The organism is Neorhizobium huautlense (genome assembly GCF_002968575.1).
In the GTDB taxonomy this organism is placed as follows: Bacteria; Pseudomonadota; Alphaproteobacteria; order Rhizobiales; family Rhizobiaceae; genus Neorhizobium; species Neorhizobium huautlense.
Genome location: NZ_PVBM01000011.1, coordinates 114,044 through 169,595 on the forward strand (window position 1 = coordinate 114,044; position 55,552 = coordinate 169,595).

The following is a 55,552-nucleotide window of genomic DNA, read 5'->3' on the forward strand; positions in this document are numbered from 1 at the left end:
CCTACAAGCTCGGCATGAAGAGCACGGTCGCCAACGAGCGCAGCGCCATCGTGGTGGCTGAAGTTCACAGCATGGTCATCGGAATGCTGGTCGATCGGGTTTCCGACATCCTCACCATTCCATCCAGCCAGGTTCAGCCCGTGCCGGAGATTTCCGCTTCCTTCGACAAGTCCTTCTCCGAAGGCATCATCGCCAACGAAAATGGGATGATCTGCTTCCTGAACCTCTCCAAGATGTTCAAGGGAACTGAAGCCGACGAATTGGCAGCCTAACAGGCTCACCAGGTTCTTGTCGTTGAAAAGGCCATCCGGATCACCGGATGGCCTTTTGCCATTTCAGAGGGTTTCGTTCGCAATATCAGGGCATCAACCCAACAGGGCGAATGTGCTCTTCAGCGTGACCCACACGCCCCAGAGAAGCGGGATTCCGACAACCGCCCAGGCAAGTACGGCCTTGCCGTCCAGGCCGCCCCTGCCGATGCCGAAGGAACCACTCGGGCCGATGCTCGCTGCCACCGACTTTGCCTGCAGCGATGCGACCTCCTCGTCCGACATGAACCATTTGTCCGAAAGCGGACGCACAAGCGCATTTGCGACGAGACCCAGTGCCAGCATGCCGGCAAGGATGTACATCGTGCCGGTATAGAGTGCGGGCCCTGGCGCGACGCCCGCGGCGATTTGGGCTTCGCGGATATAATTGACGACAACCGGACCGACGATGCCGGCCGTCGCCCAGGCCGTCAGAAGACGCCCGTGTATGGCCCCGACGAACTGCGTGCCGAAAATATCCGCGAGATAGGCCGGGATGGTAGCAAACCCGCCGCCGTACATCGAGAGGATGACGCCGAAAGCCAGCACGAAAAGGGCCTTGCTGCCCATGTCGGCAAGCGTCGGAGCCAGCGCATAAAGAACGATGCCCAGAACAAAGAACGTATAATAGGTGTTCTTTCGGCCGATCTTGTCGGAGAGCGATGCCCAGAAGAACCGCCCGCCGATATTGAAGAGCGAAAGCAGTCCGGCAAAGCCCGCCGCAATCGTGGCGATCTGTGCCTTCTGGCCAGCATCGAGCTGTGAGAAAGAGAGATCCGGCAGCCCAATCAGTGAACCTGCAAAAATCTCCTGCAACATGGGCGAGGCCATGCCGATCACGCCGATACCTGCCGATACGTTCAGGCAAAGCACCGCCCAGATCAGCCAGAACTGCGGGGTCTTGTGCGCATTGCGCAGATGCACGTGTTTGTGGGTGATCATCGTGCTCTTCGACGCGGGCGGCGTCCAGCCTTCCGGGCGCCATCCGGCTGGGGGAATGCGGTAGCCGAAAGCGCCACCCATCATGAAGCAGAAATAGATGAGCGCCATGGCGATGAAGGTCTGCCAGACGCCGATCGACGTGTCGGTCTTGAAATAATTCATCAGGAGGTTGGCAAGAGGAGCGCCGATCATCGCGCCGCCGCCAAAGCCCATGATGGCCATGCCGGTGGCCATGCCGCGGCGATCGGGGAACCACTTGATGAGCGTGGAGACTGGCGAAATATAGCCGAGACCCAGACCGACACCGCCGATCACCCCGGCACCTACCCACATCAGCCAGAGTTGATGGGTTATGACGCCGAGCGCGGCCACCAGGATGCCTCCACACCAGCAGCAGGCCGACACGAAACCGGCCTTGCGCGGTCCGACGCGCTCCAGCCAGCCGCCCCAGATCGCTGCGGAGCAACCGAGCAACACGAAAAACAGCGTGTAGATCCAGCCGAGGTCGGCGACACGCCAGTTACATGTCGTTGTTACGAGAGCGGAAAGCAGATTCAAGCTGCTACAAGATGGGTCGGCAGTTCCTGGCAAGGCTTTGGAGAGCGGCAGCCAGAAAACGCTGAAGCCATAGGCCATGCCGATGCACAGGTGAATTGCCAGTGCGGCCGGCGGCACGAGCCACCGGTTGAATCCGGGTCTGGCGACAATACGTTCCTTATCGAGGAACCCGACACTGCCTGTCAGGTCCTCGTTCGTTGTTCCTGCAAATGCCATTAACAATATCCTCCTCTTGAATATGACGACTTAAGATCATCGACCCGCCCGGCCCTTCCCGCCGGGCGAATGAGTTTATGCCGCGCCCTCCGGGATGCTCGGCTCGGACAGCGACTCTCCTGCCGACGGCCCCTTCCCCTCCGGTGCCCCTTGCGCCGCATCCTGTCCGACACCTACCCCGGAGCCGACCTTCGCTTCCGGTCTGCGGATCAGCACCGAGGCTTGAATGACGAGCGGAAGCAGCCCTTCTCCGCCCTTGTCGATATGCTCGAAAAGGTGCCGCCGCATGCGTGGCTCCCAGAACTTGTTGATATGCGTAGCGACGCCCTCGGCGCGCACGCTTTCCGGTTGTGACAGGAAGAAAGTAGCGATCTGGTTGGCCATCCGGACCAGTTTGTCGAGCACCAGTTGCTCGGGACTTTGGTCATGCGACATCGGCGACAACTCCGGTGGTTATGCGATCGGTACGTGTAAAGATTTCGAAATCCTCGCCCCGCGTCAGCGCGATGAGGGTCATGCCCGCCGCTTCTGCCGTGCGGATGGCAAGCGCCGTGGGGGCTGAAATGGCGATCAATACCGCCGAACCCAGGATCGCCGTTTTCTGAACCATCTCCACCGAAATCCGGCTGGTGACCACCACAACCCCCTCCGAACCTTGGATGCTCTGACGAACGACGGCACCAGCAAGCTTGTCGAGCGCATTATGGCGACCGACATCCTCGCGCACGGCAATAAGCCCCCTGCCCGGCAGAAAAAAGCCAGCACCATGGACGGCATGGGTTTGGGCGTGCAGCGGTTGGGCACCGTTGAGTTCCGCGACCACTTCCGCGACATTCTTGGCAGTCAGCACGAGGTCAACGGCAGAAACATCCGGCACCGGGCGTATCGCCTGCTCAATGGACTCAATGCCGCAAAGCCCGCAGCCGACCGGCCCCGCCATGTGCCGTCGACGCATGCGCAGGGCATCTTCCTTATCTTGGGCGAGCGTCACCTGGACATCAAGACCGGCACCTTCTTCGACAACGGTAATGCCCTCGATCTCCCCCATCGAAGCGATAATGCCCTCGGTCAGGCTGAAGCCAACGGCGAAGTCTTCCAGATCGGCGGGTGTGCCCATCATCACCGCATGGGTCGATCCGCCATAGGAAAAGGCGATCGGCACCTCTTCCGGCACAACCCGCGAGCCGGCGCGCGTCATGCCGTTACGGCGTACGATCTCGGCAGCGGTTGCGGTAGTCTTGAATTCAGCCATTGGACGGTGGAGCAAGGACGCCCCCCTCTGCCCTGTCGGGCATCTCCCCCTCTAGGGGGGTGATTGGCAAGAAGCGCCCTCTGCGCCCAATTCTCTGCACCCGTTGAAGGCGAGGCCTTGCCGCGAGGCTATCTCCCTCCTTGAGGGGGAGATGCCCAGCAGGGCAGAGGGGGGTATGGCGTGCGCCGACAGACACTATTCCGCAGCCTCCAGCTTGCCCGCGATGCGTCGAGACCGCCGCGACAACTCCTCGTAATCGCGCTGCCACTCGGTCGGTCCGTTGGAAGGCGACACCTGAACCGCCGTCACCTTGTATTCCGGGCAGTTGGTCGCCCAATCGGAGAAATCGGTGGTGATGACGTTGGCCTGCGTATCGGGATGATGGAAGGTGGTGTAGACAACCCCCGGCGCCACGCGATCGGTGATCAAGGCCCTGAGCGCCGTATCGCCGGAGCGGCTGGCGAGCTTCACCCAATCGCCGTCCTTGATGCCGCGCTGTTCGGCATCGTGCGGATGGATTTCCAGCCTATCCTCGGCGTGCCAGGCGACGTTCTCCGTACGCCGCGTCTGGGCGCCGACATTGTACTGGCTGAGGATGCGGCCGGTCGTGAGCAGCAACGGGAAACGCGGGCCGGTACGTTCGTCGGTCGGCACATATTCGGTACGGATGAACTTGCCCTTGCCGCGCACGAAGCCATTGACGTGCATGATCGGTGAGCCTTCGGGGAACTTCTCGTTGCAGGGCCACTGGACCGAACCCATCTTATCCAAATAGTCGTAGGACACCAATGCGAAGCTCGGCGTCGTTGCGGCGATCTCGTCCATGATCTCAGACGGATGCGCATAGTTCCAGGTGAGTCCCATGGCTTGGGCGAGCTTCTGGGTGACTTCCCAATCCGCATAACCATTCTTCGGACTCATCACCTTGCGAACGCGGTTGATACGCCGCTCGGCATTGGTGAAGGTGCCGTCCTTCTCAAGGAAAGTCGAACCCGGCAGGAAGACATGCGCGTAGTTGGCGGTTTCGTTCAGAAAGAGGTCGTGGACGACGACGCATTCCATCGCGGCAAGACCGGCCGAGACGTGCTTGGTGTCCGGATCGGACTGCAAGATGTCCTCGCCCTGGATATAGATGCCCTTGAATGTGCCCTCGACGGCTGCATCCAGCATGTTCGGGATGCGCAGGCCCGGCTCGTTGTTGAGCGTCACGCCCCAGAGCTTTTCGAAGATGTCGCGGGTCGCATCGTCCGAGATATGGCGATAGCCCGGCAGCTCATGCGGGAACGAGCCCATGTCGCAGGAGCCCTGGACATTGTTCTGACCGCGAAGCGGGTTCACGCCGACGCCCGGACGGCCGATATTGCCGGTCACCATGGCGAGGTTGGCGATCGCCATGACTGTTGTCGAGCCTTGGCTGTGCTCGGTAACACCAAGACCGTAATAGATCGCCCCGTTGCCGCCCTTGGCATAAAGCCGGGCGGCACCGCGGACGAGTTCCGCCGGCACGCCGGTAAACTTTTCGGTCGCCTCGGGGCTGTGCTGGTCCTCGGAGACGAAAGCAGCCCAGTCCTCGAATTCCGACCAGTCGCAGCGCTCCCGGATGAATTGCTCGGCAAACAGGCCTTCGGTCACGATGACATGCGCCAGCGCCGTCAGCACGGCCACGTTGGTGCCCGGCTGCAGCGGCAGGTGATAATCGGCCTCCACATGCGGCGTCCGCACAAGATCGATGCGGCGCGGATCGATGACGATCAGCTTGGCACCCTGGCGCAGCCGCTTCTTGAGGCGCGAGCCAAAGACCGGATGCCCGTCTGTCGGGTTGGCGCCGATGACGATCACCACGTCCGAATGTTCGACGGAATCGAAGTTCTGCGTGCCGGCAGAGGTGCCGAAAGCCTGGCCGAGGCCGTAACCGGTCGGAGAATGGCAGACGCGGGCACAGGTATCGACATTGTTGTTGCCGAACCCGGCGCGGATCAGCTTCTGGACGAGGAAGGTCTCCTCGTTGGTGCAGCGCGACGAGGTGATGCCGCCGATGGACTCCCGGCCATACTGGTACTGGATCCGTCGGAACTCGGAAGCCACGTGCGAAAAGGCCTCTTCCCAGGTCACTTCCCGCCAGGGATCGGAGATCTTTTCGCGGATCATCGGGCTGAGGATGCGGTCCTTGTGGGTCGCATATCCGTAAGCGAAGCGACCCTTGACGCAGGAATGGCCGCGGTTCGCCTGGCCATCCTTCCACGGCACCATGCGGACGAGTTCCTCGCCGCGCATCTCCGCCTTGAAGGAGCAGCCAACGCCGCAATAAGCGCAGGTGGTGACTTCCGAATGTTCCGGCTGACCGATCGCGATCACCGACTTTTCTGTGAGCGTCGCCGTTGGGCAGGCCTGCACGCAGGCCCCGCAGGAAACGCATTCGGAATCGAGGAAATGTTCATGCATGCCCGGCGAGACGCGGCTGCCGAAGCCGCGGCCTTCGATCGTCAGCGCGAACGTACCCTGCACCTCCTCGCAGGCGCGCACGCAGCGGGAGCAGACGATGCACTTCGAGGGGTCATAGGTGAAGTACGGATTTGACTCGTCCTTCGGCATCCATTTGGCGTTGATCTCGCCATTGTTGCGCGCCTTGACGTGATTATCGCCCTCATAGCCGTAACGCACGTCGCGAAGGCCGACTGCGCCGGCCATGTCCTGCAGTTCGCAGTCGCCGTTGGCGGCGCAGGTGAGACAGTCGAGCGGATGGTCGGAGATATAGAGCTCCATCACGCCGCGGCGGATGTCCTTCAGCCGATTTGTCTGGGTGTGGACGACCATGCCGGGCATGACCGGCGTGGTGCAGGAGGACGGCGTACCGTTGCGGCCCTCGATCTCCACGAGGCAAAGGCGGCAGGAGCCGAACGCATCGACCATGTCCGTGGCGCAGAGTTTCGGCACCTGGATGCCCGCTTCCATCGAAGCACGCATGATGGACGTGCCTTCCGGAACGGTAATGGAACGACCGTCAATGGTGAGGGTCACCTGGGCTTCGGATCGGGAAGCCGGCGTGCCGTAGTCGATTTCATGAACGAGGGACATGATGTTACTCCGCCGCTTCGATAAGGGGTGCCGGAGAAAAATCCTCCGGGAAATGGTTCATCGCGCTCATGACAGGATAGGGCGTAAAGCCCCCCAGCGCGCAGAGCGAGCCGAACTTCATGGTGTTGCAGAGATCGGCCAGCAAGGCTTTGTTCTTCTCCGGTTCAATGCCCTGGGCAATCTTGTCGGCCGTTTCCACGCCGCGCGTCGAGCCGATGCGGCAAGGCGTGCACTTGCCGCAGCTTTCGATGGCGCAGAACTCCATCGCGAACCGTGCCTGCTTCAGCATGTCGGCACTGTCGTCGAAGACGGTAATGCCGGCATGGCCGATCAGACCGTCCTTCGCCGCAAACGCCTCGTAGTCGAAAGGCGTATCGAACAGGGCGCGCGGGAAATAGGCGCCGAGCGGGCCGCCGACCTGCACCGCCTTCACCGGCCGGCCGGTGGCGGTGCCGCCGCCGATATGATCGACGATCTCGCCGAGCGACAGTCCGAACGCCGTCTCATAAAGACCCCCGTACTTCACATTGCCGGCGATCTGGATCGGGATCGTGCCTCGAGAGCGGCCCATGCCGAAATCGCGATAAAAGGCGGCACCGCGGTCCATGATCACAGGCACGGAGGCGAGCGAGATAACGTTGTTGACCACGGTCGGCCGGCCGAGGAAGCCTTGCAGCGCCGGTAGTGGCGGCTTGGCGCGCACGATGCCGCGCTTGCCTTCGAGCGAATTCAGGAGCGAGGTTTCCTCGCCGCAGACATAGGCGCCGGCGCCGGACCGGATCTCGATGTCGAAAGCATGAGCCGATCCCAGGACAGACGGCCCCAGAACGCCGGCGGCGCGGGCGATCTCCACGGCCTCCGTCATCGTTGCGATCGCGTGCGGATATTCCGAGCGGATGTAGACGTAACCTTTCGTGGCGCCCGTCGCGATGCCGGCAATCGCCATGCCTTCGACCAGCACGAAGGGGTCGCCTTCCATGATCATTCGGTCGGCAAACGTAGCGCTGTCGCCCTCATCCGCGTTGCAGACGATGTATTTCTGCGGACCTGCCGCCTCCATCACCGTCTTCCACTTGATGCCTGTCGGAAAGCCGGCGCCGCCGCGGCCACGCAATCCGCTATCGGTCACTTCCTTGACAATCTCGGTCGGTGTCAGGGAAATCGCCTTTTCAAGCCCCTTTAGGCCCTGGTAATGCCGGTAATCATCCAGAGAGAGCGGGTCGGTCACTCCGCAACGAGAAAAGGTCAGGCGTGTCTGCTGACGAAGGAATGGGATTTCCTTCGTCAGCCCGAGACAGAGCGGATGATCGCTGCCGGTCAGAAAGCCGGCATCAAAGAGACTTGCCACATCGGCTGCCTTAACCGGGCCGTAGGCGACCCGGCCGTGGGCGGTCCGCACTTCGACCAGCGGCTCCAGCCAGAACATGCCGCGCGAGCCGTTGCGCACCACTTTGGCATCGAGGCCGCGGGCTGCGATCTCTTGGGCAATCGCCTTCGCCACCTTCTCGGCTCCGAGCGCGAGCGCAGCGGCGTCGCGCGGCACGAATATCGTAACGGTCATCGGCGCACCTCCGCGACGATCTCCGACAGACAGTGCTCGTCCACCCGGCCATAGACCTCGCCGTCCAGCATGGCGGCCGGCGCGCAGGCGCAGAGGCCGAGACAGTAGACGGCTTCGAGCGTTACCGCGCCGTCCGGCGTAGTCTGATGAAAGTCCACGCCAAAAAGCTCCCGGACACGATCCGCAATGCGGTCACTGCCCATCGACTGGCAAGCTTCGGCGCGACAGAGCTTCAGCACATGCCGGCCGGCCGGATGGTCGCGGAACTCATGATAAAAGGTCACGACGCCATGGACCTCGGCACGGGAGAGGTTGAGTTCGTTCGCGATGATGGGCTTGACCTCGTCCGGCACATAACCGAACTCCGCCTGGATCGCATGCAGGATGGGCAGCATCGGCCCTTCGAGATGCTTCAGATCCCGAATGATCTGAAGCGACCGCTCGGTGAACTCACCGGCGGAAATGCGCATATTCATATCGTCGAACCTCCCGGCTGATCGGCGCGTGCTTCATTCGCACTGCAGATCAAAACGCTGGCGAAGTGTCCAACCGCTGCACTCCACCTATTGTGGCAGAGTCTCGCAACCCGTCTCGCGACCGTCAATAAAGGAGATCGGTTACGCGATAGAAAAAAACTATCAAGCCATCGCGCTTGGAGCCAGGCTGCGGGCTTCGTGCAGCAGGGCGGAGACCAGCGGGGTGAAAGGTTCGCGATGTGTGGCCACTAGGCCGACAATATGGCTGGCTTCTGGTTCGACGATCGGGATCGTCCGGATTTGTTTGGTAAACCCAAAGGATCGCGCGACGTTGCGCGGCATGATGCTCGCCCATCGGCCCGTTCCGACATGCGATAGAAGAACGACCATCGAATTTGATTCCAGCATCGGCTTTACAATGACGCCTGCTTCCGCAAGGTGTTGATTGATGATCCGACGGTTCTGCATGTCTGGCGTCAATAGACAGAGCCTAAGATCCGCCATCTCCTTCCAGGTTACATTTTCCCGGTCCGCAAATGGCGTCCCTTCCGCCGTCACCAGATTGTACCGCTCGGCATAGAGGGGGACGCTGGTGACCCGGCCGAGCGGTTCATTGTCGAGATAGGTTATGCCTGCATCAATCTCGAAATTGTCGAGCTGGGAAAGCACCTGAAGCGAATTTCGTGAAACAACCGAAAAGGTGACGTCCGGGTGTTTCGCCTGAAAGGGCTCAGTCAGCCGCGGGATCATCGCAAGCGCCGTCGGAATCGCCGCCAGCCGAATGTGGCCGGCCAGACCTTTCCGCGCGGCCTTCATCTCCTCCCGCATGGTGCGCGCATCGCCGACGATGCGCTTGGCCCATTCCAAAACCCGCTGCCCCTCAGGCGTCAGCCCCTGAAAACGGGAACCTCTCACGACGAGCTGCACACCGAGCTGGTCCTCCAGCTGCCGGATCGCCGCCGAAAGCGATGGCTGGGAAATTCCGCACTCCTCGGCGGCGCGACCGAAATGGCTTTCTCGCGCGAGAGCAATAAAAAATTCGAGCTTGTCGATCATCAGCTTCCTCCACCGAAAGGGCTAACCTCTAGTCGACGCGACGACAAGCTGCGCGGTCGCTTCTTACGTATCCTTGCCCTCAAACCAATCGCAGCCATCTATAAAGTGCAACGAATATTTGGAGCGAGGCCTTGTCAAACAGCGTCACCGTCCAAGGTTTATGGAAAAACGAAAGGCCGGTGTGACGGTATCGATGGCGCCTGAATTCGACCCTCTTTACTTTCTTCAAGGCGGCGGCGAGGTCGGCAAGGTCATTCGGGACTTTGACTGGTCGGCGACCTCGCTTGGCCCGGCTGAAGGCTGGCCTGTAGCGCTCAGAACAGCCGTTTCGACGATCCTTAATTCCCGCTTTCCGGCCGCAGTCGTCTGGGGGCCGGACCTCACCACCATCTACAACGATGCCTTCAAGCCTATCCTCGGCAACAAGCCGGAAGCCATGGGGCGTCCGTTTTCCGAAGTCTGGCAGGAAGCCTGGGACGAGATCCGTGAGATCGCGGAGCGCGCCTACAAGGGCGAAGCAACGTTCATCGAGGATTTCCCGCTGGAGATCGAACGCTTCGGTTATCCGGAGCAAGCCTATTTCACCTTTTGCTACAGTCCGCTTCGGGACGATCAGGGCCAGATCGCAGGCATGCTGGACACGGTGATCGAAACGACCTCGAAGGTGCAGGCGGAACAACAGGCTCGCCTCATCAATGCGGAACTTCGGCACCGGATCAAGAATACGTTGGCGATCGTGACTTCCATAGCCAATCAGACCCTGCGCAACGTGCCCTTGGCCGAGGGGGTCAAGGAGGTCTTGCTGCAGCGGCTTACCGCTCTTGCAAACACACATGACGTTCTGGCCGGCAAAGGCCGCATCGATGCGGACATTGGCGACGTCATTGCCGGGGCTCTTTCACCCCATGACGCCGCCGCGGAGCAATTCGTGATCGAGGGCCCTCCGCTCCGGCTTTCGGAAAAGCAGGCTCTGTCTCTGGCTCTTGGAGTCAATGAACTCGTCACCAACTCGATCAAATACGGGGCTCTCCGTCAGGCTGGCGGAAAGGTGCATATCAGGTGGGGCATGTTCGGCAGTTCAGGCGAGCGCCGCTTCCGCTTTGCCTGGGTCGAAAGCGGTGGACCTCCCGTCTCGGCACCACTGAGGAAGGGTTTTGGTACGCTGTTGATCGAACGGGTCCTGCCCAGCGATTTCGGGGGCACGGCGCAACTGGCTTATGATCCCGCCGGCCTGCGCTATGAGATCCTGGCCGACGCGCGGCAGCTGGATGGGTAGCGAACTCCGGCCGCTCCCTTGAAATCGCTACTTAAACCTAACGGAAAAAGAAAAGGCGGCCCTTCCGAGCCGCCTTGATCTTGTTCGGAGAATCCGTTCGTCAGGCCGGAACGACAATGCCGTTCAGATGCGTCAGCTCCGCCAGGAACTGTTCCAGCTTGGTCTTGTGCTCGTCGCTCTGCGCCTTGTTGATTTCGGCTTGCGTGGCCTCGATCCGCTTTTGCAGCGTGTCGCGGGTCACTTCGCTCGCCGGAACCGCCGACTCCGCGAGCAGCGTGCAGCTCGTCGGAAGAATATCGGCAAAGCCGCCGAACACGACGTATTTGTTGACCTGGCCGGACGCGAGCTTCACGGAAACCACGCCGGGCTTGATGGTCGTCATCGTCGGCGCGTGATTGGCAAGCACCGTCATTTCGCCGAGCGTCGCCGGTATCACCACTTCTGTGGCCTTTTCGGAGACGAGCAGGCGCTCAGGCGAAACCAGTTCAAAATTGAAAGCGTCGGCCATGAAGGTCCACTTCCTCGAATTTCTTACGCGAGCTTGCGTGTCTTATGCGGAAATGGCGCGCCGGAAAATTCCCGCGCGCCGTCGTTTGCCAATTAAGCGGCTTCGGCCAGCTTCTTGGCCTTCTCGATCGCTTCTTCAATCGAGCCGACCATGTAGAAGGCAGCTTCCGGCAGGTGGTCGTATTCGCCGTTGACGAGGCCCTTGAAGCCCTTGATCGTGTCCTCGAGCGCAACCAGCTTGCCCGGAGAACCGGTGAAGACTTCGGCGACGAAGAACGGCTGCGACAGGAAGCGCTCGATCTTACGGGCGCGGGCAACCGTCAGCTTGTCTTCTTCCGACAGTTCGTCCATGCCGAGGATGGCGATGATGTCCTGAAGCGACTTGTAGCGCTGCAGCGTCGTCTGAACCTTACGGGCAACTTCGTAATGCTCTTCGCCGACAACCATCGGGTCGAGCATGCGTGAGGTGGAGTCGAGCGGATCGACGGCCGGATAGATGCCCTTTTCGGCGATCGAGCGCGACAGAACCGTCGTTGCGTCCAAGTGGGCGAAGGAGGTTGCCGGAGCCGGATCGGTCAAGTCGTCGGCCGGAACATAGATGGCCTGAACCGAGGTGATCGAACCCTTGGTCGTGGTGGTAATGCGTTCCTGCATCTGGCCCATGTCGGTCGCGAGCGTCGGCTGATAACCGACGGCCGACGGAATACGACCCAGCAGAGCCGACACTTCCGAACCTGCCTGGGTGAAGCGGAAGATGTTGTCGACGAAGAACAGAACGTCCTGGCCCTTGTCGCGGAAGTCTTCAGCGATCGTCAGACCCGTCAGAGCGACGCGGGCGCGGGCACCCGGCGGCTCGTTCATCTGGCCGTAAACGAGAGCGGCCTTGGAGCCTTCACCGCCGCCATGCTTGTTGACGCCCGATTCGATCATTTCGTGGTAGAGGTCGTTCCCTTCGCGGGTACGCTCACCGACGCCTGCGAAGACGGAGTAACCGCCGTGTGCCTTCGCGACGTTGTTGATGAGTTCCATGATGAGAACCGTCTTGCCGACGCCTGCACCGCCGAAGAGGCCGATCTTGCCGCCCTTTGCGTAAGGCGCGAGAAGGTCGACGACCTTGATGCCGGTAACGAGGATCTGCGCTTCCGTGGACTGCTCGACATAGGCCGGAGCATCCTGGTGGATGGCGCGGCGCACGCCGGTATCCAGCGGACCTGCTTCATCGACCGGCTCGCCAATGACGTTCATGATGCGGCCGAGGGTCTGATCGCCGACCGGAACCGAGATCGGAGCACCGGTATTGACCACCTGCTGGCCGCGCACGAGGCCCTCCGTCGAGTCCATCGCGATGGTGCGGACGGAGTTTTCGCCGAGGTGCTGAGCGACTTCCAGAACGAGGCGGTTGCCGTTGTTGTCGGTCTCAAGCGCGTTCAGGATCGCCGGCAGTTCGCCGTCGAATGCGACGTCGACGACGGCGCCGATAACCTGCGTCACCTTGCCGAGGGACGAGCCCGTATCCAGGGTAGCTGCAATAGCCATGATTCTTACCCTCTTTCTTTACGTCAGAGCGCTTCCGCGCCCGAGATGATTTCAATGAGTTCCTTGGTGATCTGCGCCTGACGCTGACGGTTGTAGGAAAGCGTCAGCTTGTTGATCATCTCACCGGCATTGCGCGTGGCGTTATCCATCGCGGACATCTGCGCGCCATAGAAGGAAGCGTTGTTTTCAAGCAGCGCCCGGAAGATCTGGACTGCGACGTTCCTCGGCAGCAGGTCCTCCAGGATTTCCTGTTCGCTCGGCTCGTATTCGTAAAGCGCCGAAGATGCGTTCGCCGCCTCGCCCGCTTCGAACTTCGCCGGAATAATCTGCTGTGCCGTGGCAACCTGTGAGATCACCGACTGGAAGCGCGCGAAGAACAGCGTCGCGACGTCGAACTCGCCCGCGTTGAACAGTTCCAGGACCTTGTGCGCCACCTCATCCGCCTGCACGAAACCAAGCTGCTTGACTTCGCGGAAGGTGATGTAGTGGACGATGTTTTCCTTGAAGCTGCGGCGCAGGACATCGTTGCCCTTGCGGCCGACCGTCAGGATCTTCACCGTCTTGCCCTGGGCAAGCAGTTTCTGCGCATGGTCGCGGGCAAGGCGAATGATCGAGGAATTGAAGCCCCCCGCCAGACCACGCTCGCCGGTTGCGACGATCAGGAGGTGAACCTGATCCTTGCCCGTGCCCGAAAGCAGGAGCGGCGCTTCGGCATTGCCGGCATTGGCAGCCGAAAGGCTGGCCAGCACCTTGTTCATCCGCTCCGCGTAAGGACGGGCAGCCTCGGCCGCCTCCTGCGCACGGCGCAGCTTCGCCGCGGCGACCATTTTCATCGCCTTGGTGATCTTCTGCGTCGCCTTGACGGAGGCGATCCGGTTTTTCAGATCCTTAAGTGAAGGCATCCGTTATCGGTCCCCTGCGGGTTAGTTGGACTTGATCCGTTCTCAGGCGAAAGACTTCGAGTAGCTGTCGAGAGCAGACTTGAGCTTCGCGCGGGTGTCGTCCGACAACTGCTTCTCGCTACGGATGGTATCGAGGATCGCCTTGCCTTCGGAACGCAGGTAGGAAAGCAGACCCTGCTCGAACTTGCCGACATCGCTGACGGCGATCTTGTCGAGATAGCCGTTGACGCCCGCAAAGATCACCGCAACCTGCTCTTCCGTCTTCAGCGGCGAGAACTGCGGCTGCTTCAGGAGCTCGGTCAGGCGCGCACCGCGGTTGAGCAGACGCTGCGTCGATGCATCGAGGTCGGAGCCGAACTGAGCAAACGCCGCCATTTCGCGATACTGGGCGAGTTCGCCCTTGATCGAGCCGGCAACCTGCTTCATCGCCTTCACCTGCGCGGCGGAACCGACGCGAGAAACCGACAGACCGACGTTAACGGCGGGACGGATGCCCTGGTAGAACAGGTCGGTTTCGAGGAAGATCTGGCCGTCGGTGATCGAGATCACGTTGGTCGGAATGAAGGCCGAAACGTCGTTGCCCTGGGTTTCGATGACCGGCAGAGCGGTCAGCGAGCCGGCGCCGCGATCGTCGTTGAGCTTTGCAGCACGCTCCAGGAGACGCGAATGCAGATAGAAAACGTCGCCCGGATAGGCTTCGCGGCCCGGCGGACGGCGAAGCAACAGCGACATCTGACGGTAGGCAACGGCCTGCTTGGAAAGGTCGTCGTAAGCGATCAGCGCGTGCTGGCCGTTGTCACGGAAGTATTCACCCATCGCGCAACCGGCGAACGGCGCGAGATACTGCATCGGAGCCGGGTCGGAAGCGGTAGCGGCAACGATAATCGAATACTGCAGCGCGCCACGCTCTTCGAGAACCTTCACGAACTGCGCAACAGTCGAACGCTTCTGACCGATAGCGACATAAACGCAATAAAGCTTGTCGTTGTCCGGGCCGTTGTCGTGGATCGGCTTCTGGTTCAGGAAGGTGTCGAGAATGATGGCAGTCTTGCCGGTCTGGCGGTCGCCGATGACGAGCTCGCGCTGGCCGCGACCGACCGGGATGAGCGCATCGATGGCCTTGAGGCCGGTCGACATCGGCTCATGAACCGACTTGCGCGGAATGATGCCCGGAGCCTTCACGTCGACGCGCGAGCGGCGGCTCGCGTTGATCGGACCCTTGCCGTCAATCGGGTTGCCGAGCGCGTCGACAACACGGCCGAGCAATTCCGGACCAACCGGAACGTCCACGATGGCGCCAGTCCGCTTTACAGTATCGCCTTCCTTGATCTCGCGGTCGGAACCGAAGATGACGACGCCGACGTTGTCGGCTTCGAGGTTCAGCGCCATGCCGCGAACGCCGCCGGGAAACTCGACCATTTCACCGGCCTGAACATTGTCCAGTCCATAAACGCGAGCGATGCCGTCACCGACGGACAGAACCTGGCCGACTTCGGAAACTTCTGCCTCTTGGCCGAAGTTCTTGATTTGATCTTTCAGAATTGCGGAAATTTCCGCGGCGCGGATATCCATCAGCCAACCTCTTTCAGTGCAAGCTTAAGGGTGGAAAGTTTGGTGCGAAGGGAGGTGTCGATCTGACGAGAACCGACCTTGACGATGAGGCCGCCGAGGATCGACGGATCGATCGTCACGGCGATTGCCACGTCCTTGCCGGTGACGCCCTTCAGCGCCGACTTGAGCTCAATTTCCTGCGCTGCGGAAAGCGCATGTGCCGAAGTAACTTCGGCTGTAACCTCGCCGCGATGAGCGGCTGCGATTTCGCGATAGCCACGGATCATGCCTGGCAAAGCAAAGAGACGACGGTTGCCGGCGACCACTTTCAGGAAATTGCCGACGAGGCCGGTGATGCCAGCCCTGTCCGCAACGGCGGAAACGGCATTGCGCTGCTCGTCGGCGGAAAATACCGGGCTTGCGACCAGACGTCGCAGATCTTCGCTTTCATCCAGCAACGCCTGAAAACGATCAAGATCGGCGGCGACCTTGTCGACCGAACCGGACTCGAGAGCCAGTTCGAAAAGCGAGGAAGCGTAACGCTCCGCTACACCGGAAATAAGCTGGGACGTGTCAGCCACGGGCACAGTTTCCCTGTATTGCCATCCAAGCGCCAGACCCTATGGGAGAGGTGCAGCAAGACCTTGAAATCGTTTGATTATTTCTCAGAACCTGCAGAGCTTCCGCTCTACCCTTTCCGACTTTCGCGGTCCGTCTAGCATAGGATGTAGGGACTCGCAACACGCCTGATAGAGGAAAAAGCCCGCGACGCAAGGGCTTGGGCCGGAATTTATCCGGGAACGGGAAGGATTTTCAGAGCTTTTCGTTCAAAGCGTCGAATTCGAGCGTCAAATATAGCCGAAGACATAGGCGAGCGGGCCCGCCGAAAGCACAACCTGAAGTAGGAAAATCGCTATATTTCTGGGGGTGAAGGCTCGGTCGAAGACACATGAGACGACGCGTCCGGCAGCGGCGAATGCGAGGGCTATGCCAAGCGTCATGTAGATCCAGTCCTGGGCCAGCATGATGGCCGTAAGGCCGAGACCGAGGTGATGGGCGCCAACCGCCCGAACCGCCGCATAACCTTCCGGCCGCACCTCGCCGATCTGAAAGGCCATGAGCCGCAAAACCGGACCCGGAAAAAGCAGGAGAAGGAGACCCAGAACTGCTGTCGCCGCGGCGCCGGCGAAAGCCAGCTGCTCGCCGAGCTCGGCTGGGAAATAAAGTTCCATTCGATCCTCGCTGTGTTCGATTCGGCAGATTCTAGCGCAAGCGGTAAACAAGTCGCAAAAATGAGCGACTAAAGGAAACTCTGAGGATCGACATCGAGCTGGATCTGGACCGAGCCGCGTTGCTTCGGGCCATTCGTCAGCATTGCCTTGAGAAACGCCTGCATGTCGGAATTGCGCCGGCCATGGACGAGCAGCCGAAACCGATGCCGGCCCCGCACCAGCGCAAGCGGCGCTTCCGCAGGCCCGAGCACGGATATCCCCGTTACCCTCGGCGCGGCCGCCCGCAAGCCGCGGGCGTGGTTTTCGGCATCCGCCCGGTTGTCGGCGGAAACGATGAGCGAAGCGAGCCGGCCGAACGGTGGCAGGATTGCCCTTTCTCGTTCGGCGATCTCGCGTTCGTAAAAGGCCCCCGCGTCGCCGGATACGATCGCCTGCATCACCGGATGCTGGGGCTGGAAGGTCTGCAGGAGGCCATGGCTCTTCCGGCCTGTTCGCCCCGCACGGCCGGTGACCTGGGAAAGAAGCTGGAAGGTGCGTTCCGCCGCACGCGGGTCTCCGTTCGACAGTCCGAGATCGGAATCGACGATGCCCACCAGCGTCATCAGCGGGAAATTATGCCCCTTGGCGACGAGCTGGGTGCCGATGACGATGTCCGCCTCACCCTTGGCGATGGCTTCGAGCTCCAGCCGCATGCGTTTGACACCGCCGAGCAGATCCGACGACATGACGATCGTGCGCGCATCCGGAAAGTGCTTTTCCACTTCCTCGGCGATGCGCTCGACACCCGGACCACAGGCGACCAGATGATCCAACGTTCCGCATTCAGGGCAGGCTTCGGGAGTGGGCTCGGAATAGCCGCACTGATGGCACTGGATCTGCCTCTTGAACCGATGCTCTACCAGCCAACTCGAACATTGCGGGCACTGGAACCGATGGCCGCAGACGCGGCAAAGCGTCAGCGGAGCGTAACCGCGGCGGTTGAGGAAGAGCAGCGACTGCTCGCCCTTCTCGATCGTTTTGGCCATCGCCCGAAGAAGCACCGGCGAGAGAAAGCCGCCGCGCTCCGGAGGATGCCGCCGCATATCGACCAGGTGCAGGTCCGGCATCGCCGCATCGCCGAAGCGGGTCGGCAGGTGCACCGTATTGTAGCGGCCGGCGAGACCATTAACCTGGCTTTCAACCGAAGGCGTCGCCGAGACCAGGACGATCGGGAAGTCACCGATCCGCGCGCGCACCACCGCCATGTCGCGGGCATTGTAGAAAACCCGGTCCTCCTGCTTGTAGGCGGGGTCGTGTTCTTCATCGACGATGATCAGGCCGAGTTCCTCGAAAGGCAGGAAGAGCGCGGATCGGGCGCCTGCGATAACCCTCACCTCGCCGGTCACCACGCCCCGCCAGACCTTTTCACGGATCCGGGGTGAAAGATCGGAATGCCATTCGCCGGGTTTGGCGCCGAAACGCTCCTGGAACCGCTCGAGGAAACTCGAGGTCAGGGCTATTTCAGGCAGCAGGATCAGTACCTGCTTTCCTCGTCGCAGGGTTTCCGCGATCGCTTCGAAATAGACTTCCGTCTTGCCCGAACCGGTAACGCCATCGATGAGAGAGGTGGAGAACCCGCCTGAGCGAATGAAGCCGACGATTTCCTCCGCCGCGTCTTTCTGTGGCCCTTCGATGCGCGGCGCGACATAATCCGGATCGGGCTTCGCCACCACTGGCGGCGGCGGCAGGAAAATCGTCTCGAATATGCCCTGCCCGGTCAACCCATCGACAACGCTTAGCGAAACGCCCGCCGCATGCGCAAGGCCGCTGCGGGTCCACGGTACGCTTTCTTCATGAACCAGATCGAGCACCCGGGCACGCGCCGGAGTAATACGTTCAGGCTGGCCGCCGATATAACGCAGTCCCTCCACCATCGGCTCCGGGTCGAGCGCGGCCGGCGCCCGGATCGCCATCCGCGCCACAAGGCCGGGCGGAGAGAGGGTATAACTTGCCACCCAATCGACAAAATCCCGCATCTCCTTGGAAAGCGGCGGGCAATCGAAGACCAGCGTGATGGGGCGTAGCTTTTTGGGATCGAGCTTCTCGTCGTTCTCGCCGTCCCAGACGACGCCGATCAGCTGCCGAGGCCCGACCGGCACCTGAACCACAGAACCAGGCTCCACATGCATGCCATCCGGCACAGCATAGCTATAGGCACCCGGCACCGGCAGCGGCACCAGGACCGGTACCACGCTCAATACTGGCGGCGCTTCAAACAACGAACCGAAGAGATCGGACGAATCTATGCCCATGGGCGGCGACCATGCCCAAACGCGGAACAAAAGTGAACCCTAAAGAGGATCAGCTCTCATCGTCGTCAATGAAGCCGGTCAACCGCATCCCCTCGATCCAGGTTGCCCCATCTTTGCGGATGACACGCTTCGGACGGACGCCGCAACGCTCCTCCACCGCCGAAGCGAGCGGTTCGGAATGGGTGACGATCCAGATCTGGCTTGAGCGTGCGGCTTCTGCGATCATGTCGGCGAGCGGCGGCAACATGTGGGGATGCAGGCTTCCCTCAGGTTCGTTGAGAGCGATCAGGGGCGGCTGTCGATAGGACATCAGCGCTGCGGCAAGCCCAAGGAAGCGGATCTGCCCGTCGGAAAGCTCTCGCGGCTGAAAAAGCCGTTTTGGAAAATCGGGAAAAACCAGTCCGAATTCCGCATATTCTCCCGGCTGCGGCACATGAAGCTTTGCCCCTCCGAAGGCCGCCGCAATTGCCCCATCCAGATCCACGGTGTCTCCGCGTGTATGCACAAGCGTGGCGAAGACGGCCGCCAGATTGCCGCCATCCTGATCAAGGAGCGGCGAAGTCACCGCGAGACAGGGCCGCCGCAGGGGAGAATCGCGGTCGGTCCGAAACCCATGAAAGAAACGCCAGCCGTCGACCAGGCGGCGAAACGCCCCTACTTCCGGATAGTGCCCGGCATCGCCGAGAAGAGCGACCGCCGTTTCGGACGTCATCGCCTGTTCAGGGTATTCCTCCATCCGCCCGCTTGTTCCCCGCACCATGATGCCCGGTCCTGCGCGCTTCATCATCGTCACCGGCCGCGAACCCGTCTCGACCGACAACTCTTCCGCTTTCACCTGCGGCTCAAAGACAAAGCCCGCCGCATCGATGGGCGGGCGAAGCCCCGCCTCGACCCGATAGCGAAAGGTGATGGCCCGCTCCTCGTCCAGCACCTCGACCTCAAGCTTGATGCGAAAATTCTTGTCATCCCGCCTCGGTCCCGACCAGAGCGCCGACGCCATGCCGCCTTCGGCGGCGATCTCGTAGGCGAGATTGCCGCGAACAGCCGCCTGCACGAGCTGCAGCGCGCGATAAAGATTGGATTTTCCGACCCCGTTCTCGCCGATGAACAAATTGACGCCGGCCAGATCCATCCGGATCGACCGAAGCGATCGGTAGTTGGCGGCAAACATCGAGCGGAGCAGCATGACGATTTCCCGCGAATGCCTGTCGGATCAAAAGCGCTGAACGAATTTCGCGTCCTGATCGGCTGCCAGATCAAAGACCGTGTGATGTTCGAGCGCCTTGGTCACATCGACGACATCGCCCTCCAACTCCTCGGGCGGGATCATCTGGCCGACCGTAAAGTCGAAGCGATTACCCTTCTTGTTCAGGAGCTCGTAGAACACCGTCATGTCGCGAAGTTCGGTCGACCATTTGGCAAACCAGTAAAACAGGCCCGAATTGCGCGCCCGCATGTGGATCGGCAGGATCGGCAGATTATACTTGCGCGCCAGCCCGACGGCAGACGTCTTCCATGGCCGCTCGTTCAGCTTGCCCTCCGCCCAATAGGCGATGCGCCCGGAGGGAAAGAGCACCATGGCCTTGCCGTCTTCCACCGTCTTGTTGGTCAGAACCAGGGTCTCGCGGGTCTTCAGCTTGCTCTTGTACTCTTCCCGCCATTCCACCGGGATGATCATCTCGGCAAAACGAGGATTGACCCGCACGGCGTCACGGTTGGCGAACACCATCATGTCCGGCCGGCGCGACTTCAGGAGGTCGAAGACGGCAACACCGTCGGCAATGCCGGTCGGATGATTGCTGACGAGAATGAAGCCGCCTTTTTCAGGAATGCGTTCTGCATTTTGTACCCGTACATCGAGCCTCAGCAGATCACTCATATATTCGAAGCACTGGAACCCGTTGAGGTTCGAGATGTCATTGGCAAATTCGATTGCCCGGCCATAGCGCAGAAGCGTGTAGAGAAAGGGCCGCATGACCGGCCAGAGCGGATTGTGGACGATGCGCTGGCCCCGCTCGGAAATCAGCGTGTCGACGATGTGACCGGGTCTGCCTTGAGAAACGAGAGCGAGTGTTTCCGCGAATTGTCCAAAAGTTGTCATGGAATCACGGCGCGCCATAGAAACTCCCGCAGACAGGACCTGCGGTATATCGCAGCCCCGTGTGATCGAACGATGACATAGTTACCAATGATTAGGAATTCCGTAACGCCGTCGGTAGCAATCTGGGGCGTCCTTTCCCGGAATTCAACAGGCCGTAGATTGAATGAACTGCTGATTATTGCCGCACCCGATCTGATGGAAAAGCGCCGCGCATGGCTCGAGAGCCTCGCCAGCGAGCGCCGTTTGTCGGGCAACACCCTTGATGCCTATGAGCGGGACACGCGTCAATTTCTGACGTTCCTGACAGGTCATATGGGCGGCCCCGCCAAACTTTCCGACATCCATTCGCTGCGTCCGGCGGATCTGCGAGCCTTCCTGGCTGCACGCCGTCGCGACGGTTCCGGCGCCCGCTCGCTCGGACGGCATCTTGCCGGACTGCGCTCGTTTCTGCGCTATCTGGAGCGCAAGGGATTGGTCAATGCAGCCGCCGCAGGCGCCATCCGTGCGCCGAAGCAGCCGAAATCGCTTCCCAAGCCACTGACGGATCGCCAGGCCCTCGACCTGGTCAAGATAGACGCACAATTGCAGGAAGAGCCGTGGATTGCCGCACGGGACGCGGCAGTCCTTGCTCTCCTTTATGGCTGCGGTCTGCGCATTTCGGAGGCGCTAGGGCTGCAGCCCACGGACCTGACGCCGGAATCGACAACCCTGCGCATCACGGGCAAGGGAGGCAAGACCCGCATCGTGCCCCTTCTTCCGGTCGTGTTCGAAGCCGTTGCTGTCTATCGGAAACTCTGCCCGTATCATCTCCCGGCCGACGAGCCGTTGTTCCGGGGCGCCCGCGGAGGGCCGCTGCAGCCAGCCATCATCCAGCGCGAGATGCAGAAGCTCAGAAGCGCTTTCGGTCTGCAGGAGACGGCAACACCGCATGCCCTGAGGCATTCCTTCGCCACACATCTGCTGGCCGGCGGCGGCGATCTCCGCACGATCCAGGAGCTGCTCGGCCATGCCAGCCTATCCACCACCCAAGTCTATACGGGCGTCGATTCATCGCGGCTGCTTGAGGTCTACGACCGCGCCCATCCCCGCGCATGAACCAAGTTTTAACCACCGGCGTTAAACGGTTGGCGAGCCGCCACGAGTAAGATGCCGGCTGCCTTTCAGACGGATGACATGATGACTGCCGCCCTTGCTTCCACCACCGGCGCCTTTTTCCAGCGCGCCCAGAGCCTCACGCTGTGGCTGATCGCCGCTATCCACGTGGTCATGCTCGCATCCTTGCTTCTCGTTCTCGGCTCGCTGTCGCCGGCGCGCGCGCAAGAGGCGGGTTGCGGAGGAACAAACCTCCTTGAGGAGATGAAGGCCGAAAACCCGTCCCTCTACAGGGAGGTCATGGCGGAAGGTGCCAAGGTTCCCAATGGCAAGGGCGTCTTGTGGAAGATCGAGAAGGACGGCGCCGCGCCTTCCTACCTGCTCGGGACCATGCATGTTTCCGATCCGCGGGTCCTCGCCATGTCGGCGGCCGCGGTGAACGCTCAGGCCGCCAGCAAGACTATCGTCATCGAATCGGACGAGGTGCTGGACGAGAAGAAGGCGATGGCTGGCATTCTCACCAAGCCCGAACTCACCATGTTCACGGACGGCAGCTCGATCGAAAAACTGTTGCCGAAAGAGGATATCACGCTTCTTGAAGACGGATTGAAGAAGCGCGGCATCCCGCTCGCCGCCGTTTCACGGATGAAACCGTGGATGCTGATGTCCTTCGTCTCCCTACCTGCGTGCGAAATGGCCCGAAAGGCCAAAAATCCCGATTTCCTGGACAAACAGATCGCCCGTGATGCCATTGCGGCCGGAAAGTCCGTGAAGGGATTGGAAACCTTCGCAGAGCAGCTGTCGGCGATGGCGGCAATCCCGATCGAGTTCCACTTGAAATCCCTGGTCGAGACCATAAGGCTCGGGCCGAAAATGGATGACGTCTTCGAAACGATGACGGAACTTTATCTTGCCGGAGATATCGGCATCACGATGCCGCTGCTGAAGGCAGTCGCACCCGATGGCAGCGACGAAGCAGGTTATGCCGAATTCGAGAAGATCGTCGTGACCAAGCGCAACCATCTGATGGCAGAGCGCGCCGCCCCGATTCTCGGCGAAGGCTCCGCCTTCGTTGCCGTCGGCGCTCTCCACCTGCCTGGCGAAGAAGGCCTGATCGAATTGCTGCGCAAGCAGGGCTTCACGGTTACAGAGGCGAACTGACACCGCGGGTCATCCGCCGCAGGACATCCGTCTTCCAGTAGAACTGGTGCACAAGCGCGCCGCCGATATGGGCGATGATCAGCCCCCACATGAAAAGCTTCATCGGCTCGGCATGGGCAAAGGCTGCGGTCTTGTTTCCGAAATAGTAGGCGCCGATGCCGGCAAACGGCATCACGAAGAACAGCGCATAAAAGGCCCAATGGCTGATCTTCGCGACCATGCGCAGCAAGGGTGGCTCTTCCTTCGGTTCCGGCGGAGCGCCTTGAATGAAGCGAAGACAGAGCCGGAGGAAGCCCAGCGCCAGCACCGCAATACCCACATAGGCGTGGATGTTGGCGGCGCTCACCTGCTCGGGCGTCGGCGTCTGCCCGCCGAAGAAGATTCGACCCCAGGTCTCCATCGCCTCGGCGAAGAGCAGGTTGAAGAAGATCAGCGCGGCCATCAACCAATGCAGGATACGCTGCGGAAGTGAGAAGGAGGTTGCCATTGTCTCCACCTTTCGGAAAACGGGAACATGGCAGCCAGTCTATGAGGCTTCGCCCGACTCTCAAGCGAAAGCAGCAATCCTGTCCAAGATTTAATCCTGGATTTGATGATTGCCAAAGCGGCGCCAAGCAGGCCGACACAGACTCCGCCTGAACAGAAAAGGCGGGACTTGCATCCCGCCTCTTTCAACCTTCGATCGACCTGACCGCGTTACATATGGATAGGCTTGAAGAAGGTCCCGAGCGCCGCTTCTTTCACCGCCTCCGACATCGTTGGGTGCGCGTGGCAGGTACGGCCGAGGTCTTCGGAAGAGCCCCCGAATTCCATGAGAACGGCAATCTCGTGAATCATCTCGCCGGCCCCGAAACCAACGATATGGCCGCCGAGAACCCGGTCGGTGTCCTTGTCGGCGAGGATCTTCACGAAGCCGTCCGTCGCCAGCATGGCACGGGCACGGCCATTTGCGGTGAACGGAAACTTGCCGACCTTGTAGGCGATGCCTGCGGCCTTTAGCTCTTCCTCTGTCTTGCCGACGGAGGCGACTTCCGGCTGGGTGTAGACGACGCCCGGGATGACATCGTAGTTCACATGACCGTGCTGCCCGGCGAGGATTTCGGCAAGCGCGACGCCTTCGTCTTCAGCCTTGTGGGCGAGCATCGGCCCCTTCACCACGTCGCCGATCGCGTAGATGCCGGCCACGTTGGTCTTGAAATGGCCATCGATTTCGACGCGGCCGCGATTATCGAGCGCCACGCCTGCCTCTTCGAGGCCAAGATCTGCCGTATAGGGCTTGCGGCCCGTCGAGATCAGCACGACGTCGGCCTCGACGGTCTGGGCCTCCCCGCCCTTGACCGGCTCATAAGTGACCTTGGCGCCATTGGCGGTTTTCTCGACGCCGGTGACTTTGGCATCGGTGCGGATATCCATGCCCTGTTTTGCCATCATGCGCTGGAACTGCTTGGAAACCTCGCCATCCATTCCGCCCAGAAGCTTGTCGAGATATTCCACGACGGTGACCTTTGCCCCGAGGCGGGACCAGACGGAGCCGAGCTCCATGCCGATGACGCCGCCTCCGACGACCACCAGATGCTGCGGCACCTTGTCGAGTGCGATGGCGCCGGTAGAGGAGACGATAGTCTTCTCATCGATCTCGACATTGACGCCGGGAATTCCGGCGACGTCCGAGCCCGTTGCGATCACGATATTCTTCGCCTCGAGCTCCTGAACCTTGCCGTCCTCGCCGGTGACCGAAACCTTGCCCGCGGCCACGATCTTGCCGGTGCCCTGGAAGCCGTCGATCTTGTTCTTCTTGAAGAGGAAGGAAACACCGTCGACATTGGACTTCACGGTCGCATCCTTGTGCGCCATCATCTTCTCGAGGTTCAGCTTGGGAGCGGAAACCTCGACGCCGAGCGCGTCCATGCCATGAGCGGCGTGATGGAACATCTCCGAAGCGTGCAGCAGCGCCTTGGACGGGATGCAGCCGACGTTGAGGCAAGTCCCGCCATAGGTGGCGCGCTTTTCCACGACCGCAACCTTGAGGCCGAGCTGAGCCGCCTTGACCGCGCAGACATAACCGCCCGGGCCGCTTCCGATTACGATCACATCATAAGCCATAATCTTCTTTCCTTTTCTCTATTCGGTTAGCGCCCGCCGCTCACGTCGAGGATAGCGCCGGTTATATAGGAAGCCGTCGGCGATAGAAGATAGAGGACGGCATCCGCCACCTCCTCCGCCCTGCCCGGCCGTTGCATGGGAATGCTGGAAGCCATTTCTCGCGCCCTGTCCGGCAGGCCTCCGGACGCATGGATGTCTGTGTCGATGACGCCCGGACGGATTGCGTTGACGCGTATACCCTCGGTGGCGACCTCGCGCGCCAGCCCGATCGTCAGCGTGTCGATCGCGGCCTTGGAGGCGGCATAGTCGACATATTGGCCCGGCGAACCGAGCTTGGCTGCCATGGAGGATATGTTGACGATTGCGCCGCCCCTGCCGCCATGTTTCGTGGACATGCGACGCACGGCCTCGCCGGCACACAGGATCGAGCCGGTCACGTTGATCCGCATCATGCGTTCGACACGTTCCGCGCTCATTTCGTCAATGCGCTGCGGTATGTCGACAATGCCGGCATTGTTCACCAGCCCGTCGAGCCGACCGAAATGCTTATCCACGACCTCGAACATCGAAACGATCTCGGCCGCGTTGCCGAGATCGGCTTTGATTGCAACACCCTTGCCGCCTGCCGCCTCGATGGCGGCGACGACTTCTTCGGCGGCCTTCTGATTGGACGTGTAGTTCACCGCCACATGCCAGCCGCGGCTTGCTGCCAAAAGCGAAACCGCCGCGCCGATACCGCGGCTTCCGCCGGTTACCAGTAGAACGGGCGCTTCCGTCATTTTGTACATTCCTTGAATTCGTAGAGATCCCATGGGACAGACTTGAGGCCGCTCTTTTCCCACAGGCCGGAATGCCGAATTGCAGGTCCGAGGCCGGACATCAGGACGGCATCCGGCGCCCGGCTGCCCTCGGGGCCTAATATGTCGATATGGCCGCTCGCGACATCCAGGACATAAGGCACGCCTGTCCAGACGGTGCAGGCTCTCAATTCGGCCCCCGTTGCATCTCCCTGAGGGCAGTTGTTCATTGCCATTCCGGCCGGGCGAGCGGAGTCCTCGTCATACATGACGTTGCCGTCGAGCTTCAGCTTGCCGCCGGTCACGGTGAACAGATGGCTGACCGCCGCCGCATCGGACCCCACGGGCTTGAAGGAGAGGACGGTTCCGGCCTCCGCCTCGACAAACACCGCCTTTTCGATCGCGCATCTGTCTGCGGCCGAAGCCACGGCCGGCATCAGGCATAAAGGCAGCAGCCATGTCTTCAGGCAAAGGCTCATGGCGTCACCAGAAAAGCGCGATCATCATGGCCAGCAATCCGAACATGCTGATCAGCCAGACGAAAGATCGAAGATAAGGGATGCCTGCGAGATAGAGAGGCACGTAGACGATCCGCGCGGCAAACCAGATCCATCCGCCGGCAAGACCCAGACCCGAGGAGTCGTCGCCCGCAAAGGCGACACCGAGCAGAAGACCTACAAAGGCCGGATAGGTTTCCTGGAAATTCCTGGACGCCCTCGCCGCCCGCCCGGCGAGTTCGCCGTTCGGTTCGCGGCCATCGTCCCGCGGACCTGCGTTCCAGGCCGAGCCAAGCTCACGGGTCGAAAGCACACCCTGGAGCAGGATGTGGAAGACGAGCAGGATCACGCTCAGGGTAAGCAGCGCCATGTAAGGCGTGACCGTAACCCCGAGCGTCTCCATGTCAGGCTCCCGTCTTAGAGATCGAGGACCAAGCGTTCCGGATCTTCGAGGCTTTCCTTCACACGGACGAGGAAGGTTACGGCTTCCTTGCCGTCCACCATCCGGTGATCGTAGGACAGCGCCAGATACATCATCGGACGGATGACGACCTGACCGCCGATCGCGACCGGACGCTCCTGGATCTTGTGCATGCCGAGGATGCCGGATTGCGGAGCGTTCAGGATCGGCGAGGACATCAGCGATCCGTAGACGCCGCCGTTGGAAATGGTGAAGGTGCCGCCCTGCATGTCAGCCATCGAAAGCTGGCCGTCGCGGGCAAGCTTTCCGAGGCGGCCGATCTCCTTTTCGATCTCTGCAATCGACATCTGGTCGGCATCGCGAACGACCGGAACGACCAGACCCTTGTCGGTGCCGACGGCAACGCCGACGTGACAATAGTTCTTGTAGATGATGTCGGTGCCGTCGATCTCGGCATTGACTGCCGGCAGTTCCTTCAGGGCATGGGTGACAGCCTTCGTGAAGAAGCCCATGAAGCCGAGCTTCACGCCGTGCTTCTTCTCGAAGATGTCCTTGTACTTGTTACGCAGGTCCATGACGGCCTTCATGTCCACCTCGTTATAGGTGGTCAGCATGGCGGCGGTATTCTGCGCATCCTTCAGACGACGTGCGATCGTCTGGCGCAGGCGCGTCATCTTCACGCGCTCTTCGCGGGCAGCATCGTCGGCGGAGGAAACCGGACGGGGAGCAGCCGGAGTTGCAGGCGCCTGGGCCGGAGCTGAAACCCCCTTGGCGACGGCTGCGATGACGTCGCCCTTCAGAACCTGGCCGCGCTTCCCGGAACCGTCGATATCGGCGGTGGAAATGTTGTTGTCGGCGGCGATCTTCGCGGCGGCCGGAGCCGGCGGCATGGACGATGCGGCGGCCGGCGCAGCGGTCGGAGCCGGAGCTGCGGGTTCTGCAGCCTTGGCGGGCGCGGCTTCCGCGGGCTTGGCAGCCGGAGTGGCAGTAGCCGCACCTGCAGCACCTTCGGCAATCTGGCCGAGCAGGGCGCCCAGGCCCACGGTTTCACCGTTGTTGGCGACGATCTCGGTCAGAACGCCAGAAGCCGGAGCCGGAACTTCGACAGTCACCTTATCCGTTTCGAGCTCGAGGAGCGGCTCGTCCGCCTTGACCGTGTCGCCCACCTTCTTGAACCAGGTGCCGACGGTTGCCTCGCTAACGGATTCTCCGAGGGTGGGAACGCGGATTTCAGTGGCCATTGTTGTGAGTTCCTGAATGGTTGTTTTCGTTTATTCGGCAGCCGCGGCGGTTGCCGCTGACTTCCGGAGAATGATGGAGGGCATGGGAGAAATTTCAAACCGGAAGCCGAAGCCCGCCTTGATCACGGGGTCGTCGTCCGCCAGCACCTGGGCAGCGGCCTGGTCGGCGGCCTCCACCACAGCGATGCCGAAAGCCCCGTCCACTGCAAAGACCGGACCGACGGCGATCGCGCTGCCCGTTTCCGCAAGCTCCCGCCAATAATCGGCATGAAGCTGCATCGCCGACATTTCCTCCGGCGATGCATCGAACGGAAAGCCCGGCCTTGGCGGTACGAGCTTCAGGTGAAAATAGGCCATCGGCCTCTCTCCTTTACCCGCCGAGCGCGTCTTCGAGGAAGGCCTCGAGCTGCGCCAGATGCTTGGACATCAGACCCGTTGCCGGCGAAGCCGCAGCCGGGCGGCCCGTATAACGGACCCGCTGATACTTCGCATCGATATGCGCCAGCACCCATTCCAGGTACGGATCGATGAACGCCCAGGCGCCCATGTTCTTCGGCTCTTCCTGGCACCAGACCATTTCCGCGTTCCGGAAGCGGGACAGCTCGTTGATGAGCGCCTTGGCCGGGAACGGATAGAGCTGTTCGATGCGCAGCAGGTAGATGTCGTCGATGCCACGCTTTTCGCGTTCTTCCAGCAGGTCGTAATAGACCTTGCCGGTGCAGAGCACGACGCGGCGGATCTTGGCATCCTTCTGCAGCTTGATCGGGCCGTCCTTGATGACCTCCGCATCGTCCCACAAGAGGCGGTGGAAAGAGGATTCGCCCGCCATTTCGGCCAGCGTCGAGGTGGCGCGCTTGTGCCGCAACAGCGACTTCGGCGTCATCAGGATCAACGGCTTGCGGAAATCGCGCTTCACCTGCCGGCGGAGAATGTGGAAGTAGTTCGCCGGCGTCGTGCAATTGGCGACCTGCATATTGTCTTCGGCGCACATCTGCAGCCAACGCTCCAGACGGGCGGACGAATGTTCCGGGCCCTGGCCTTCATAGCCATGCGGCAGAAGGCAGACGAGACCGGACATGCGCAGCCACTTGCGCTCGCCCGACGAGATGAATTGGTCGAAAACCACCTGCGCGCCGTTTGCAAAGTCCCCGAACTGCGCTTCCCAAAGCGTCAGCGCATTCGGACGCGCCAGCGAATAGCCGTATTCGAAGCCAAGCACCGCCTCTTCCGAGAGCATCGAGTTGATGACTTCGTAGCGGGCTTGGGTGGGAGACAGATTGGCGAGCGGAATGAAGCGCTCCTCGGTCTCCTGATCGTAGAGCACCGAATGACGCTGCGAGAACGTGCCGCGTTCGCAATCCTGACCGGAAAGACGGATTTTCGTGCCTTCCGTGACAAGCGAACCGAAAGCGAGAGCTTCGGCCATCGCCCAGTCGATGCCTTCGCCGGTCTCGACCATCTGCGCGCGGTTTTCCATGAAGCGCTTGATCGTGCGGTGGGCGTTGAAGCCGTCCGGGACCGTCGACAGCTTGCGGCCGATCTCCTTCAGCTGCTTCATCGGCATGGCGGTCTTGCCGCGCCGCTGTTCGTCGGCATTGTCGGCCGAGCGCAAGCCGGACCACTGGCCATCCAGCCAGTCGGCCTTGTTGGGCTTATAGCTCTGGCCGGCTTCGAACTCCGCTTCGAGATGAGCGCGCCAATCGGCCTTCATCTTCTCGAATTCGCCCTCGGAAAGCAGCCCTTCCGAGATCAGGCGGTCGGCGTAAAGCTGTGCAACCGTCTTGTGGCCGCGGATCACCTTGTACATCTTCGGCTGCGTGAACGCCGGCTCGTCGCCTTCGTTGTGACCGAAGCGGCGGTAGCAGAACATGTCTATCACGACCGGCTTGTGGAACTTCATCCGGTATTCGGTTGCAACCTTCGCCGCATAGACGACCGCTTCCGGATCGTCGCCGTTGACGTGGAAGATCGGGGCTTCGATCATCTTGGCAACGTCGGACGGATAGGGCGAGGAGCGCGAGAAGGCCGGATTGGTGGTGAAGCCGATCTGGTTGTTGATGATGAAGTGCATGGTGCCGGCGACGCGGTGGCCGCGCAGACCGGACAAGCCGAGGATTTCCGCCACGACGCCTTGGCCGGCAAAGGCCGCATCGCCGTGCAGCAAGAGCGGCAGAACCTTGGCACGCTCCTTGAGCGGAATGACGTCACCTTCCCACACCTTCGCCAGCAGGTCCTGCTTGGCGCGAGCCTTGCCCATGACGACCGGGTTGACGATTTCGAGATGCGAGGGGTTCGCCGTCAGCGACAGATGGACCTTGTTGCCGTCGAACTCGCGGTCCGAGGAAGCGCCGAGATGGTACTTCACGTCGCCCGAACCTTCGACTTCGTCAGGCTTGAACGAGCCGCCCTTGAATTCGTGAAACACGGCGCGGTGCGGCTTGCCCATGACGTTGGTGAGCACGTTGAGGCGACCGCGGTGCGCCATGCCGAGCACAACTTCCTCAAGGCCTTCCTGGCCACCACGCTTGATGATCTGTTCCAGCGCCGGGATCAGCGATTCACCACCGTCGAGACCGAAGCGCTTGGTGCCCTTGAACCGCACGTCGAGGAACTGTTCATACCCTTCGCCTTCGACCAGCTTCTGGAGGATCGCCTTCTTGCCGGCGGGAGTGAACTCGACGCCCTTGTCGGGTCCCTCGATCCGCCCTTGGATCCAGGCCTTCTCTTCCGGATTGGAGATATGCATGAATTCGACGCCGAGCGTCGAGCAATAGGTGCGCTCGAGGATCGCGATCATCTCGCGAATGGTCGCATATTCGAGACCCAGCACGTTGTCGATGAAGATCTTGCGATCGTAGTCGGCTTCCGTGAAACCGTATGCCGTCGGCGAAAGCTCGTTGTAATCCTCGACCGGAGCGGCAAGACCGAGAGGATCGAGCTTCGCATGCAGGTGGCCGCGCATGCGATAGGCGCGGATCATCATGATGGCGCGGACGCTGTCGCGCGTTGCCTGCAGGATGTCAGCCTCGTTGACCGGCTTGCCGGCGGCAACTGCCGCAGCTTCGGCCTTCGCCTTGACCTTGCTTTCGATGGCTTTTTCCACGACCGGCCAATTGCCGTCCAACGCCGACACCAGCTCGCCGTTGGCAGCGATCGGCCAGTTCTTGCGCTGCCAGGAAGCACCACGCGCCGCGCTCTTCACGTCATTCGGGTTATCGGCCAGTGCCTTGAAGAAGGCTTGCCATTCCGGGGCTACCGAATTCGGATCGTCCTCATACCGGGCATGAAGCTGCTCGATATAGGCCGCATTCGCGCCGTCGAGGAAGGAAGTGATGAGGAACTGCTCGTTGGCTTCTTGCCGTGCCATGGTTTCCTGCGGGCGCCGCGCCCGCCTCCTGACGTAATCGGAAACCGAAAAAACTTCCGGCATCCGCATTTTCTTGGTCTTCATCTGTTATTTTCAACCGCCGGGGCGGCGCGCGCCTAAGGCGCGAAACAGACAGGCGAGGCTTGGACTGCTTCGCCTGTCTGAAACTTGCCGGATCAATCGCCGCCTATCTATCGGCAGCGATTGTCCCTTATGTGGCGTCAGCCCTTGAGGACTTCAACCAAGGTCTTGCCGAGGCGGGCCGGAGACGGCGACACCTTGATGCCTGCCGATTCCATGGCGGCGATCTTCGATTCCGCGTCACCCTTGCCGCCGGAAACCACCGCACCGGCGTGACCCATCGTGCGGCCCTTGGGCGCTGTACGGCCCGCGATAAAGCCAGCCATCGGCTTCTTGCGGCCCTTTTTGGCTTCGTCCTTGAGGAACTGTGCGGCATCCTCCTCCGCCGAGCCGCCGATTTCGCCGATCATGATGATCGACTGCGTGGCTTCGTCAGCGAGGAACATTTCAAGCACATCGATGAACTCGGTGCCCTTGACCGGGTCGCCGCCGATGCCGACAGCTGTCGTCTGGCCGAGACCCTCGTTGGAGGTCTGGAACACGGCTTCGTAGGTGAGCGTGCCCGAACGGGAAACGATGCCGACCGAACCCTTGCGGAAGATGGAGCCCGGCATGATGCCGATCTTGCATTCTTCCGGCGTCAGGATGCCTGGGCAGTTCGGTCCGAGCAGGCGGGACTTCGAACGGTCGAGGCGAGCCTTGACGCGCACCATGTCCATCACCGGAATGCCTTCCGTGATGCAGGTGATGAACGGGATCTCGGCTTCGATCGCTTCGATGATCGCGTCAGCGGCGCCTGCCGGCGGCACGTAGATCACGGTCGCGTCAGCGCCGGTCTTTTCCTTGGCTTCCGCAACCGAGGTAAAGATCGGCAGCGACGTGCCGTCGACGCCGGACGACCACGATTCGCCGCCCTTCTTGGGATGAACGCCGCCCACCATCTTGGTGCCGTAATAGGCGAGCGCCTGCTCCGTATGGAAAGTTCCGGTCTTGCCGGTCAGGCCCTGGACGATGACCTTTGTGTCTTTGTTGACGAGAATAGACATTGGTTCCGGTCCTTCCAGGTTAGGCTTCGATCGCCGCGACGATCTTCTTCGCCGCGTCGTCAAGGTCGTCAGCCGCCGTGATAGCGAGACCAGACTCGTTCAGGATTTTCTTGCCGAGCTCGACATTGGTGCCTTCGAGGCGCACGACGAGCGGAACCTTCAGGCCGACTTCCTGCACCGCCGCGACAACGCCTTCGGCGATGACGTCGCAGCGCATGATGCCGCCGAAGATATTGACCAGGATGCCTTCGACCTTCGGGTCGGCGGTGATGATCTTGAAGGCCGCAGCGACCTTCTCCTTGCCGGCGCCGCCGCCGACGTCGCAGAAGTTCGCAGGCTCCTTGCCGTAGAGCTTGATGATGTCCATCGTCGCCATGGCGAGACCGGCACCGTTGACCATGCAGCCGATATTGCCGTCGAGTGCGACATAGGCGAGGTCCCACTTGGAGGCCTCGATTTCCTTGGCGTCTTCTTCGGTCTCGTCGCGCAGCGCCTTCACGTCGTCGTGGCGGAACAGCGCATTGCCGTCGAACGACATCTTCGCATCGAGCACGCGCAGGTGGCCATTCTGCATGACGATCAGCGGGTTGATCTCAAGAAGAGCCATGTCCTTCTCGCTGAAGGCCTTGTAGAGCAGCGGGAAGAGCGACTTGGCATCTTCGGCGGCAGCGCCTTCCAGCGCCAGAGCCTTGGAGATCGCCGCGATATCGGCAGCCGTTACGCCTGCTTCCGGATCGATGGCGATCGTGTGGATCTTCTCAGGCGTGTCATGGGCGACCGCTTCGATGTCCATGCCGCCTTCGGTGGAGACCACGAAAGCGACGCGGCCGACCGAGCGATCGACCAACAGCGAGCAGTAGAGTTCGCGGGCAATATCGGCGCCATCCTCGATATAGAGGCGGTTGACCTGCTTGCCGGCAGGGCCGGTCTGCGCGGTCACCAGGGTGTTGCCGAACATTTCCTTGGCATGGGCGACCACTTCGTCGATTGACTTGGCGAGACGGACCCCGCCCTTGGCTTCAGGAGAAAGCTCCTTGAACTTGCCCTTGCCGCGGCCGCCGGCGTGGATCTGACTCTTGACCACGTAGAGCGGGCCGGGAAGCGACTTGGCAGCAGCTTCGGCCTCTTCGACCTTCAGGATAGCAACGCCTTCAGCAACCGGCGCGCCATACCCCTTCAGCAGAGCCTTGGCCTGATATTCATGAATGTTCATGGGTTTGTCCCTGTTTCGATTACTTCAGCGCGCCCATTACTTCAGAGCGGGGGCGATGTTGATGCAGGCTTCGCAGAGGCCGGCGACGGCGCCGACGGACTTCTGGAAGGCCGCTTCTTCGTCCTTGTTGAATTCGACTTCGATGACGCGCTCGACACCGCCGGCACCGAGGACAACCGGAACGCCGACATACATGTCCTTGACGCCGTACTGGCCGGTCAGATGAGCTGCGACCGGCAGGACGCGCTTCTTGTCCTTGAGGTAGGATTCCGCCATTTCGATTGCGGAAGCAGCCGGGGCATAATAGGCCGAGCCGGTCTTCAGCAGGCCGACGATTTCGGCGCCGCCGTCGCGGGTGCGCTGGATGATCTCTTCAAGGCGTTCCTTGGTGGTCCAGCCCATCTTCACGAGATCAGTCAGAGGGATGCCGCCGACGGTCGAATAACGGGCGAGCGGCACCATCGTGTCGCCATGGCCTCCAAGAACGAAGGCTGTAACGTCCTGAACGGAAACGTTGAATTCTTCGGAAATGAAGAGGCGGAAGCGGGCGGAGTCGAGCACGCCGGCCATGCCGACGACCATGTTCTTCGGCAGGCCGGAGAACTTCTGCAGAGCCCAGACCATCGCGTCCAGCGGATTGGTGATGCAGATCACGAAGGCGTTCGGGGCATATTTCTTGATGCCGGCACCCACCTGCTCCATGACCTTGAGGTTGATGCCGAGCAGATCGTCGCGGCTCATTCCGGGCTTGCGGGCGACGCCAGCGGTGACGATGCAGACATCGGCTCCTTCAATGGCTGCGTAATCGCTTGCGCCGGAAAGCTTCGCATTGAAGCCTTCAACAGGGCCGGACTGGGCGATGTCGAGGCCCTTGCCCTGCGGAATGCCGTCGGCGATGTCGAAGAGGACGATGTCGCCCAGTTCCTTCAGACTGGCGAGATGCGCCAGCGTGCCACCAATCATGCCAGAACCAATAAGTGCGATCTTCTTGCGCGCCATCGAAAAGCTTCCTTTCGAGATCCAATCCACGGCAAGCTACGGCAGGCCTGCCAATGTGCCAGACCGCATACCTTCATCCAGCTCTAATGGCAATGGATTATTTTGGAAGCAGGTTTTTCAATCGGTTAGATCATAAAATTCTTACGTAAACGTAAGAATTTATGTCACCAGATCGTTAAGATTGAGTCCGCAGTTCCTGGTGCGCTGCAAGATAATCCGGGCTCCGCATTTCGAATAGGCGGGAGACCGTGCGGTCGAACTCGAAGCCTTCGGTGCCGCGGCGTTCAAGAAGAATGTCCTCCGGCGCGGCGGCCGCGGAGACGTAGAGACGGACCTTCTGATCGTACAGCGCATCGACCAGATTGATCAGACGCTTCGCCTCGTTGCGCTTCTCCGGCCCAAGCCGCGGAATACGTTCGACAAAAACGGTATCGAACCGCTCGGCGATCGCCAGATAGTCCGAGGCACCGAGCGGCCTGCCACAAATGTCCCTGAAATCGAACCTGGCTGCCCGGCCCGTCGCCTCGGGCACATGGATGCTGCGGCCTTTCATCGGTATCTCAAGCGGCTGGACTCTCTTTCCGTCTGTCACCTGATGCCAGGCGGCCTCCATAGCAGCATCGGCGCGCCCATCGAGCGGAGTTATGTAAACCGGCAGGATGGCAAGCTTCTGCAGGCGGTAATCGGTTGGGGAATCCAGCGTGACCACGTCTACATGCTTGGCCAGCAAGCCGATGAACGGCAGGAAGAGCCCGCGGTTCAGGCCGTCTTTATAGAGGTTGTCAGGAGCCACGTTGGACGTCGCTACCAGGATGCAGCCGAGGCCGAAAAGCTCGGTAAAAAGGCGCGCCAGGATCATGGCGTCGGTGATGTCGGCTACCGAGAATTCATCGAAGCAGAGAAGCTCCGCTTCCGCGTAGATCGCCGCAGCGACCGGCGGCACCGGATCGGCCTCGCGCGTCTCGCCGCGCTTCAGCTTCTGACGGTGCGCGTGGATGCGGTTGTGTACGTCGGCCATGAATTCGTGGAAATGGGCCCGGCGCTTTTTCCGGATGGACGCTTTCTTGAAGAACATGTCCATCAGCATGGTCTTGCCGCGCCCGACGCTGCCGTGCACATAAAGCCCGTGAATTTCCCGGGGACGCCCGCCGCCCTTGGCGAACAGCCAGCCGAGAGCGCTCTTCTTCTTGGCCGGCTTCGTATCGCGCAGGCATATCAGGATGTGATCGAGCTTTGCCGCCACGGCGAACTGCGCCGCATCGGCCATCAACACGCCTGATGCCGTGAGAGCTTTCAGCTCTTCGGTGACGCTCGTTGTGTATTCAGGAATAGGTTCCAACCGGGCGTCCTCGAAGGTCGAAGCCTTTTAGCGGCTCAAACTGACCGCCTGACCGGAATTCAGGGTGCCGTCGAAACGGTTTTCGGCCGTCTTGTAAACCCGTCCGATCACGTCGCCCGCGCGATTCTTGAATTGAACCATCTTGCCCGACACTTCCCAGGAGCCCATGGCGGTCAACTCGCCGGCGCAACCGCGGGTGCCGCCTCGCGAGCCGCTACCTAGATTGGTAAGCGTTAGGAACATGTCGCAGGACTGGCCGGCGTTCGAGACGCGCCAGTTGCCGACCATGGCTTCCTTCTTGATGTCGAGGGCACTCGCCGGGGCAGCCGCATTCGGATCGACCGCGGCCATGTTCGGATTTGTCGTCGGCGCAGTCGGAAACTGCGATGTGCCGCCGGGAGGCGGAAGCTGTCCACCCTGAACGGATGGAACCGGCTGCGCCTGAAGCGGAGCAGGCTGGGAAGGGAGATCGCTATAGGGGCTGTAGGAGGTACGTTGGCAACCGGCGAGCGCCATTACGAGGAAAAGACCCGTCGCCACATATCTGAACTGCATCATCTAGCTCCCGCTTTCAGTTGGTACGCCGCCACCAATGCCAACGAATTGAGACGGAATTACCGTAATTCGCTTTGGTTAATCAAGTCGTATTGGAACAAATGATGCCCGCCCTCGAACGCTTCTTTGTCGACCCCTGAAGGAAGTCGACAAAACGGATGCCGAGAGGTAGGGATCCCCGGCGGTCAAGGCACGCCTTCCGATCCCCGTAGTCGGGGACCGGAACGGCTTTCCGAAACGCCTAGACGCGGCGCTCGACCATCATCTTCTTGATTTCGGCAATGGCCTTGGCCGGGTTCAGACCCTTCGGGCAGGTCTGCGCGCAGTTCATGATCGTGTGGCAGCGGTAGAGCCTGAACGGATCCTCGAGATTGTCGAGGCGTTCGCCTTTGGCTTCGTCGCGGCTGTCGATCAGCCAGCGATAGGCCTGCAGCAGGGTGGCCGGGCCGAGGTAACGGTCGCCGTTCCACCAGTAGCTCGGACAGGAGGTCGAGCAGCAGGCGCACAGGATGCACTCGTAGAGGCCGTCGAGCTTCTGGCGGTCTTCGTGGCTCTGCTTCCATTCCTTGGCCGGCGGCGGAGAGACGGTCTTCAGCCAAGGCTCGATCGAACGGTGCTGCGCATAAAAATTGGTGAGATCCGGAACCAGGTCCTTGACGACAGGCATATGCGGAAGCGGGTAAACCTTCACCGTGCCAGTCACATCGTCCATGCCCTTGGTGCAGGCGAGCGTATTGGTGCCGTCGATGTTCATCGCACAGGAGCCGCAGATCCCCTCGCGACAGGAACGGCGGAGCGTGAGCGTCGGATCGATATTGTTCTTGATGTAGAGCAAACCGTCCAGAACCATCGGCCCGCAGTCGTCGACATCGATGTAATAGGTGTCGATGCGCGGGTTCTGGCCGTCGTCGGGATTCCAGCGATAGACACGGTATTCCCTGACGTTCTTGGCGCCTGCGGGCTTCGGCCAGACCTTGCCTTCGGTCATCTGGGAGTTCTTGGGGAGAGCGAGTTCAACCATTGCTAGACTTCCGATCTATGGCAGCAATCGACATTCTGTCTTTCAGGTTATAGTCATCAGGCGCCCATGGGGCGACCATCGTGTTCAGGAGTTTCCAGGGCCGGCCGTCGGTCACAGCCCAGATGAGCTTCAGGCGCTCGAAGCCGCGGCGCAGCGGCATCAGCGCAGCCCGGCCAAAGGGAGCTCTGACGCTCGCGCGTTTTGCCGATTTATCGGTGGCGATGACGCTCGCCATGCCCGACTGCATGATCAGCCAGGGTGAAACATGAGCGACATCGCAGCCGTGAAAGGCCGGATTCCAAAGGAAATCGTCGGCAGGCACGCAGATGTGATCGACACGTGCCAGCAAGCGTTCCGCACCACGCCGGGTGACGAGATAGGCAGCCGAGCCCGATGCAGGACGGAGCGACCGCACCAGTCTGTGAGCGCCGAACCGCCGCAACGGAAGAACTTTCCGCCCACCTGGCCGGAACACCCCTTCGAGCTTCACGATATCCGCGCTCGGTTCCGACTGCAGCAGTTCGGACAGGGTTTCGGCAAAGCCGGCCTGCGGCTCCGCATCGTCTTCCAGCACCAGCGCATGGGCGAGATCGGTTTTCAAAAACTGCCGCCAGGTCAACACATGCCCGGCAAGGCAAGCCTCTTCCGTCAGCATGAAGATCCGGTTGCGATGGCTGTTCCAGGCAACCCCGTCCGGTGGAAACTGCAGGGAAAGCCCTCGAACCGATAGAACGGCAGCAGGATCCTTGCGTGCATCGACAGCCGCAATCCTCTGAAGCGGCCACGCCAGATGACCGAAATGCCGCTCGATCTGTGCCCACCGGTCGGGCGAGCGATCGAGATTGATCGCGAATATGCCGAGGGAGCGGCCCGTGGCAGCCCCCTCGGCGACATCAGCGATTTGCGGCTTCATCGTCATTGGATCAATACACGCGGGCCTTCGGCTCGATCTTGTGCGGATCGATGCCCTCTGCAATCAGTTCGGTATGGACCGGACGATAGTCCAGCTTCACATCGCCCGCCTCGTTGACCCAGGCAAGCGTATGCTTGCGCCAGTTGACGTCGTCGCGGCCGCCGAAAGGACCTTCGGTATAGTCCTCGCGGGCGTGGCTGCCGCGGCTTTCCTTGCGTGCCTCGGCTCCGTAAACCGTCGTGATAGCGTTTGCCATCAGGTTATGAAGTTCGAGCGTCTCGACAAGGTCGGAATTCCAGATCATCGAGCGGTCGGTGACCTTGACGTCCGGCAGCTCCTTCCAGATCGCCGAAAGGCGGCGGCAGCCGGATTCGAGCGATTCCTGGGTGCGGAAAACGGCAGCGTCCTCCTGCATGGCGCGCTGCATCTTATCGCGCAGCACTGCGGTCGGCGTCGAGCCGTTCGCATGCCGCAGGCCGTCGAAGCGCTCCATGATCTTGTCGCAGGCGGCCACGTTGAGCGCCGGGATCGGCTCGGCCTTGTTGATCACCTCCCCGGCGCGGATCGCCGCAGCGCGACCGAAGACCACGAGGTCGATCAGCGAGTTGGAGCCGAGGCGGTTGGCACCGTGTACCGAGGCGCAGCCCGCCTCGCCGACAGCCATCAGGCCCGGCAGCAGACGTTCCGGATTGTTGCTGTCGGCATTGAGCACTTCACCCCAGAAGTTGGTCGGAATACCGCCCATGTTGTAATGCACCGTCGGCAGGACCGGGATCGGCTCCCGCGTCACGTCGACGCCCGCAAAGATCTTGGCGCTCTCGGAAATGCCCGGCAGGCGTTCGTGCAGAACCGCCGGATCAAGATGGTCGAGATGCAGGAAGATGTGGTCCTTGTTCTTGCCGACGCCGCGGCCCTCGCGGATTTCGAGCGTCATGCAGCGCGAGACGACGTCGCGTGAGGCTAGGTCCTTGGCCGAAGGGGCGTAGCGTTCCATGAAGCGCTCGCCCTCGGAGTTGACGAGGTAACCCCCTTCGCCGCGTGCGCCTTCGGTGATCAAACAGCCGGAGCCATAGATGCCGGTCGGATGGAACTGCACGAATTCCATGTCCTGCAGCGGCAGGCCGGCGCGGGCCACCATGCCGCCGCCGTCGCCGGTGCAGGTATGGGCGGATGTCGCCGAAAAATAGGCGCGGCCGTAACCGCCGGTCGCCAGCACCACCATCTTGGCGGCGAAGCGATGGATCGTGCCGTCGTCGAGGTTCCAGGCGACGACGCCGGTGCAGCGGCTGCCGTCATCCGACATGATCAGGTCGAGAGCAAAATATTCGATGAAGAATTCCGCATTGTTCTTCAGCGACTGGCCGTAGAGCGTGTGCAGGATGGCGTGGCCGGTACGGTCGGCGGCGGCGCAGGTGCGCTGCACCGGCGGGCCGGCGCCGAAATTCTGCATGTGGCCGCCGAACGGGCGCTGGTAGATCTTGCCTTCCTCGTTGCGCGAGAAGGGCACGCCGTAGTGCTCGAGTTCGTAGACGGCCTTAGGCGCTTCCATGACCATGTATTGCATGGCATCGACGTCGCCGAGCCAGTCGGAACCCTTGACGGTGTCGTAAAGGTGCCACTGCCAAGAGTCCGGCGTCATGTTCTGCAGCGAGGCGGCGATGCCGCCCTGGGCCGCGACGGTGTGCGAGCGGGTCGGGAAGACCTTGGTGATGCAGGCGGTCTTGAAACCTTGTTCGGCCATGCCGAGCGTGGCGCGGAGGCCCGCGCCGCCGGCGCCGACGACGATCACGTCATAGGAATGGTCGACATAGGTATAGGCCTTGCCGTTCTGGGCGATGGGTGTGACGGATGCCATGACGGATTATCCTGCAAATGCGATTTTCAGGACGGCGAAAAGACAGAGGCCGCCCACCGCGAGGGAAAAGAAGGCGTTGAGGATCAGAAGAACGAGCTTCGTGATTTCGGAATGGATGTAGTCCTGGATGATCTCTTCCATGCCGAGACGCATGTGGATGATGCTGGCGATGACGGTCAGGCCGTTGATCGTCGCGACGAAGGGATTGGCAAGAGCGCCGACCACTTCGGCATAGGGCTTGCCGGCATAGATGATCAGGAAGACGACATAGAAGACGAGCAACGGAACCAGCGCCAGCGACGTGGTCCGGACCCGCCAGAAATGTTCCGTGCCGCTCTTGGCCGAGCCGAGCCCGCGGACTTTCCCGAGAGGAGTGCGCATGTCCATCAGTTCAGTCTCCTCAGCGGACGATCAGCACGATCACCCAGACCAGGACGGTCAGGGCGATGGAGGCGACGAGATTGGCCTTGGCCAGCATGGTCGAGAATTCCTTCTCGAAACCGTAGCCGACATCCCACATGATGTGGCGCAGGCCGCCGAGCAGATGGTGAAGGAGAGCCCAGGTATACCCGAAGAGCACCAGCTGACCGATGATCGATCCAAACAGCCAGTTCACTTGGTTGAAATATTCCTCGCCCGAGGCCGCGGCGATAAGCCAGGCGGCGACCAGCAGCGTGCCGAAGTAGAGCGCGCCACCGGTGATACGGTGGACGATCGACATCGCCATGGTGGGAATAAACTTGTAGATCTGCAGATGCGGCGACAGGGGCCGGTTATTTGTTACATTCGCCATCAGAACCTCGCGGCGTCGTATGCGGTATAAGGGCGGTTGCCCGCAATGCAGCATGCCAAAGAAATGTGCATTGCATCATTGGCGTGGTTTAATCTGACGGATGCCGGTCGACAAGAACAATTCAAGGGGATTTTGAATTTAATCGATTGTGTCTTTCTCATGGCTGGTTCCGCAGGATCGGGCTTTGCACATTAACCACGATTGCCAAAGAAATCGTTGCCGACGCGACGGCCGCTGCAGTTTCGTGTTAACCTTCTGTTAACGATTGACCGCAGGAGTTCGCCATGACAGCGAATCGCATCAACCCTGTTCTTCTCGCCGCCGCCCTCGCCGCGCTCTTTTCCTCCGCTGCAGATGCCGGCGATCGCCGGCACGGCCGTGACCATCGCCATCATCGCGTCGAAAACAGCCGCTGGGACCGCCAGGGCGATGGCCGCTGGAACCGTCCACCCGAAATCGACCGCATGGGCGGCTTTGTCGAACGTTGGATAAGGCGCTCTCGTTCGACCGCCGGATTTTATGGAGGCTCCATCCAAGCCTATAGCGTTCCCGGCCTCGGGGTTTATTTCGTGCGCGATGCCGACTACTGGCCTCTGCGCGGTGAGGAACGGATCGCTCCGGCGCCCAAAGCGAAAGTCATCGACGTCGAAAAGGAAATGGGCGGCAACGTCTCCGCCTCGCCCACCGCCTGCGCCTTCGAAGCCGGCGTCTGCATCATCCGCGGCGGCAATTGAGAATGCCTGCACCCTTTAGGAAATTAAATCCCCGATCCGTCTAGTTCCTCTTCGTCCTTGCCCTCCCACGCGGATGGGAAGGCCAACTGATCGACATTGGCGGCGGGCATGGGCATCCAGCACTTCAGTTCCGGTTCCGCATATTGGATAATCCGGCCCGGGACGGAATCAGAGGAGCGCCAGGCTTCTCCACCGAATCGATCCCCTCTTGACCAGTAAACGAGATCGACTGCTCCCGGCCCTTGTTCGGATGGACGGATAGTGACGAGAATACGACTGCCGTCCCTCGGTGCGGATCGCATATGTCGCCAGCGGCCTGATTCTTCCATTGTTGTCTCCGTCCTAACGAATGACGAGTGTCACCTCGCGAGTTTAGGCAGTCAACTCTTACTCTCATCGGTAGGCTCTGGAGCCGGAGGATGAGGACAGCATCAGCTGCCAGGGAGAGACACTCCGAGAGCATGCCAAAAGCCCGCTGAATGCCGAGACGCCCTATACCTCCCAATGAGGTTCCGCATGGGTTCTCGGATCCTTGAAACCACGTCAGGAGACTGCGCGGGAAAACTCTGGCGCGCCTACCGGAATCGCCAGACCGTTGTCCGCTTTACCTCGCTGTCCTCCAGCGCTCGCGTTACCGGCACTTCATATAGGGCGAGCTGCTCCAGGCGGTCCTTCGGGCAATAACTTCGCCCGGGATCGCCGACCAGAACCAGACGTCCCTCGCCCGCCAACCGCGTGAACCACGGGATCAGCACACCGGCAAAATCCCGGTCGTAGAAGACATCGCCGGCGAGGATGACATCCGCATCGACCGGCTTGCCGATCTGATTTTCTGAGATGAAGCGGAGATCGGCGCCGTTCTCGGCAGAGTTCAGGGCGACAGCGGTTTGGGTCCACGGATCGATATCCGCAGCCAGCACATCCTCGGCGCCGGCAAGCTTTGCCGCAATCGCCACCAGCCCGGAACCGCAGGCAAAATCAAAGACCCTCTTGCCGGCTACCGTTTCCGGATGATCGAGTATATGGCGGGCAAGCCCCTGCCCGCCTGCCCAGGCAAAAGCCCAGAAGGGCGGCGGCAAGCCGATCTCCTCCAGATCCTCTTCCGTCTTCAACCACAGATCATGCGCTTCGCTCGCCAGATGCAATCGGATTTCCGGCACATGCGGCGGGCTCATCAGCTCGGTGTTCTGGAGGATGAAGGTCCGGGGATCAGTCTTCAAGACGGGATCAGCCCGGCGACCGCGGCGGATTGTCGAGGCCCCCGAGCCTGCAGATCTCGAAATATTCCTCATCCGTCACCGGCTGCACCGAAAGCCGCATCGACGTCACGAGCGACATCTTCTCGAACTTCGGGTTGGCCTTGATGTCTTTCAGCGTCACCGGCTTCGGCACATCCATGATGGCGCGGATGTCGACGCAATCCCATTTCGGATCGCCCTTCGCGCTCGAATCCGGATGAGAAAGGGCGCAAACCTCGACAATGCCGACGATCTCCAGCCCCTCGTTGGAATGGTAGAAGAAACCCTTGTCGCCGAGCTTCATCGCCCGCATGTTGTTGCGCGCCAGATAATTGCGCACCCCGGTCCACTCGGTGCCCTTCTCTCCGGCGGCCTTCTGCTGCTCCCAGGACCAGGAGGAGGGTTCGGATTTGTAAAGCCAGTACGCCATCGATGCCTCACTCAGCCGGCTTGTTGAAGACCCAGTTGTAGGGTTTGATCTCGACCTTTTCGAACAGGCCGGCGAGATAATAGGGATCCGCTTCCGCGATCGTCCGCGCTGCGGCCATGTCGGCGGCTTCGACGATCACCAGACTGCCGTTCGGCTTGCCTTCGTCGTCGAGAAACGGACCTGCCATCTTCAGCGTACCGTTCGCATTGAGCTTGTTGAGGTGCTCCAGATGAGCCGGGCGGGTGTCCATCCGGACATTCAGATGCCCGGGCTTGTCGGTGCACAAAAAGGCGAACAGCATTGATCTCTCCTTCAGGTATTTATTGCTCTATTCGGCTTTGATCGGCCGGGTCATCAGTTGTTCCATCGCAGCCATGACATCGAGCTTGCCGTCGATGATCGCCGCAACCGCGTCGGTCACCGGCAGGTCGACCGCAAACCTTTCACCAAGCCTGGCGGCAACGGACGCAGCAAAGGCCCCTTCGACCAAAAGGCCGCCGCCAATCGTTTCGGCCGGATCGCCCTGCCCAAGCGCAATGCCGAAGCGGAGGTTTCTCGACTGATGGCTCGTGCCGGTCAGCACCAGATCGCCGAGGCCGGAAAGACCGCTGACCGTGTCCGCCCGGCCACCCATGGCCTCGACCAGCCGCGACATTTCCGCCAGCCCACGGGAAATCAGCGCGGCCCGGGCGGATTCGCCGAGCCCGGCACCCTCGACAATGCCGCAAGCGATCGCCAGCACGTTCTTCAGCGCACCGCCGAGCTGGACTCCGATGCGGTCAGTCGATGCATAGAGCCGAAAGGTGCGGCCCGACAGGACATTCGCAAGCCGGTCCGCCAGATCATGGCCTTCAGCGGCAATCACCATCGCGGTCGGCAGGCCTCGCGCGATATCGGCGGCAAAACCTGGGCCGGAAAGCACCGCAATTCGAGAGCGAGGCAATTCCCGCTCGAGCACGTCGGTGAGCAGACTGCCGGACGATCTGTCGATCCCCTTGGCGCAGGTGACGACAACGGCGTCCTTCGTCAGATAAGGCCCATAATGCCGCGCCGCATCCGCCTGCGCCTGCGAAGGCATCGCAAACAGGACAATGCTCGCTTCACCGATGGCGTCCGGCTCGGCGGAAAATTCCAGTGCATCCGGCAGCGGCACCCCGGGCAATGCCGCGTCATGCACGCGGCCCTCGCGAAGATCGTTCATCAGCGACGGGTCCCGGCCGATAAGGGTGACGGGATAGCGACCTTCCAGAGTGACCACGGCCGCGAGCGCAGTACCAAAGGCGCCGGCACCGATGACGACGATCCGCTCTCTGCCGCTCATGCCTTGGCGCCCCGCTTTCCGGAACCGAGAACGGCCTGAGCCTGCTTGTCGAGCGGCCAGCGCGAGCGCGGCGCCACGTCCAGCGCGTCTGCCGGAAACTCTCCCGCAAGCCGCTCAAGTCCGGCCCAGGCGATCATAGCCGCGTTGTCCGTGCAGAGCCTGAGCGGCGGCGCGATAAACCGGAACCCGTTCTCGATGCAAAGAGCCTGCAGGGTACGGCGGATTTCCTGGTTGGCGGCGACGCCGCCAGCGACCACCAGTGCCGGATCGACATCGAGCGCTGCGAACTCCTGCTTGAAGCGCGCCAGCCCCCTGCCGATCCGGTCGCGCAGCGTGCGCGAGATTGCCTTTTGGAAGGAGGCGCAGATATCGGCGATATCCTCATCGCTCAAAGGCGCGATTTCGGTGGCCGCCTGTCGCACCGCAGTCTTGAGGCCGGAAAAGGAAAAATCGAGCCGAGCTTCACCGACCAAAGGGCGCGGAAGCGAAAAACGGTCCGGATTGCCCGCTTGTGCGGCCTTTTCCACCGCTGGGCCACCCGGGTAGGGCAGGCCGAGCAGTTTCGCCGTCTTGTCGAAAGCTTCACCGAGCGCGTCGTCGATGGTCGTGCCCCAGCGCTCGTATTCCCCCACGCCTCTCACCAGGACCAGTTGGGTGTGTCCTCCCGAAACGAGCAGCATCAGGTAGGGAAACGAAAGCCCGTCCGTCAGCCGCGCCGTTAGTGCATGGCCTTCGAGGTGATTGATCGCCAGCAGCGGCTTGCCCGACGCACGCGCGATCGCCTTCGCGGTCATGAGCCCGACGATCAGCCCGCCGATCAGGCCCGGACCCGAGGTTGCGGCCACGGCGTCGATTTCATCGAGCGAAACGCCTGCCCGGTCGAGCGCTTCTTCCACCAGCCCGTCCAGCGCCTCGACATGCGCCCGTGCGGCGATTTCCGGCACCACGCCGCCGTAGGCACTATGCTCGTCGAGTTGAGACAGAACGACATCGGACAGGATTTCACCACGTCCGTCCTCATGGCGCGCAACGACCGCCGCCGCCGTTTCGTCGCAGCTTGTTTCTATGCCGAGGATGCGAAGAAAGGTCGCCATGGGTCTATCGTTGATTGCGATGCCGGATAATCCGGTCTACGAAAGCCTCCGGTAACAATGGAATGACGCGGATGCAAACAAAACCTTTCCGGATCGGAACGCGGGGCAGCCCGCTGGCGCTCGCCCAGGCCTCCGAAACACGTGCCCGGCTGATGACGGCACACGGTCTTCCGGAGGAAATGTTCGAGATCGTCGTGCTGTCCACCAAGGGCGACCGCATCACCGACCGCGCTTTGACCGAGCTCGGCGGCAAAGGGCTCTTCACACAGGAACTGGAAGAACAGCTGCTTTCCGGCGACCTCGACTTCGCCGTGCATTCGTCTAAGGACATGCCGACCAAACTGCCGGACGGTCTCCGCTTGTCGGCCTATCTGCCGCGCGAGGATTTTCGTGACGCCTTCATCGGCCGGACCGCGCCGACACTCACCGCATTGCCCGACCATGCGACTATCGGCTCCTCCTCGCTGCGCCGACAGGCCCTGATCAAGCGTATCCGGCCGGACATCAATGTCATAACCTTCCGCGGTCTTGTCGAAACGCGGCTGCGCAAGCTGGATGAAGGCCAGGTGGATGCGACACTTTTGGCCTTCGCCGGCCTGAAGCGCCTTGCCAAGGAGGAGGTCGTCACCGAACTTCTCGATCCGGCTGATTTTCCGCCGGCTCCTGCGCAGGGCGCGATCTGTGTCGAAAGCCGCATCGGCGACAGCCGCATCGATGAATTGCTGGAGCCGATCAACGACCGGCCGACTTATGATGCTGTCTCCTGCGAACGCGCCTTCCTCGCCGCTCTCGACGGCTCCTGCCGCACGCCGATCGGCGGTTATGCCGTCTGCGACGGAGACCACCTGAAATTTTCAGGCCTCATTCTCACCCCGGACGGACAACGGGAGCATTCGATCGCGGTTGAGGGAAAACGCGCGCATGCGGAAGCGCTTGGCCGCAAGGCCGGCGAGGCGGTGCGGGCGACCGCCGGCAGTGATTTCTTCGAAGACTGGTCCTAACCCCATGCGGGTCGTCGTTACCCGCCCTGAACCATCGGCCGGACGCACTGCCGATCGGCTGGTGAACCTGGGACACCAGCCGATCCTGCTGCCGCTGACGCGAGCGCTGCGTCGTCCGGACATTGCCGAAACTGCACTGAAGAAACCTCACGCCGCCCTTGCGCTGACGAGTGCGGAAGCGGCCAGAGTTCTCTCGTCTGTGGACTGCCTCTCGCCCTATCTGGATGAGGTGCTTTATGCTGTCGGGGAAGCGACGGCCAGGGCGGCGGAAGAAGCCGGCTTCCGAAAAATCCGTAAGGGACCTGGGACCGGCTCTGAACTTGCCCGGCTGGTTCTAGCCGACGCCCCGATCTTCGACGCTCCCCTGCTCTATCTTGCCGGCCGGCCGCGTTCGACCAGTTTCGAGGAAGGGCTTCGAACGGCGAAAATGCCTCTCGCCGTGGCGGAAATCTACGAGATGGCACCACTGCCTTATGATCGGGAATCTGTCCGCGAAGCTGTGCTGGACGCGCCGGTCGACGCGGTCCTTCTCTATTCACGGGAAAATGCGCGGCTGTTCTTTGAGCTTATGGCGCCATTTGCGGACGCGCTCTCGAATGCGCAGATAATCTGTCTCAGCGACAATGTCGCCGCCGCAGTGCCTCCCGAATTTCACAGAAAGATCAAGATCGCCGCCCATGCTGACGAGAACGGGCTTCTGGCTCTCCTTTAGTCGAGGAGAGGCGGCAAATTCCCGCCCGCCCCTTTTCTTCCGCCCGCCCGCTGACTAGTTTCCCCAGAGCACATGCAAAAAGAGGTCGAGATGGTATCGGAAAAACCGCCGCGCCGATCAAAGGCAGAAAAAGAACCCGTGACCATCGACCTCACTGCAGAGGAGGCCGTTGCCGAGCCGGTGCGCAGCATCGATTCCGACGAGCCGGTGACACCGGCGGAACTGGAGGCGGAAACATCCGTCGACACCGACAAGCCGGTGGAAGCCGATATCGCTGACGAACCTGTGTCGACAACGTCAGGCATCGAGGACGAGGCACCACTTGCCGACGCCGAACCGGACGATGCAAGACAACCGCAATCCGCCACCGTTGCTCCCGAACCTGAGCCGGTCCCCGCCCCGCCAGCGAAAAGGAGCCCTGCGGCATCCACACTCGTCGCGGCAGGGATTTTCGGCGGTATCGTCGCACTGGCGCTTGCGGGCAGCATGCAATATGCCGGCTATCTTCCAGGCGCCTCTCCAGCCGCACCTGCAACTGACACGACTGCCCTATCTTCGCAAATCGACCAACTCCGCCAGGAGATCGCCGCGCTGCAATCCCGGCCTGCGCCAACTGCAGACGAAGGACTCGCCAATCGTGTTGCGGCCCTTGAAGCTGCGACAGGCAATTCGAACGGTGCCGCATCGGAGCAGGCAATTGTCGCCCTAAAAGAGGACATAGCACTGCTTCGTTCCGCCGTGGAATCGACAGCCGGCAACAATGTTCATCTCGAGGATCGGATTGAGGGCGTCGAAGCCAAAGTGAACGATCGGGGACCGGAGCAGCAGGTGGCCCGGGCAATTGCGGCGGCAGCGCTCAAAGCCGCGATCGATAGGGGCGGCTCGTTTGAAACCGAGCTCCAGACATTTGGAAGTGTTGCCGGTGACGATCCGGCGATTGCCGACCTGCAGAAATTCGCCGCGGCGGGCGTACCTTCGCGCGTCGAACTGCAGCGGGAATTTCCGAAAGTGGCTGATGCCATGCTGGAAGCCACCAGCCAGCCGGATCCCAACCAGGGAATTGCCGGTCGGCTTCTCTCTTCCGCAATGTCGGTGGTGAAAGTGCGGCGGGTCGGCAATGTCGAAGGCGACACACCCGAAGCGATTATCGCCCGCATCGAGGAAGCTCTTCGCAACGGCGATCTCAAGGCTTCAGTGCGGAAGTGGGACGCCCTGCCGGAGCCGGCAAAGGCCACCTCCCGCGACTTCAGGCAGAAGCTTGATGCTCGCATTCAGGTGGAAGATCTCGTTGGCGGCACGCTGACGCGCGCCGTGACCGGTACCCAAGGCTGAGGACGAACACCCGAATGATCAGACTTTTCATTTTCCTCCTCGTCGTTCTGGCTCTCGGTTGGGGCTTCTCCTGGCTCGCCGACCGGCCCGGCCTCATCTCCATCACCTGGCAGGATCACCTGATCGAGACCAGCATCATGGTCGCGGCCACAATGGTGGTCGCGCTTATTGCCGCCGCCATGATCCTCTGGTGGATCGTCGGCATAATCTGGACCTCGCCCTATTCCGTCCGCCGTTATTTCCGAGCCCGCAAGCGGGATCGCGGCTACCAAGCGCTCTCCACCGGCTTGATCGCGGCTGGCGCCGGCAATGCGCTGCTCGCCCGCAAGATGAGCCTTCGCACCCGTGGCCTGCTGAGCGCCGACCAGGAGCCGCTGATTCACCTGCTCGAAGCACAGGCTGCGCTGATCGAAGGCAAATACGACGACGCCCGAAAGAAATTCGAGGAGATGGTCGAGGACCCGGAAACGCGGGAACTCGGCCTGCGGGGTCTTTACATGGAGGCCCGCCGGCTTGGCGCCAACGAAGCAGCCCGCCAATACGCGGAAAAGGCTGCGGAGCATGCGCCATATCTGCCCTGGGCGGCACAAGCGACGCTCGAAGCCCACAGCCAGTCGGGCCGCTGGGATGACGCGCTCCGCCTTCTCGACCAGCAGCGCATGGCCAACATCCTGGAAAAAGCGCAGGCCGATCGCTGGAAGGCCGTGCTCTTGACCGCGAGAGCCGGCGACCGGCTTGAAGGGGACCCGAAAGGCGCCCGGGACGACGCTATGGCGGCGTTGAAGCTCGCCAAGGATCTTGTACCCGCCGCCGTCATTGCAGCAAAAGCCTGGCTGCGCGAGGACAATATCCGCAAGGCGGCATCCACTCTCGAAACCGTTTGGAAGCTCGAGCCTCATCCGGAGATCGCCCAGACCTATGTTCGCGCCCGTAGCGGCGACAGCACCACCGACCGGCTGAAGCGCGCCGAAAAGCTGGAGGCCTTGCGGCCCAACAATATCGAATCCCTCATCGCCGTGGCCCAGGCCGCCCTCGACGCTCAGGAATTCAGGAAGGCCCGGGCAAAAGCGGAAGCTGCAGCCCGCATGGAACCGCGGGAGGGGGTCTATCTCCTTCTCGCCGACATCGAGGAAGCCGAAACCAACGACCAGGGCCGCGTTCGTCATTGGATGGCACAGGCACTGCGAGCTCCGCGGGATCCGGCTTGGGTTGCCGATGGCTTCGTTTCGGAGAAGTGGTTGCCCATCTCGCCCGTGACAGGCCGCCTCGACGCCTTCGAATGGAAGGCGCCCTTCGGCCAGCTCGAAGGCCCGATCGAGGAGGGCACACTCGCGGCCGACAAAGCGATTGCGAGCCTGCCGCCCGTGGAGACGCCAAAGGAGGAAGAGCCGCCGAAACAGATCGTCATTCAACCAGCCCCTGCTCCGGAAACACAAAAAAGCGAGTTAGCTGTTGCAGCAAAAACACCAGCACCTGCCAATGTGAAGCCAAAGGATGAAAAACTGGTCGAAACCGAGGAGGAGCCAGTTCCATTTTTCGGGCGGCCGCCGGATGATCCGGGCGTGAAGGATCCGGACGCCGGGCAGCCCGCGACGAGGCTCCGGCTTTTCTAGAGAAGGCGAGGCCTGAAAAAAGAATGTTGGACCGAATTCAGGCCTTTCTCCAAACTCTCACATCATCCAATTCTGCCCGGGAATTTGCGCCCGACGATCCGAGAGTGGCTTTCGTCGCCCTCTGTTTCCAGGTCATGGAGGCGGACGGCAACGTGTCCGAACAGGAGCAGCAGACGTTTCGCGATCTCCTGCGCGAACGCTACGACCTGAGCGAAGCTCGCCTCAAGGCGCTGATCGAGGCCGGGCACGACGCCGGCCGCGAGGCAGTTGACTATTACCGTTTCACTTCCGATCTTAAGAAACACCTTGTCGACGAAGACGACCGCGTCGAACTTCTCGGCATCCTCTGGGATATCGTCTATGCGGACGGCCAGCGCAGCGAGATCGAGGATCACGTGATCTGGAGAATCGCGGATCTTCTCGGGGTTTCATCGCGCGACAGGGTTCTGCAGCGTCAGCAAGCTGCGGCACGTTCAACGGGAGGAGATGAGGGAGAGCAGTAGGGACGTACCGACATGTTGATGCAGCCTTCCCGCCATACCAAAAAGCTTCCTGTGCTCATCGTCCTGCATCAGGAGCGCTCTTCCCCTGGCCGCGTCGGGCAGATGCTGATCGACAAGGGCTTTCCGCTCGACATCCGTCGTCCCGTGCTCGGTGACCCGCTGCCTTCAACGCTTGTCGGGCACGCCGGCGCGGTCATTTTCGGCGGGCCGATGAGCGCCAACGATCCCGAGCCCTACATCAAGACGGAGATAGACTGGATTGGCGTTCCGCTGAAAGAGAACAAGCCTTATCTCGGCATCTGCCTGGGGGCGCAGATGATGGTGCGTCATCTCGGCGGCACGGTAGCACCCGACAAGGAGGGGCTGACAGAGATCGGCTGGTATCCCTTGCGGGCCACCGAGCACGGCCGCCTGCTGATGCATTGGCCGAAAATGGTCTACCATTTCCACCGCGAGGGTTTCGAACTGCCGCATGGTGCGCAACTGCTTGCACAGGGCGATGCCTATCCGAACCAGGCAATTCGTTACGGCGACAATGCCTGGGGCCTGCAGTTCCATGCGGAGCTTACACGCGCCATGATGCAGCGTTGGGTGGTGCATGGTGAGCACCGCTTCATCATGCCGAATGCCCAGAAAGGCCGCGAGCATCTGGAAGGGCGGATGATCTTCGACGCGCCGCTCAAGGAGTGGCTGTGGAATTTCCTCGGTACGGTATTCGAAGGCAAACTTGCCGATAAAGGAGCCGCAGCGGCAGATGCCCGCCACCAGCCTGCCTCGCGAGGCGGTTGAACCTACCGGTCCGGCGCCTCGAGGCTGTCGATCTTCCGAAGCTTCGGGAAGCCAAGTGACCAGATGACCGCCACCGCGAGCGTGCCGACGCCGCCGATGACTACGGCCGGTACCGCGCCGAAGATCGACGCCATGGTGCCGGCCCGGAATTCGCCGAGCTCGTTGGACGCGCCGACAAAAACCATGTTGACGGCGTTGACGCGGCCTCGCACCTCGTCCGGCGTCCAGAGCGCGATCAGCGTCTCGCGCACGTAGACCGAAATCATGTCGGATGCCCCCATCAGCATCAGCGCCGAGATGGAAAGCCATGGGGTCGCGGAAATCCCGAACACGAGCGTCCCGGCGCCGAACAGGGCGACACCGACGAACATGGCAAGGCCGGCGTGATGGCGGATGGGATAAAAGGCCAGCCAGATGGCCACGATGATGGCGCCGACACCCGGGGCGGCACGCAGCATACCGAGGCCCCACGGACCGAGTTCCAGAATATCACGCGCGAAGATCGGCATCAGCGCCACGGCTCCTCCGAGCAGCACCGCAAAGAGATCGAGCGAGATTGCTCCAAGCACCACCTTCTCCCCGAAGATGAAGCGGAAGCCGGCCACGATCTCGCCCCAGCTCACCTTGTTGACGGGGTTTTTCTGGACCGGCTTCGGGATCATGAAAACGAGAATGGCGGCAAGTATCAGAAAGATCACGGCAACGGTATAGGCCACGACCGCGCTTGCGCCGTAGAGCAGACCGCCCACTACCGGACCAAGGATGGATGCGGTCTGCCAGGACGAAGAATTCCAGGCAATGGCGTTCGGCAGATCCTGCTCCGGCACGAGGTTGGGCCCGAGCGACTGCACGGCAGGTCCCATGAAGGCGCGCTCGATACCGAACAGGATCAGGATCGCAAATACCGGCCAGGGAGAAAAGGAATTCGCGATCGTCAGCGCCAGAAGCGCCGCTGCACACAGCGCACCCACCACCATGCAGATAGCCATGATCGCGCGCCGGTTATAGCGGTCGGCAACCGATCCCGTCACCAGGATCAACAACAGAGAAGGCAGGAACTGGAATAGCCCGATCAGGCCGAGATAGAGCGCGTTGCCGGTCTCGTCATACATCTGCCAGCCGACGGCGACGCTGATGATCTGGATCGCAAAAGCCGAGAGAAACCGGGAAAAGAAGAAGCGCGAGTAAGAGGAATGCCGGAAGGCGGCGAACCGATCGCCGGAGGCGGGAATGGACATGAAGCAGCACTTTCAGCGAAACCGGAAACCGGCATTGCACCCGCCGCCCATTAAACATGATTCCGACGAGGTACGGGCGCAGCACTTGCTCGTTAGTTCGCCAATGTCTACATGTCTGTCAACAACGAAATGGAGACGTGGATGCTCGCCCTGTTTCAGACCATCGATTTGGCCTTGAACCTTTATACCTGGGTGCTGATTTTCAGCGCCATATTCTCGTGGCTCTATGCCTTCAATGTCATCAATTCGAGGAACCAGTTCGTTGATGCGGTCGGCCGCTTCCTCTTTAATGTCACCGATCCGGTACTACGTCCGATCCGCCGTATCATGCCGGACCTGGGCGGCATCGACATCTCTCCGGTGATCCTGCTGCTGATCATCTTCTTCATCCGTTCGCTGATGTGGACGTCGATCTACCCCCTGTTTGCGTGAGCTTCCCCTACAGCAGGCATACCGATCATATGCGGCTCGCAGTCCGGCTGACACCGAACGCGGGCCGCAATGCCGTCGAGGGGATCGAGACGTCTGCCGCCGGCGAGGCCTATCTCAAGGCCCGCGTCACTGCAGTGCCCGAAGACGGCAAAGCCAACAAGGCGCTGATCTTGTTGCTTGCCGATACGCTCCGTCTCCCGAAATCATCCATTTCGATCGTGTCGGGCGAAACGGCGCGCAAAAAAATCCTCCGGATCGATGGCGACCCGGAGGATTTGGAAAAGAAGCTCAAGAAATTACTTGAGACGTAAGAATTACTTCTGCGCCTTGTAACGGTCGATGGCTTCGACGATTAGCTTCTTGGCGACCTCGACATCCTGCCAGCCGCCGATCTTCACCCACTTGCCGGGCTCCAGATCCTTGTAGTGCTCGAAGAAATGCTCGATCTGCTTCAGCGTGATCTCGGGCAGGTCGGTATAGTTATTGACCTTGTCGTAGCGCTGGGTCAGCTTCGGCACCGGCACTGCGATGATCTTCTCGTCCTTGCCGCCATCGTCTTCCATGACCATGACGCCAATCGGCCGGACATTGATGACGCAGCCCGGAACCAGCGGGCGGGTATTGCAGATGAGGACGTCGATCGGGTCGCCGTCTTCCGAAAGCGTGTGCGGCACGAAGCCGTAATTGCCCGGATAGGTCATCGGCGTGTAGAGGAAGCGATCGACCACCAGCGCACCGGCTTCCTTGTCCATCTCGTACTTGATCGGATGGCCGCCGACAGGCACTTCAACAATGACGTTGACGTCTTCAGGCGGATTTTTACCAACGGAAATCGCATCGATACGCATTCTTTTTCCTCGATCAGATGGACAAAGTTACGCGTCGATAGCGGGAATCATGCTGCAAGGCAACAAGGCGTTGGAGGAATATTAGATAGCGTGGGCGTTCGAAGCGAAGGGTTTTCGAACCGCATAGCTGCGGTTCAGGACCAGACGAAGCCGATCTTCCTGAGCTGAGTCCCGCCGAAGTCTTCCATGCCTTCGGCCACGTCGACACCGCCGTGGCGGCGGAAGAAGCGCGTCGCGTGCTCGCTGTCCTCGAGACACCAGACGACCAATCCCTCGCAGCCGAGGGAGCGCAAAAGCCGACGACTCTCGCCGAACAGCCGCCTGCCGAGGCCGATCCCCTGGAATTCCGGGCGCAGATAGATTTCGTAGACTTCGCCGTCCTGCGGCAAGGCGCGCGCCCGGTTCAGGCCGATCGTGGCATAACCGGCAATGTCGCCCGCGACGTCGAGAACCAGAAGCGTCGCCGGCCCGCGCGCGGCCTTCCGCCACCAGGTTTCTCCCCGGCGCTCCAGCATCTGCGTCAACGGCTTGTGCGGAATGAGCCCGGCATAGGCCTGCTTCCATGCTTCCCGGTGTGCATCCGAGATGGCACGCGCATCTTCCGGTTCCGCTCGCCGGACATCGATCGACAACGTCTTCATAACGCTACTTTAGGTCCTCACGCAGGCAATCCGCTATTCCACCTTTGTGAGTAGGACGGATTGCCCACAGGCTTCTGATGTGGACGACAGGCTGACGTTAACGTGTTTTTAACCTTTGCGACAAGCCTGTGCAGTTCGAAGGCACAGAAAAAACCCCGGTATCTCCAGGCTGTGTGGAAACGATTGGAGGCTCCGGATGACCGGGGCCTCTTTTTGGTTTCATGAGGTGGCGGTGTTGATATTGATCGCGCGGAGGATGTTGTAGGCGAGGACAGAGAGGGCCATTTCGGTC

The 55,552-nt window shown here is 61.2% G+C and carries 56 protein-coding genes (1 of these 56 only partly in view); 13 read left to right on the top strand and 43 right to left on the bottom strand.

Features of this window, described 5'->3' with window-relative positions:
- Positions 1-272: the 3' portion of a chemotaxis protein CheW gene (locus C5L12_RS14335; protein WP_105372721.1), read on the top strand. 208 nt of this gene lie to the left of the window's left edge; only the last 272 of its 480 coding nucleotides appear in the window; its start codon lies off the left edge, out of view; the stop codon is at positions 270-272.
- 93 nt (positions 273-365) lie between these two features.
- On the opposite strand, the gene C5L12_RS14340 is transcribed toward C5L12_RS14335, so the two are convergent.
- The 7 genes from C5L12_RS14340 to C5L12_RS14375 all read right to left on the bottom strand — a co-directional run bounded on the left by C5L12_RS14340 (position 366) and on the right by C5L12_RS14375 (position 9,444).
- On the bottom strand, positions 366-2,024 hold the full coding sequence (locus C5L12_RS14340) for an OFA family MFS transporter (protein WP_105372722.1): 1,659 nt from the start codon (positions 2,022-2,024) through the stop codon (positions 366-368).
- Positions 2,025-2,099: 75 nt separating this feature from the next.
- Entirely contained in the window at positions 2,100-2,459 is a 360-nt protein-coding gene (locus tag C5L12_RS14345) for a formate dehydrogenase subunit delta (protein WP_105372723.1), read from the bottom strand.
- On the bottom strand, positions 2,449-3,276 hold the full coding sequence (gene fdhD / locus C5L12_RS14350) for a formate dehydrogenase accessory sulfurtransferase FdhD (protein ID WP_105372724.1): 828 nt from the start codon (positions 3,274-3,276) through the stop codon (positions 2,449-2,451). The genes C5L12_RS14345 and fdhD overlap by 11 nt, the downstream gene beginning before the upstream one ends.
- Before the next feature lie 195 nt (positions 3,277-3,471).
- A complete protein-coding gene (fdhF, locus tag C5L12_RS14360; RefSeq protein WP_105372725.1) occupies positions 3,472-6,351 on the bottom strand; it encodes a formate dehydrogenase subunit alpha in 2,880 nt (959 codons plus the stop codon).
- Positions 6,352-6,355: 4 nt separating this feature from the next.
- Positions 6,356-7,912: a formate dehydrogenase beta subunit gene (locus tag C5L12_RS14365; RefSeq protein WP_105372726.1), complete on the bottom strand. Its 1,557-nt coding sequence runs from the start codon at positions 7,910-7,912 to the stop codon at positions 6,356-6,358.
- Positions 7,909-8,388, bottom strand: a complete 480-nt coding sequence (locus C5L12_RS14370) for a formate dehydrogenase subunit gamma (RefSeq protein ID WP_105372727.1) — start codon at positions 8,386-8,388, stop codon at positions 7,909-7,911. Before C5L12_RS14370 ends, C5L12_RS14365 begins: the two co-directional genes overlap by 4 nt.
- Before the next feature lie 162 nt (positions 8,389-8,550).
- On the bottom strand, positions 8,551-9,444 hold the full coding sequence (locus tag C5L12_RS14375) for a LysR family transcriptional regulator (RefSeq protein ID WP_105372728.1): 894 nt from the start codon (positions 9,442-9,444) through the stop codon (positions 8,551-8,553).
- Positions 9,445-9,625: 181 nt separating this feature from the next.
- On the opposite strand from C5L12_RS14375, the gene C5L12_RS14380 reads away from it, so the two are divergent.
- Positions 9,626-10,720 (top strand): sensor histidine kinase, encoded by a 1,095-nt coding sequence (locus tag C5L12_RS14380; RefSeq protein ID WP_245422899.1) that lies wholly within the window; start codon positions 9,626-9,628, stop codon positions 10,718-10,720.
- A 100-nt stretch (positions 10,721-10,820) separates the two neighbouring features.
- On the opposite strand, the gene C5L12_RS14385 is transcribed toward C5L12_RS14380, so the two are convergent.
- From C5L12_RS14385 to C5L12_RS14425, 9 genes are all read right to left on the bottom strand, one after another.
- Positions 10,821-11,228 (bottom strand): F0F1 ATP synthase subunit epsilon, encoded by a 408-nt coding sequence (locus C5L12_RS14385; protein ID WP_105372729.1) that lies wholly within the window; start codon positions 11,226-11,228, stop codon positions 10,821-10,823.
- Between the two features lie 92 nt (positions 11,229-11,320).
- On the bottom strand, positions 11,321-12,763 hold the full coding sequence (atpD, locus tag C5L12_RS14390) for a F0F1 ATP synthase subunit beta (protein WP_105372730.1): 1,443 nt from the start codon (positions 12,761-12,763) through the stop codon (positions 11,321-11,323).
- Between the two features lie 23 nt (positions 12,764-12,786).
- Positions 12,787-13,665: a F0F1 ATP synthase subunit gamma gene (locus C5L12_RS14395; RefSeq protein WP_105372731.1), complete on the bottom strand. Its 879-nt coding sequence runs from the start codon at positions 13,663-13,665 to the stop codon at positions 12,787-12,789.
- 42 nt (positions 13,666-13,707) lie between these two features.
- A complete protein-coding gene (atpA, locus tag C5L12_RS14400; protein WP_105372732.1) occupies positions 13,708-15,237 on the bottom strand; it encodes a F0F1 ATP synthase subunit alpha in 1,530 nt (509 codons plus the stop codon).
- Positions 15,237-15,803 (bottom strand): F0F1 ATP synthase subunit delta, encoded by a 567-nt coding sequence (locus tag C5L12_RS14405; RefSeq protein WP_105372733.1) that lies wholly within the window; start codon positions 15,801-15,803, stop codon positions 15,237-15,239. The genes atpA and C5L12_RS14405 overlap by 1 nt, the downstream gene beginning before the upstream one ends.
- A gap of 261 nt (positions 15,804-16,064) precedes the next feature.
- Positions 16,065-16,448: an AGROH133_08824 family phage infection protein gene (locus C5L12_RS14410; RefSeq protein ID WP_105372734.1), complete on the bottom strand. Its 384-nt coding sequence runs from the start codon at positions 16,446-16,448 to the stop codon at positions 16,065-16,067.
- A gap of 68 nt (positions 16,449-16,516) precedes the next feature.
- Complete coding sequence (locus C5L12_RS14415; RefSeq protein WP_105372784.1) at positions 16,517-18,739, bottom strand: primosomal protein N'; 2,223 nt, start codon at positions 18,737-18,739, stop codon at positions 16,517-16,519.
- Between the two features lie 49 nt (positions 18,740-18,788).
- The gene (locus C5L12_RS14420) at positions 18,789-19,925 is read right to left on the bottom strand and encodes an AAA family ATPase (RefSeq protein WP_105372735.1); all 1,137 of its coding nucleotides are present in this window, start codon (positions 19,923-19,925) and stop codon (positions 18,789-18,791) included.
- A 27-nt stretch (positions 19,926-19,952) separates the two neighbouring features.
- On the bottom strand, positions 19,953-20,858 hold the full coding sequence (locus C5L12_RS14425; RefSeq protein WP_105372736.1) for a GNAT family N-acetyltransferase: 906 nt from the start codon (positions 20,856-20,858) through the stop codon (positions 19,953-19,955).
- 141 nt (positions 20,859-20,999) lie between these two features.
- On the opposite strand from C5L12_RS14425, the gene C5L12_RS14430 reads away from it, so the two are divergent.
- The gene (locus C5L12_RS14430) at positions 21,000-21,935 is read left to right on the top strand and encodes a tyrosine recombinase XerC (protein ID WP_105372737.1); all 936 of its coding nucleotides are present in this window, start codon (positions 21,000-21,002) and stop codon (positions 21,933-21,935) included.
- Between the two features lie 81 nt (positions 21,936-22,016).
- Positions 22,017-23,093 (top strand): TraB/GumN family protein, encoded by a 1,077-nt coding sequence (locus C5L12_RS14435; RefSeq protein ID WP_105372785.1) that lies wholly within the window; start codon positions 22,017-22,019, stop codon positions 23,091-23,093.
- Here the strand turns inward: C5L12_RS14435 and C5L12_RS14440 are convergent.
- The 18 genes from C5L12_RS14440 to sdhC form a co-directional block, all read right to left on the bottom strand.
- Entirely contained in the window at positions 23,077-23,580 is a 504-nt protein-coding gene (locus C5L12_RS14440; RefSeq protein WP_105372738.1) for a cytochrome b, read from the bottom strand. The genes C5L12_RS14435 and C5L12_RS14440 overlap by 17 nt on opposite strands.
- 209 nt (positions 23,581-23,789) lie before the next feature.
- A complete protein-coding gene (lpdA, locus tag C5L12_RS14445; protein ID WP_105372739.1) occupies positions 23,790-25,196 on the bottom strand; it encodes a dihydrolipoyl dehydrogenase in 1,407 nt (468 codons plus the stop codon).
- A 26-nt stretch (positions 25,197-25,222) separates the two neighbouring features.
- Entirely contained in the window at positions 25,223-25,975 is a 753-nt protein-coding gene (locus C5L12_RS14450) for an SDR family oxidoreductase (protein WP_105372740.1), read from the bottom strand.
- Positions 25,972-26,472 (bottom strand): hypothetical protein, encoded by a 501-nt coding sequence (locus C5L12_RS14455; protein ID WP_157949050.1) that lies wholly within the window; start codon positions 26,470-26,472, stop codon positions 25,972-25,974. Before C5L12_RS14455 ends, C5L12_RS14450 begins: the two co-directional genes overlap by 4 nt.
- A 4-nt stretch (positions 26,473-26,476) precedes the next feature.
- Complete coding sequence (locus tag C5L12_RS14460; RefSeq protein WP_105372742.1) at positions 26,477-26,893, bottom strand: MAPEG family protein; 417 nt, start codon at positions 26,891-26,893, stop codon at positions 26,477-26,479.
- A gap of 14 nt (positions 26,894-26,907) precedes the next feature.
- Positions 26,908-28,152, bottom strand: coding sequence for a 2-oxoglutarate dehydrogenase complex dihydrolipoyllysine-residue succinyltransferase (gene odhB / locus C5L12_RS14465; RefSeq protein WP_105372743.1), 1,245 nt, complete (start codon positions 28,150-28,152; stop codon positions 26,908-26,910).
- A 30-nt stretch (positions 28,153-28,182) separates the two neighbouring features.
- The gene (locus C5L12_RS14470) at positions 28,183-28,509 is read right to left on the bottom strand and encodes a YciI family protein (RefSeq protein WP_105372744.1); all 327 of its coding nucleotides are present in this window, start codon (positions 28,507-28,509) and stop codon (positions 28,183-28,185) included.
- 13 nt (positions 28,510-28,522) lie between these two features.
- Positions 28,523-31,519: a 2-oxoglutarate dehydrogenase E1 component gene (locus tag C5L12_RS14475; RefSeq protein WP_105372786.1), complete on the bottom strand. Its 2,997-nt coding sequence runs from the start codon at positions 31,517-31,519 to the stop codon at positions 28,523-28,525.
- A gap of 221 nt (positions 31,520-31,740) precedes the next feature.
- Complete coding sequence (gene sucD / locus C5L12_RS14480; RefSeq protein WP_105372745.1) at positions 31,741-32,646, bottom strand: succinate--CoA ligase subunit alpha; 906 nt, start codon at positions 32,644-32,646, stop codon at positions 31,741-31,743.
- Between the two features lie 19 nt (positions 32,647-32,665).
- Positions 32,666-33,859, bottom strand: coding sequence for an ADP-forming succinate--CoA ligase subunit beta (gene sucC, locus C5L12_RS14485; RefSeq protein WP_105372746.1), 1,194 nt, complete (start codon positions 33,857-33,859; stop codon positions 32,666-32,668).
- A 36-nt stretch (positions 33,860-33,895) separates the two neighbouring features.
- Complete coding sequence (gene mdh / locus C5L12_RS14490) at positions 33,896-34,858, bottom strand: malate dehydrogenase (RefSeq protein WP_105372747.1); 963 nt, start codon at positions 34,856-34,858, stop codon at positions 33,896-33,898.
- 175 nt (positions 34,859-35,033) lie between these two features.
- Positions 35,034-36,197 (bottom strand): cell division protein ZapE, encoded by a 1,164-nt coding sequence (gene zapE / locus C5L12_RS14495; protein ID WP_105372748.1) that lies wholly within the window; start codon positions 36,195-36,197, stop codon positions 35,034-35,036.
- Positions 36,198-36,224: 27 nt separating this feature from the next.
- On the bottom strand, positions 36,225-36,752 hold the full coding sequence (locus tag C5L12_RS14500) for a protease inhibitor Inh/omp19 family protein (protein WP_105372787.1): 528 nt from the start codon (positions 36,750-36,752) through the stop codon (positions 36,225-36,227).
- Between the two features lie 241 nt (positions 36,753-36,993).
- Complete coding sequence (locus C5L12_RS14505) at positions 36,994-37,773, bottom strand: succinate dehydrogenase iron-sulfur subunit (RefSeq protein WP_105372749.1); 780 nt, start codon at positions 37,771-37,773, stop codon at positions 36,994-36,996.
- Positions 37,766-38,686, bottom strand: a complete 921-nt coding sequence (locus tag C5L12_RS14510) for a glycosyltransferase family 25 protein (protein ID WP_157949051.1) — start codon at positions 38,684-38,686, stop codon at positions 37,766-37,768. Before C5L12_RS14510 ends, C5L12_RS14505 begins: the two co-directional genes overlap by 8 nt.
- 10 nt (positions 38,687-38,696) lie before the next feature.
- Positions 38,697-40,541 carry a succinate dehydrogenase flavoprotein subunit gene (gene sdhA, locus C5L12_RS14515; RefSeq protein ID WP_105372751.1) on the bottom strand — a complete coding sequence of 615 codons (1,845 nt, stop codon included), beginning with the start codon at positions 40,539-40,541 and terminating at the stop codon, positions 38,697-38,699.
- 6 nt (positions 40,542-40,547) lie between these two features.
- Positions 40,548-40,928, bottom strand: coding sequence for a succinate dehydrogenase, hydrophobic membrane anchor protein (sdhD, locus tag C5L12_RS14520; RefSeq protein ID WP_105372752.1), 381 nt, complete (start codon positions 40,926-40,928; stop codon positions 40,548-40,550).
- Between the two features lie 13 nt (positions 40,929-40,941).
- Complete coding sequence (gene sdhC, locus C5L12_RS14525; RefSeq protein ID WP_105372753.1) at positions 40,942-41,334, bottom strand: succinate dehydrogenase, cytochrome b556 subunit; 393 nt, start codon at positions 41,332-41,334, stop codon at positions 40,942-40,944.
- Between the two features lie 284 nt (positions 41,335-41,618).
- Here sdhC and C5L12_RS14530 point away from each other — a divergent pair, with 284 nt between their 5' ends.
- A complete protein-coding gene (locus tag C5L12_RS14530) occupies positions 41,619-42,068 on the top strand; it encodes a hypothetical protein (RefSeq protein WP_105372754.1) in 450 nt (149 codons plus the stop codon).
- A 23-nt stretch (positions 42,069-42,091) separates the two neighbouring features.
- On the opposite strand, the gene C5L12_RS14535 is transcribed toward C5L12_RS14530, so the two are convergent.
- From C5L12_RS14535 to tsaD, 6 genes are all read right to left on the bottom strand, one after another.
- A complete protein-coding gene (locus C5L12_RS14535) occupies positions 42,092-42,397 on the bottom strand; it encodes a hypothetical protein (RefSeq protein WP_105372755.1) in 306 nt (101 codons plus the stop codon).
- A 246-nt stretch (positions 42,398-42,643) separates the two neighbouring features.
- Positions 42,644-43,288, bottom strand: a complete 645-nt coding sequence (locus tag C5L12_RS14540; RefSeq protein WP_105372756.1) for a class I SAM-dependent methyltransferase — start codon at positions 43,286-43,288, stop codon at positions 42,644-42,646.
- 7 nt (positions 43,289-43,295) lie between these two features.
- Positions 43,296-43,736, bottom strand: a complete 441-nt coding sequence (locus tag C5L12_RS14545; RefSeq protein ID WP_105372757.1) for an EVE domain-containing protein — start codon at positions 43,734-43,736, stop codon at positions 43,296-43,298.
- Positions 43,737-43,743: 7 nt separating this feature from the next.
- A complete protein-coding gene (locus C5L12_RS14550) occupies positions 43,744-44,037 on the bottom strand; it encodes a YciI-like protein (RefSeq protein ID WP_105372758.1) in 294 nt (97 codons plus the stop codon).
- Between the two features lie 27 nt (positions 44,038-44,064).
- Complete coding sequence (locus tag C5L12_RS14555; protein WP_105372759.1) at positions 44,065-45,057, bottom strand: NAD(P)H-dependent glycerol-3-phosphate dehydrogenase; 993 nt, start codon at positions 45,055-45,057, stop codon at positions 44,065-44,067.
- Positions 45,054-46,151 (bottom strand): tRNA (adenosine(37)-N6)-threonylcarbamoyltransferase complex transferase subunit TsaD, encoded by a 1,098-nt coding sequence (gene tsaD / locus C5L12_RS14560; protein ID WP_105372760.1) that lies wholly within the window; start codon positions 46,149-46,151, stop codon positions 45,054-45,056. The genes C5L12_RS14555 and tsaD overlap by 4 nt, the downstream gene beginning before the upstream one ends.
- Before the next feature lie 71 nt (positions 46,152-46,222).
- Here tsaD and hemC point away from each other — a divergent pair, with 71 nt between their 5' ends.
- From hemC to C5L12_RS14590, 6 genes are all read left to right on the top strand, one after another.
- Positions 46,223-47,152 (top strand): hydroxymethylbilane synthase, encoded by a 930-nt coding sequence (hemC, locus tag C5L12_RS14565; protein ID WP_105372788.1) that lies wholly within the window; start codon positions 46,223-46,225, stop codon positions 47,150-47,152.
- A 4-nt stretch (positions 47,153-47,156) separates the two neighbouring features.
- Positions 47,157-47,864: a uroporphyrinogen-III synthase gene (locus tag C5L12_RS14570; RefSeq protein ID WP_157949052.1), complete on the top strand. Its 708-nt coding sequence runs from the start codon at positions 47,157-47,159 to the stop codon at positions 47,862-47,864.
- Between the two features lie 138 nt (positions 47,865-48,002).
- A complete protein-coding gene (locus C5L12_RS14575; RefSeq protein ID WP_342588632.1) occupies positions 48,003-49,196 on the top strand; it encodes a COG4223 family protein in 1,194 nt (397 codons plus the stop codon).
- A 14-nt stretch (positions 49,197-49,210) separates the two neighbouring features.
- Positions 49,211-50,809 (top strand): heme biosynthesis protein HemY, encoded by a 1,599-nt coding sequence (locus C5L12_RS14580; protein ID WP_105372763.1) that lies wholly within the window; start codon positions 49,211-49,213, stop codon positions 50,807-50,809.
- 23 nt (positions 50,810-50,832) lie between these two features.
- Positions 50,833-51,312: a tellurite resistance TerB family protein gene (locus C5L12_RS14585; RefSeq protein WP_105372764.1), complete on the top strand. Its 480-nt coding sequence runs from the start codon at positions 50,833-50,835 to the stop codon at positions 51,310-51,312.
- A 12-nt stretch (positions 51,313-51,324) separates the two neighbouring features.
- Positions 51,325-52,101 carry a glutamine amidotransferase gene (locus tag C5L12_RS14590; protein WP_425350786.1) on the top strand — a complete coding sequence of 259 codons (777 nt, stop codon included), beginning with the start codon at positions 51,325-51,327 and terminating at the stop codon, positions 52,099-52,101.
- A 2-nt stretch (positions 52,102-52,103) separates the two neighbouring features.
- Here C5L12_RS14590 and C5L12_RS14595 read toward each other — a convergent pair whose 3' ends face one another.
- Positions 52,104-53,339 carry an MFS transporter gene (locus C5L12_RS14595; RefSeq protein ID WP_105372765.1) on the bottom strand — a complete coding sequence of 412 codons (1,236 nt, stop codon included), beginning with the start codon at positions 53,337-53,339 and terminating at the stop codon, positions 52,104-52,106.
- 141 nt (positions 53,340-53,480) lie between these two features.
- Between C5L12_RS14595 and C5L12_RS14600 the strand changes: the two genes are divergently transcribed.
- A complete protein-coding gene (locus tag C5L12_RS14600) occupies positions 53,481-53,771 on the top strand; it encodes a YggT family protein (RefSeq protein WP_245422905.1) in 291 nt (96 codons plus the stop codon).
- The gene (locus tag C5L12_RS14605) at positions 53,768-54,082 is read left to right on the top strand and encodes a DUF167 domain-containing protein (RefSeq protein ID WP_105372767.1); all 315 of its coding nucleotides are present in this window, start codon (positions 53,768-53,770) and stop codon (positions 54,080-54,082) included. The genes C5L12_RS14600 and C5L12_RS14605 overlap by 4 nt, the downstream gene beginning before the upstream one ends.
- Positions 54,083-54,085: 3 nt before the next feature.
- Here C5L12_RS14605 and ppa read toward each other — a convergent pair whose 3' ends face one another.
- Entirely contained in the window at positions 54,086-54,619 is a 534-nt protein-coding gene (gene ppa / locus C5L12_RS14610) for an inorganic diphosphatase (protein WP_105372768.1), read from the bottom strand.
- 134 nt (positions 54,620-54,753) lie between these two features.
- On the bottom strand, positions 54,754-55,260 hold the full coding sequence (locus C5L12_RS14615) for a GNAT family N-acetyltransferase (protein WP_105372769.1): 507 nt from the start codon (positions 55,258-55,260) through the stop codon (positions 54,754-54,756).
- Between the last annotated feature and the right edge of the window lie 292 nt (positions 55,261-55,552).

What these genes read in the sequence shown, in the direction of transcription:
- C5L12_RS14385 (WP_105372729.1), bottom strand. Translation starts at nt 11,228, where the DNA reads ATGGCCGACGCTTTCAATTTTGAACTGGTTTCGCCTGAGCGCCTGCTC.
- ppa (WP_105372768.1), bottom strand. Translation starts at nt 54,619, where the DNA reads ATGCGTATCGATGCGATTTCCGTTGGTAAAAATCCGCCTGAAGACGTC.
- C5L12_RS14505 (WP_105372749.1), bottom strand. Translation starts at nt 37,773, where the DNA reads ATGGTTGAACTCGCTCTCCCCAAGAACTCCCAGATGACCGAAGGCAAG.
- C5L12_RS14420 (WP_105372735.1), bottom strand. Translation starts at nt 19,925, where the DNA reads ATGCTGCTCCGCTCGATGTTTGCCGCCAACTACCGATCGCTTCGGTCG.
- sdhC (WP_105372753.1), bottom strand. Translation starts at nt 41,334, where the DNA reads ATGGCGAATGTAACAAATAACCGGCCCCTGTCGCCGCATCTGCAGATC.
- C5L12_RS14570 (WP_157949052.1), top strand. Translation starts at nt 47,157, where the DNA reads ATGCGGGTCGTCGTTACCCGCCCTGAACCATCGGCCGGACGCACTGCC.
- C5L12_RS14450 (WP_105372740.1), bottom strand. Translation starts at nt 25,975, where the DNA reads ATGACGGAAGCGCCCGTTCTACTGGTAACCGGCGGAAGCCGCGGTATC.
- C5L12_RS14375 (WP_105372728.1), bottom strand. Translation starts at nt 9,444, where the DNA reads ATGATCGACAAGCTCGAATTTTTTATTGCTCTCGCGCGAGAAAGCCAT.
- mdh (WP_105372747.1), bottom strand. Translation starts at nt 34,858, where the DNA reads ATGGCGCGCAAGAAGATCGCACTTATTGGTTCTGGCATGATTGGTGGC.
- C5L12_RS14415 (WP_105372784.1), bottom strand. Translation starts at nt 18,739, where the DNA reads ATGGGCATAGATTCGTCCGATCTCTTCGGTTCGTTGTTTGAAGCGCCG.
- C5L12_RS14530 (WP_105372754.1), top strand. Translation starts at nt 41,619, where the DNA reads ATGACAGCGAATCGCATCAACCCTGTTCTTCTCGCCGCCGCCCTCGCC.
- lpdA (WP_105372739.1), bottom strand. Translation starts at nt 25,196, where the DNA reads ATGGCTTATGATGTGATCGTAATCGGAAGCGGCCCGGGCGGTTATGTC.
- C5L12_RS14545 (WP_105372757.1), bottom strand. Translation starts at nt 43,736, where the DNA reads ATGGCGTACTGGCTTTACAAATCCGAACCCTCCTCCTGGTCCTGGGAG.
- C5L12_RS14585 (WP_105372764.1), top strand. Translation starts at nt 50,833, where the DNA reads ATGTTGGACCGAATTCAGGCCTTTCTCCAAACTCTCACATCATCCAAT.
- C5L12_RS14365 (WP_105372726.1), bottom strand. Translation starts at nt 7,912, where the DNA reads ATGACCGTTACGATATTCGTGCCGCGCGACGCCGCTGCGCTCGCGCTC.
- C5L12_RS14500 (WP_105372787.1), bottom strand. Translation starts at nt 36,752, where the DNA reads ATGCAGTTCAGATATGTGGCGACGGGTCTTTTCCTCGTAATGGCGCTC.
- atpD (WP_105372730.1), bottom strand. Translation starts at nt 12,763, where the DNA reads ATGGCTATTGCAGCTACCCTGGATACGGGCTCGTCCCTCGGCAAGGTG.
- C5L12_RS14460 (WP_105372742.1), bottom strand. Translation starts at nt 26,893, where the DNA reads ATGGAGACGCTCGGGGTTACGGTCACGCCTTACATGGCGCTGCTTACC.
- C5L12_RS14555 (WP_105372759.1), bottom strand. Translation starts at nt 45,057, where the DNA reads ATGAGCGGCAGAGAGCGGATCGTCGTCATCGGTGCCGGCGCCTTTGGT.
- C5L12_RS14410 (WP_105372734.1), bottom strand. Translation starts at nt 16,448, where the DNA reads ATGGAACTTTATTTCCCAGCCGAGCTCGGCGAGCAGCTGGCTTTCGCC.
- C5L12_RS14440 (WP_105372738.1), bottom strand. Translation starts at nt 23,580, where the DNA reads ATGGCAACCTCCTTCTCACTTCCGCAGCGTATCCTGCATTGGTTGATG.
- C5L12_RS14395 (WP_105372731.1), bottom strand. Translation starts at nt 13,665, where the DNA reads ATGCCTTCACTTAAGGATCTGAAAAACCGGATCGCCTCCGTCAAGGCG.
- C5L12_RS14435 (WP_105372785.1), top strand. Translation starts at nt 22,017, where the DNA reads ATGACTGCCGCCCTTGCTTCCACCACCGGCGCCTTTTTCCAGCGCGCC.
- C5L12_RS14550 (WP_105372758.1), bottom strand. Translation starts at nt 44,037, where the DNA reads ATGCTGTTCGCCTTTTTGTGCACCGACAAGCCCGGGCATCTGAATGTC.
- C5L12_RS14425 (WP_105372736.1), bottom strand. Translation starts at nt 20,858, where the DNA reads ATGGCGCGCCGTGATTCCATGACAACTTTTGGACAATTCGCGGAAACA.
- C5L12_RS14580 (WP_105372763.1), top strand. Translation starts at nt 49,211, where the DNA reads ATGATCAGACTTTTCATTTTCCTCCTCGTCGTTCTGGCTCTCGGTTGG.
- sdhA (WP_105372751.1), bottom strand. Translation starts at nt 40,541, where the DNA reads ATGGCATCCGTCACACCCATCGCCCAGAACGGCAAGGCCTATACCTAT.
- odhB (WP_105372743.1), bottom strand. Translation starts at nt 28,152, where the DNA reads ATGGCCACTGAAATCCGCGTTCCCACCCTCGGAGAATCCGTTAGCGAG.
- fdhF (WP_105372725.1), bottom strand. Translation starts at nt 6,351, where the DNA reads ATGTCCCTCGTTCATGAAATCGACTACGGCACGCCGGCTTCCCGATCC.
- C5L12_RS14590 (WP_425350786.1), top strand. Translation starts at nt 51,325, where the DNA reads ATGTTGATGCAGCCTTCCCGCCATACCAAAAAGCTTCCTGTGCTCATC.
- C5L12_RS14615 (WP_105372769.1), bottom strand. Translation starts at nt 55,260, where the DNA reads ATGAAGACGTTGTCGATCGATGTCCGGCGAGCGGAACCGGAAGATGCG.
- sdhD (WP_105372752.1), bottom strand. Translation starts at nt 40,928, where the DNA reads ATGGACATGCGCACTCCTCTCGGGAAAGTCCGCGGGCTCGGCTCGGCC.
- C5L12_RS14345 (WP_105372723.1), bottom strand. Translation starts at nt 2,459, where the DNA reads ATGTCGCATGACCAAAGTCCCGAGCAACTGGTGCTCGACAAACTGGTC.
- tsaD (WP_105372760.1), bottom strand. Translation starts at nt 46,151, where the DNA reads ATGGCGACCTTTCTTCGCATCCTCGGCATAGAAACAAGCTGCGACGAA.
- sucD (WP_105372745.1), bottom strand. Translation starts at nt 32,646, where the DNA reads ATGTCTATTCTCGTCAACAAAGACACAAAGGTCATCGTCCAGGGCCTG.
- C5L12_RS14600 (WP_245422905.1), top strand. Translation starts at nt 53,481, where the DNA reads ATGCTCGCCCTGTTTCAGACCATCGATTTGGCCTTGAACCTTTATACC.
- C5L12_RS14475 (WP_105372786.1), bottom strand. Translation starts at nt 31,519, where the DNA reads ATGGCACGGCAAGAAGCCAACGAGCAGTTCCTCATCACTTCCTTCCTC.
- C5L12_RS14455 (WP_157949050.1), bottom strand. Translation starts at nt 26,472, where the DNA reads ATGAGCCTTTGCCTGAAGACATGGCTGCTGCCTTTATGCCTGATGCCG.
- C5L12_RS14535 (WP_105372755.1), bottom strand. Translation starts at nt 42,397, where the DNA reads ATGGAAGAATCAGGCCGCTGGCGACATATGCGATCCGCACCGAGGGAC.
- C5L12_RS14595 (WP_105372765.1), bottom strand. Translation starts at nt 53,339, where the DNA reads ATGTCCATTCCCGCCTCCGGCGATCGGTTCGCCGCCTTCCGGCATTCC.
- atpA (WP_105372732.1), bottom strand. Translation starts at nt 15,237, where the DNA reads ATGGATATCCGCGCCGCGGAAATTTCCGCAATTCTGAAAGATCAAATC.
- C5L12_RS14370 (WP_105372727.1), bottom strand. Translation starts at nt 8,388, where the DNA reads ATGAATATGCGCATTTCCGCCGGTGAGTTCACCGAGCGGTCGCTTCAG.
- hemC (WP_105372788.1), top strand. Translation starts at nt 46,223, where the DNA reads ATGCAAACAAAACCTTTCCGGATCGGAACGCGGGGCAGCCCGCTGGCG.
- C5L12_RS14510 (WP_157949051.1), bottom strand. Translation starts at nt 38,686, where the DNA reads ATGAAGCCGCAAATCGCTGATGTCGCCGAGGGGGCTGCCACGGGCCGC.
- sucC (WP_105372746.1), bottom strand. Translation starts at nt 33,859, where the DNA reads ATGAACATTCATGAATATCAGGCCAAGGCTCTGCTGAAGGGGTATGGC.
- C5L12_RS14470 (WP_105372744.1), bottom strand. Translation starts at nt 28,509, where the DNA reads ATGGCCTATTTTCACCTGAAGCTCGTACCGCCAAGGCCGGGCTTTCCG.
- C5L12_RS14340 (WP_105372722.1), bottom strand. Translation starts at nt 2,024, where the DNA reads ATGGCATTTGCAGGAACAACGAACGAGGACCTGACAGGCAGTGTCGGG.
- fdhD (WP_105372724.1), bottom strand. Translation starts at nt 3,276, where the DNA reads ATGGCTGAATTCAAGACTACCGCAACCGCTGCCGAGATCGTACGCCGT.